We start from the raw sequence: 57,671 nt of genomic DNA, 5'->3' as shown, positions 1-57,671 counted from the left end.
CTTTTAAAACAAGCTTTTTAGCTTTGGTCAGCTGGTCTCCCTCATCTTTAAAGGCTGAATATTTTTTATAAATGATGCCATCGGGAAGCTGATCCGGCTTATCAGATATTTCTTTTGAATTTCTAAGATCAATGACTTCTTTTATTCCCAGGCTTTGCATTTCTTTGAAGGATCTTTTCCTCAATTGGTGAAGATGACCACTTCTGTAAAATTTTCCTGCTTTTAAAGTTCTGCCTTCAATATTTTTAATATTCCCGACTGTTCTGAAATTGTATACTTTTTTGATTTCAATAGATTTCCCTGATTTATTTTTCCCATATTCAGGTTGGATAAAATCCTGTGTTTTACAGGAAAAAACACAAAATGCTGCGATAAGCAGAACCGATATCTTTATGAATTGTTTCAATATATTCCGGGATATTCTATTTCATTAATTCCTACAAAAAACAACAGATCTCCGGACTGATACTGAATGGAAACTTCATCTTCAACCGCAAAATTTCTTGTTCCTATTCTTGAAGTGATACTTAAATTCCCGTTGGTCAAAGGCCAGTTCAATCCTGTTGTTGTTATATTTTCAACTGAAGGAAAAGGATACAATGAGATCATTCTATTCTTAACTCCTTTTATTTTAAAATTCTGCGGAACAAAATAATATTCAGAAAAATCATCATAGAATTTTATTCCCAACCGGTCTTTAAATGTATAAGCAACGGTAAGATTCCCTAAAAAATGATCCTGCTCGCCGCCACTTCCCCCGAAAACATCTACAGAAAGACATCCCCTTTCTAAAATAATTTCCAAAGCTTTATGAAAATCTGTTTTGTCCTGATCCAGGGTAAGAATAAATTTTTCCTGGTAAACATCTTCATCTGCTCCTGAATGGGAATCGAAATCACCGGAAATAAAATCCAGCTTGTCTAAAGGAAAACCCAACTGCTTCAGATAATGAAAAGCGCCATCCGTGCAGGCAATTAAGCCATACTGATCCGGGTTTGGAAAAGTTTTGGGGTGGTCTCCGTTGATGAAAAGTAATGCTTTATCTTTCATTCGGATTCCAGTATTCTTCCGGTTCGTTGTTGATTTTTGAAATATATCTTGCTAAAACAAAAAGGTAATCAGAAAGCCTGTTCAGGTACTTGATGAGCTCTGGACGTACTTCTTCAGATTCATTCAGGAAAACCAGGGAACGTTCCGCTCTTCTGCAGATGGTTCTTGCAGCATGTAAAAATGTTGCAGATTTTCCACCACCGGGAAGAATAAAGTATTGAAGGGGCTCCAGCTTTTCTTCAAAGGCATCCATCCACTGCTCCAGCTCTTCGATCTCAGTGTCTGAAATAATCAGTGGCAAACGAGATTTTCCGTTGGCCAACATTAATTTATCAACCGGCGTTGCAGCTTCTGAGCCTACCGTAAACAGATCAAACTGAATTTTTTTCAACTGCTTCAAAACCTCTTCATCTTCAATATGACTTTTAGAAATACCAATGAATGAATTAAGCTCGTCTATATTTCCGTAGCTGTCCACTCTTGCACTGGCTTTGGAAACTCTTGTTCCGCCGTATAATGCAGTCTGACCTTTATCTCCTGTCTTTGTATAAATTTTCATACTACTAAAGTACTTTTTTTTGTACAATGTAAAAAGTAAAATGTAGTAATAACTTCCTATTCTATCTGAAAAAATGATTAACTGACATTAGGAATTAATGTCAGTTAATATTTGTACATGTGGGTTTTTATATCTTTTGAGATTGCTTCCTCTTTGGTAAGCATGACAAAGCAAACACCAGTTCCTTTATTTTATTTATAGATTAAAAAGTATAATTAACATTTAGCTGAAAAGTTGTTCCGTTAAATCCGAACTGATTCACCTCCCAAGGATATTTGAACCTTCCTCCAAGATCTGTTACTACATCTCCTTTGCTGTCTATTACATCCGGATAAATATTAAATAAATTATTTACGACTCCGGAAACTTTAAGATCTTTGGTGATTTTATATGTTAAAACGATGTCAGTAATTACTTTACCGGAAAATGTCTGGTCTTTGGCAGGATCAGTTGCATGCTGCCATGTAACAGAACCAAAATAAGTATTATTAAGGTTAAAGTTAAACTTTGAAATGTCATACGAAAGACTAAGAATAGTTTTTGTTTTTGGCCTTGCAGAGGTAATTCTAGATTGTTCTTTTCTATCAAAAAAGTTTTCCGAGTAACCATTTTCAGCCAAAATAGGCGGAACGGCAATATTATCTACTATTTTAGTTTCGTTATAATTGAAAGCAGCAATAACTCCCAATCTTCCTTTGCCAATAGCGGAAGTATAATAATTAGCTACGAAATCTATCCCCTCAGTAACTGTATTTACAGCATTAGTGAAAAACTTCAAGGAGGTTATTTTATTATTATCTAATATTACTTCCACAGGGTTTGTTATATCCGGACTACCCGGAGCACCGGTTTTGTAACCAATATCTCCTGAGAAAAGTACCCGGTCTTTAATTTTTATTCTATAATAATCTGCTGTAATCGTCAAGTTTTTAAAAGGTTTTATGGCAAATCCCCCAGTAATGTTAAAGGCTTTTTCAGCATTTAATTTTTGTACCCCAAGATCTGATCTTACAATTTGAGAGTCATTGTTAAAAGTACCCTGATTAGCTACCGTATTCCCTGTAATTTTGGTTTGAACATTGGAATAATAAATCTGGTGTAATGAAGGTGCCCGAAATCCTGTAGAAACAGACCCACGGAAAACTAATTTATCATCTAACAACTTGTATCTTGCATTTCCTTTCCAGGAAACATTATTTCCAAAATCACTGAAATTTTCATATCTCACAGTTCCTCCAAGTAACAGGTTTTTCGTAACATCCCATTCAGCATTCATATAAGCTCCAATATTCTGACGATTTTTATTGACTTCATTTTGAGACTGCAGTCCTGGAAACGATTCTGCACCACTTCCTATATAAGATGCCTCTTCTCCTGCCTTCGCCTGATAGTTTTCATTACGTACTTCAACACCAGCTCCTAAAACAAATGCACCAAAATTTCGGTTGATATCTATATTTCCTATAATATTACTAAACTGATGACCACCTGCTTTAAAACGGGTTGGTGAATTTGCACCCAAAGACGTATTAATCGTGTTTCCTACAACATAATCTACTGCATTAGAGCCAAAAGTTGCACTCCCATCAAAACTCCATTTTCCAAACATTCCCTTCCACCCGGAGGTTAAATTATAATCATAAACATCCGTTTTAAATTCCGGCTGAAATCCATTATAAGGTTGCCCTTTTGGAGTTAATAAACCAAAATCTGAAGTTACCCAATAGGGTGTTCTATACAAGCCAAAACTAGTTCCATTCCTGTAAGTTGTACCACCAAAAGCATAAAACTTGCCTGTTTCACCTGTTGGCAATTCAAAATTTACAAACATATTGGCCACTTTTGTCTCCGGCTGCCCTATAATCATTCCTAAACCAGGATTAGCCTGCGTCCAGGCATTATCAACACCAAAAAGTTCATCTTTTGTAACAGAACCTGCACGGTTAGTTTTATTTTGGGAAGAATATCCCAATGTAAGGTTCAAACTTCCATTTTTTGCAACTCTGATTCCTGTATTAAAATCTGCTCCGATATTAAAGCCGTCTCCTTCCGAAGTAATACCTGAAAAAAGATTGACTGTACTTTTTCCAACGCTGTTCTTAAGAATAATATTGATCACTCCTGCAATAGCATCAGAGCCATATTGTGCAGATGCACCATCTCTCAATACTTCTACATTCTGTAAGGCGGCAGATGGAATACTTTTCAGATCCGTACCTACCTCACCTTTTCCCGGCGTATCATTTACATAAATTAAAGCGCTTTGATTTTTTCTTTTACCATTAACCAAAACTAATGTTCTGGAAGGCCCTAATCCTCTTAAATCTGCCGGATCAAAATGAGCCGTTGCATCAGAAACGGTTTGCTGTGATGAATTAAAAGATGGTACCGAATACGTCAAAGCCTTATCAAAAGTAACCTGCCCCGTAGATTTTAGCTGTACAGCAGAAATATTATCAATAGGAATTGCAGAGGTAATTATGGTTCTGGGCTTAGTTCTGCCGGTAGTAACCACAACTTCATCTATATTGTTTTCTTTTACAGTTTCCTGAGCATATGCCATAGTACCCGCTCCGCTTAATACTAATACACAGATTTTTTTATTAAATAATTTTCTTTTCATATATTGTTAATAATTTAATAAATCTAGTAAAAATATCAATATTAAACACAAAAAATAAAAATATAATAAAAATCCCTTTCCCAACTTATGCAAAACATATTATTCTATAAAAATTAAGAATTGATTTACAAAACATTAAGTAGCTTATTAATAATCTGAAAAAGAAATAGTAATAACTTCCTATTCTGTCTGAAAAAGTGATTAATAGACATAAGAAATAAAAATGATTTCCTTCTAATACGTAGTTTTCAACAGATTGAGATTGCTCCGCGAATGGCTCGCAATGACTGTGTACAAAAAATGACCGGAAAAATCCGGTCACTTACAAATTATTTATTTACCTCTACATATTGTATGACGGTCTGGTTTTTGGGGTTATAGATTATTGTACTGTTGTTGGGAAACCTTTTCAGCTTATAATATTCTATATTTTTATCGTTTTTGATATCCTCCAGGAAACTGGTATCAATAGTATTTTCAGGAAGGAATTTAGAGACAAAACTTATTTTGTCAATGATGCTTTGTCCGTCTATTTTATGGGCTGTTTTGTCTGATTTGCTTTCGTCGGAAGAAGGCTGCTTTTCCAGAAAGGGAAGCAGTACTGCGATATCCGATTTATATTTGAAAATATAGCCTTCGGAACCGTTAGGAAATTTAAATTTCTTTCCGGTCTCTTCTGAAACTACAGGCTTTCCATCATCGGGAAATACCTGGCTGAACTTTACATCCTGGGAATTCGTTAAAGAATTAATTGATTCACTAACTGTTTTCTTCACTGTTTCTTCAACTGCCTGCTGAGCTTTCTGCTGTACAGTTTCAGTAGTTTTCTGAACAGTCTGGTCGATTTTTTCTTCGATTTTATTACATGACAGTAATAAAAGAGCTGGAATAACAGGTAAAATATACTTCTTCATTTTAAAATTCTAATAGGGATCAATTTTTTTTACCCATATATTTTCTCTCTAACGGAAAAACAGGTATAGATATTTCAATAAAGAAATAAAATATTTTTTTAATATCAAAAATCCTACTGACAAACTGTTGTCATAATGCTGTCATACCTTTGTATCAACAATAACAAACTAAACAATACAATTATGACAACTACAGCAACAGCCACAAAACAGTTCATGACATCCGATCAATTATTAGAGCACTGGCAAGGACACAGAAATCTGACAAGAAGAGTAATAGAAGCTTTTCCTGAAAAAGAATTATTTGAATTCTCTGTAGGAGGCATGAGACCTTTCGCAAAGCTGGCAGTAGAACTGATTAGTATCGGAGGATCTGCTTTGAAAGGAATAGTTGATAAAAACATGGAAGATTACAATGAGGAAGGATTCAACCCAAAAACAAAAGAAGATATCCTGAAAAAATGGGATGAAGAAACAGAAGTGATCAACCATTATTTCAGCCTGATTACTGAAGAGCGTTTCCAAGAAACCTTCAATTTATTCGGACAGTATGAATTCCCGGTATATCAGAATATTCTTTATTTCGTGGATAATGAAATTCATCACCGCGGACAGGGTTATACCTATCTGAGAGCATTAGGGATTGAACCTCCTTTTTTTTGGGAGAGATTTTAGGATCATTAATGCCTTTATTTAGACTGAAAATGATAATTCAATCCAGGCAAAAAGATGAAACAGCAGAATCAAAATTATTCAAATTATCCATTCATTAAGTATAGACACCCCGATTTTGTTGTTTCTGATTTTTGTCATTCAGTTGAAGTGAAATTTTTTATTCAGATGATATAAATTTCTAAAACTCGGGCTTCACGAATGTGAAGCCCGAGTTTATGTTTTTCATTCCAAACTTTTTGAAATATTTTCCACCAAATTTCTGAGCTTTGTTTTTAATGATTCCGGCTCCAAAATAGTTGCATAATCTGCAAAAGTGATCAGCCACCTCGGAAAACCTTCATCTATCCATTCTGTATCAAAGATCATTTCCATTCCATTTTCCGTTTCCGTTTCTTCAATAAACCCATAATATCTCCTGGAATTTACGATATGTCCTATTATTTTTTTCTCAACTAAAAGCCTGACCCTGGTTTTCTCTCCGCTTGAATACCTTCTGTAATCATTGATCTGTCCATATTCCTGGGAAAAAGGGTTCTGGGTTTTGAAAATCTGCAAAATCCTGTCAACACGAAACTGCCTGAAATCTTTTCTCATGGTACAGAAAGCCATAATGTACCAATAATTGAATTCAAAGAAAATACCAACAGCTTCAATGGTTCTGTTCGTTACCCGGGAATCAACTGTTTTATATTCAATAATCAGCTGTGTTTTATCTGCAATACTTTCCAGAATGGTGGGTATCACATTTTTGATCGTATCATTTGTCTGTGGATGATGATTATAAACATCGATCTGTTTTTCAATATTCAGGATCAGATTTTTATCTGAATTCCGAAGCACAGAGCGGACTTTCTCCATGGCCATCTGGTAATGGCTTCCAAGGCTTTGGGGAGAAAATTTCTGCATCAGTTTTTCCGCAGTGATGAAGCTCAATACCTCTTCTTTTGTAAACATAATGGGCGGAAGCTTATAGCCGTCCATCAGGGAATAGCCGTTTCCCGCTTCTCCTATAATGGGAATTCCGGCATTTTCCAGCGTTTTCACATCCCGGTAGATCGTACGGATGCTGACATCAAATTTTGCAGCAAGGTCCTGTGCCCTTACGGTCGGTTTTGACTGTAATTGTGTGAGAATAGCCGTTACTCTGTCGAGTTTTTTAAGATAGTGATCGTTCATATTGTTATGGCAAATCTATCAATCTTTTTTGGTGTACAGAATATAAATTTAGGTGCTTTTTTATTATATTTAATTTCTTTATAAACAATATTGTTGAATATGAATTCTCCCCGTTTCACTCAAACCATTGAAAGTATTATAAAACCGGAACAATCTGTAATGGAAGCTCTGACATCAAATTTAGAAGCAAAAACTTACAGAAAAGGTGACTTTCTTTTAAAAGGAGATGAAACCTGCAGGTATTTTTATTTTCTTGAGAAAGGTCTGGTAAAGCTGTTTTTTGATAACGGCGATAAAGATTTTATCATGACTTTTTTTGCAGAAAATTCTTTTTTCACAGAACTGAACGGTTTTCTGACGGGCAGTGCTTCAAAATATATGATCGTCGCACTGGAGCCATGTGAAGTTTTGCGCATACACAAAAATGTTATTGAGGAACTATGTAAGAAATACCATACGGCGGAAACACTTTTCAGTAAACTGTATTCAAAAGCTCCGATCAATATGATGGGACGGATCAGCGAAATGCTTGAGGACGACGGTAAAAAACGATACAACAATTTTCTGAAGCAAAGACCTGATCTTATCCAGCGAATCAGTCTTGGGGACATGGCAGATTATATTGGGATCACTCAGGTTTCTTTAAGCCGGATCAGAGCACAGAAATAGTTTTTTATCAAATGTTAAAAAATTCCGGAAAATTCCGGTCTACATTTGTTTCATAATTAATCAAAAAAACAATTATTATGTCACAAAGAATCAATGCGTTTGCAATGGGAAACAAAGCTGTAAACGCCCTCCACAACATGGGGTTTCAGGTACAGCATTCATCACTCGACAGTTCATTTCTGGAGCTTCTGTATTTCCGTGTTTCCCAGATAAACGGATGTGCTTTCTGCCTGGATATGCACTCCAAGGAATTAAGAGCCAAAGGTGAAACTGAAGAACGAATTTTTCTGGTAAGCGCATGGAGAGAATGCTCTTTTTACACAGACAGAGAAAAAGCCGGATTGCTTTGGGCTGAAAGTTTAACCTCTTTAAATGGTAAAGAAATCCCTGACGAAATTTATTCGGAAGTCAGCAGATATTTTTCTGAAACTGAAATGCTGGATCTTACCATGGCTGTGATTGCGATCAACAGTTATAATAGAATCAATATTGCTTTTGGAGCGGATGTAGGTGCTTATCAGGTTGCTGAAAAAGCACAGTAAATTGATTGTATTTTTTTAACGCAAAGTTTTATGGTGAGAACTTTTAAATATGGAGCCTTACCATAAAATCTTGCGTTTAATCTCTATTTAAGCCCTCAAAAGTTTACTATAGAAAATATATATTCTCTCGCTGATTGAGCAGATTTGGCAGATTCATTAATTAAAATATGCGGAGCCTGTATGGTCTGCGAGAAATAAAAAGCATAAGATCAATTATCTTTAAAAGAATTCACCAGCTTATCCAGATTTAAACTTCTGGCAGAAGCATCGAAAATCTCACGGTATGTTCCATTCATCTGAACCAGCTCATCATGTGTTCCGCTTTCCACTACCCTTCCTTTTTTCATCACATAAATAGTGTCAGAATCCAGGATCTGCGACAGTGAATGAGAGATAATAACCACGGTACGGCCTTCTTTGATGGCATCCAATGAATTTTTGATCTGTTCAGTAGCAATAGCATCCAGACTGGCAGTTGGTTCATCCAGGAAAATAATAGGTGGATCTTTCAGGAATAATCTGGCAATGGCAATTCTCTGCTGCTGGCCACCGGAAAGCTGGGTAGCATCGTGCTGATAACCATCCGGAAGATCCAGAATCTGATCATGAAGATAGGCTTTTTTTGACGCTGCCTGAATTTCCTCGAAACTGGCATTCATGTCACCATATCGGATATTGTCTTCAATGCTTCCCTGAAAAATATGGTTTTTCTGCAATACCAGACCAAGATCGTCCCTCAGGAAGGTATTGTCAAAATTATTTAAATTGACTCCATCCAGTAATATTTCTCCGGAATCCGGAAGGTAAAATTTACAGAGAAGATTAATCACAGTTGATTTTCCGGCTCCACTCAACCCTACTAATGCAGTAGTTTTTCCGTTCTCTATTTTCATGGATACGTCATGCAGGGCTTTTGTTCCGTTCGGATAGCTGAAATCTACATTTCTTAATTCAAAATTCCCCTTGATCTCTTTTTCTATAAAAGTTCCGTTCGGTTCTTTCTCATCGTCTGCATTAAGGATTTCAAAATAGCCTTCAGCATAGATCATGGCATCGTTCATATCGTCATAAATCCTATGCAGCTGGCGTATAGGTGCCGATATATTATTGAACAGCATGATATGCAGCATGATCGCCCCAATGGTCATCTGCTGATCCAGCACCAGATAAACAGTCAAAAGAATAATTAAAACCACACCGAACTGCTCGATGAATGTTTTTAAACCATCATAAATAAAGTTGGTTTTTCTGGTGAACATCTGGCTTTCCATCAGCTCCATCTGCAGGTCGTACTGTTTTTTACCTTCAAATTTTTCACGGACAAAGCTTTTGATCACCATAATAGAATTGATCAGGTTCAAAAGCCCTGAAGTTTTTCTCTCTCTTTGATTTCTGAGCTGGCGGCGAACTCCTCCAAGCTTTTTTGCCTGTAGTGAACTTATATAAAAATAAATAGGGACAATGATCGTAGAAACCATTCCTACATATACATTCTGCATATACATGATGATCAGGGCAATAATGGCATTGGAAAAAAGCGGCAGTATATCGATGAAAAAATTCTGTACCAGCCTTGTTAAACTTTCTATTCCGCGGTCTATTCTGATCTGTAATTTCCCGGATTCATGATTCTCATCATTGAAATAGGCCACCCGGTACATCAGTATTTTATCAATAGCAGACTGAGCCAGAACGGAGCTTACATTGATTCTTATTTTTTCACCGTAAAATTTCTGTCCGAAGTTGATAAAAATATTAAGCAGCTCTTTTCCCAGTAAAATAATGGAGATCACCACCAGAATATGAATACCCTCAGACATCGGATGCGGAAGATGGGTAAGCTCTGTTACCTCATCCACCGTATATTTTAATACAATAGGATTGACCTGTGCTGCGAGAGCTCCTAAAAAAGTGAGAAAGAGCGTCCCGTAAATCATCAAACGGTAAGGTTTTATAAATGGAACGAGCTGTTTGTAGATCCCGAATAAAGTAACTGTTCTGTTAAAGGGTTTTGCCATAAGAGTTATTTTAACTAAAAAACGTACCGTTTCCGAGAGAAAAGGTACGTTTTATTCTATTTTTCAGCAAATGCTTTTATTACAGATATGATTTTTATCCCTCGTAAAAATAGGTTGTAAGGTAATGCAGCTCTGGCTTACTGGCAGCTTTGGATTCAGCCTGCGCCTGCTCCAGAGGATATTGTGAGGTAAGTTCTTTTCTTTGGAAAACGAATGAATTATTAGCATTTTTATCTACTACATCATTGAAAATATGTTCGATCTCAGAATTGGCAAGCGATGCGAAGCTGATATCTTCAAATCCGTACATCAGCCTCAGATCGTCATACTGTCCAAAGTGATCATCTACAAATCCCTGCAGCTGCGCTTTAGAATCGAAGTTACCAGCCCAGATATTATAAATGTACTTTTTCTTTTTCGGTTTGTCTAAAATACTCTGGTACACAAAGTTCTCACCAAGATAGGCCTCTCTTACCTGCGGATCATTGGCAAGATCTTCCGGAAGCCCCTCTTTCAGGATTTTTCCTTCAAACATGATGTATGTTTTATTGGTGATGGCTAAGGTTTGCTGTACGTTGTGGTCCGTGATCAGGATTCCGATATTTTTATCTACCAGGCTTCTTACAATTTTCTGGATATCTTCTACCGCAATGGGGTCTACTCCGGCAAAAGGTTCATCGAGAAGAATAAAGTTAGGGCTTGTGGCCAGACAGCGTGCAATTTCGGTTCTACGTCTTTCCCCTCCCGAAAGAAGGTCTCCTCTGTTTTTACGTACGTGCTGCAGTGAAAACTCTTCAATCAGCTCATCACATTTAATCTGCTGCTCACGCCTTGAAAGCTTTGTAAGCTGCAAAACACCCATAATATTGTCTTCTACAGACAGCTTTCTGAAAACTGAAGCTTCCTGTGCCAGATACCCGATTCCTTTTTGAGCACGGCGATACATGGCATCGGTAGTGATCTCCTGTTTATCCAGGAAAATTTTCCCTGAAGTAGGCTTAACCAGTCCTACGATCATGTAAAACGAAGTGGTTTTTCCTGCTCCGTTGGGACCAAGCAAACCAACAATTTCTCCCTGTTGAACCTGTACAGAAACGCCTTTTACTACTTTTTTAGGACCGTATTCTTTGATTAAGTTTTCTCCTCGTAAAATCATAGGGGCAAAGATAAAGTTTTTTTGAATTCAAATTTTAGATTATGAAATGTACCTGTCATTTTTAAGCGAATAATCTTAATTTTTATATTGTTTATAGGTCAGGCCTTATAAAACTCCGAACCTCCTCAGCATGAAAACATTACTGAAAGGAATTATTTAAACTGCTATTCTGTAACTCTTAAGGGTTTTATCCGACGTATTGAGAAATCATTTTACTCATCACAAATAAATTAACAATGGAAAATTACGGTTATACAAAAACAGAAGGTACCCAGAATCAAAATCAGCAGAATAATGTTCCTTACCGTTCGGAAAAGAAAATTCCGGCAGCAATACTGGGAATTCTCGTAGGCTGGCTGGCGTTGAATAAATTCTATCTTGGCTATACGAAAGAAGGTGTAATTCAGCTTGTCCTTAATATTGTCACTTTAGGAGCAGCCTCTATTATTCCTTTTATTGAAGGGATTCTATACCTGTTCATGAGCGATAAGCAGTTTGATGATACTTATGTTTACGGAAGAAAAGGCTGGTTGTAAGAATTATTTTATTTCATAATTTTATACGACCAAACCAAGAATTAAAATAATATGGAAAGTAATCAAGACCTGACAGATCTTCTTGCACTGGATCTGGGTATTAATATTGTCGACAGAAGACCTTATGCCAAGGAAGTTTTCAAATGGCAGGATATGGATCTTCTTCCCCATTCATCCACAGATACACTGCTTTGTGAGATTTTCGAATGGAACGGGAGAAACTGGCGAACTACAGGAAACAACCTTATCGGATACCTGTTTTCGGGGGATGCTCTTAATACAGTAAAGGAGCAGCTGATTAATACGCCTAAGCATCCTGCACTGATCCCTGATTTTGAATTCACAAAAGAGAGCATGGTTGAATACGGCCTGTCGCTTCCGTCTTTATTCAATATCGGGGTGAACGGAAATATTAAAAACGCCAAAAGCTTTTCAGTGAGAGTAAACGGCGTAACCAAATCCCGAGTTACCAACATTGATTCTCCCGGAATTGAGATTCTGAAAAATTATTCTTTATTTACACAAAGTAAATCTAAAACCTATAGAAAGAATATTAAGTTCAATTATCTGAGTACTTCCCTGTTTTATGCTGAAAGTGTAGAAATCTTCCTTGAAAAAGAATCGGGAGTGGGGTTAGAGGTGAGTTTTCAGACACAGAATGTAGAAGTGGATGCTAAAATAAATACGGATACCAAGAAACATTTTGTTTTGAAATACTCCGGAAACCAGGCTCCTTTTGCAGCAAAATTCACAAAAGGAAAAGATTTCAATATTATGTAACAAATTACTATTTAGTTATTTGTCAATAATAGAATCTGCCCCTGAAATACAAATTAGGGGCAGTTTATTTTGTTCAGTAATTATTTTATTTATTCAGAATCATTGCTGCTTCTTTCGCAAAATAAGTAAAAATCATATCTGCTCCTGCTCTTTTGAAACATATCAGGCTTTCAATAATGGTTTTATCATTATCCAGCCAACCATTCTGTGCAGCTGCTTTTACCATGGCATATTCTCCACTCACGTTGTAAACTGCTATGGGAAGATCAATAGCTTCACGGACTTTAGCAACAATGTCCAGATAAGGAAGTCCCGGTTTGATCATGATAATATCGGCTCCTTCATCAATATCTTTGAATACTTCGTTCAGCGCTTCACGGGAATTGTGGAAATCCATCTGGTAGGTCTTTTTATCTTTCGGAATTTCCATATTATCTTTCGGGGCACTGTCCAGGGCACTTCTGAAAGGTCCATAGAAAGAGCTTGCATATTTTGCTGAATAGCTAAGGATTCCTACATCGGTAAATCCGCTTTCCTCTAAAGCTTCACGAATTGCCAGTACTCTTCCGTCCATCATATCACTTGGCGCCACAATATCAGCTCCGGCTTCAGCATGAGATACGGACATTCTTGCCAGTGCATCATTGGTAGCATCATTCACGATCTTTCCGTTTTCAATAATCCCGTCATGACCGTAGATCGAATAAGGATCTAAAGCGACATCAGGCATCACAATCATTTCCGGAACTGCATCTTTGATGGCTTTGATCGTCTGCTGCATCAGCCCGTCTTTGTTCCAGGCTTCTTTTCCTGTATTGTCTTTCAAATGTTCTGACACTTTCATGTACAGATTGACAGATTTTACACCCAAAGAAAATAACTCTTTACATTCTTTTACCGTTAAATCTATACTCCTCCTGAAAATCCCCGGCATCGACGGTATCGCTTCCTGTTGGTTTTCGCCCTCCATTACGAAAATCGGCATTACAAAATCATCAGTTGTAAGACTATTTTCTCTTACTAAACTTCTGATAGATTCATTAACTCTAAGTCTTCTATTTCTTGAATGTATCATTTTGGAATACTTTTTGAATAAGTTTCTACAAATTTACTACAACTTATATAAAAAACTATTGTATAGAATTGTAGAATTGTTTATTTTTGTTTTAATACATTCGAGAAATTATAATTTGATGAAAAAACTTTTACTTTTATTTCTATTTACGGGCGCTTTCGTTGGTTTTTCCAACAATATGCAGGCACAGCTGAGAGAGCCGGGTTCCATCACACAGAAGTCTGATGACGGTGTATTGGTAGCATATCCAAATCCTGCAAAAGATTTCCTTTTGATCAAAGCAAAAGATTCTGCATTAAAGATCAAGAGTGTTACCTTTTATTCAATTTTAGGAACGCAGGTAGCCAATTATTCTGTCAACATGAATTCCGGAGAAATCAATATTGAAAAACTGAAACCCGGGAAATATCTGATTCGCTATATTTTAAGCGATAATACCCAAAAGGTTACTCAAATCGTAAAACAATAAAATTAAATCCTGATAATCATCAGGATTTTTTCTTTTGCATCAGTTCTGCCTTAATATTTCCGTAACTTTAAGGACTTTTTATACTCATTGTTAAAAACAATTTAATGCTTAAAGCTGAACATATCAGAAAGACCTATAGTGCCGGGAAGAAAGTAGCATTGGATGATTTCAGCATCCATGTACCACAAGGCAGTATTTATGGTCTTCTAGGCCCGAATGGAGCGGGAAAAACTTCCTTCATCCGTATTATCAATCAAATTACCCAGGCGGATTCCGGAGATGTATTCATTAATGGAAATAAGCTTAATCCCAGCCACATCAGAGACATTGGTTATATGCCTGAAGAAAGAGGACTGTATAAGAACATGAGCGTGGGCGATCAGATCCTTTATTTCGGGGAACTGAAAGGAATGAGTAAGAATGATGCTCTGAACGAAGCCAAGAAGTGGTTTGAAAAACTGAACATCGACCAGTGGTGGAAAAAGAAACTTTCGGAACTTTCGAAAGGGATGGCACAGAAGATCCAGTTTGTAGTTACGGTTCTTCACCGCCCGCATCTTCTGATCCTTGATGAGCCCTTTTCGGGTTTTGATCCGGTAAATGCCAACTTAATTAAAGACCAGATCATTGATCTTAAAAATAATGGAACTACGATCATTCTTTCTACCCACAGAATGGAAAGTGTTGAGGAAATGTGTGATTATGTAGCGCTGATTAACAATTCTAAAAAGATTATTGACGGAAGAGTATTTGATGTAAGGGAAAAATTTAAGAAGAATATTTTTGGAGTCACTCTTTCTGAAGTAGATGAAATAAAATTTGAGAATTTCAAAAACAGCTATGATATTTTTAATTTCTCTAATGAAAACAATATGGTTTCTTTCGATCTGAAAAATGAAAGCAGGCAAAATGATATTCTTCTGGACCTTGTCAACGTAGGAAAAGTAAGATCATTCGACGAAAGAATTCCGAGCATGAATGAAGTGTTTATTAATGCTGTAAGTAACCATTCTTAATTTTTTATGAACAATATTTTTTTAATTACAAAAAGGGAGTTTCTTACGCAGGTTAAGAAAAAATCCTTCATTATATTAACATTGCTGGCTCCTCTTTTACTGGTTGGGTTTGGAGCAGTGATCGGATTAATGTTTAAAGCCAACGAATCCCACAGCATTATTGAGGTTGTGGATAAAAGCGGGCTTTTCAAAGGCCAGCTAAAATCTAATGATAAGCTGAATTATGTATTTGTTTCTACAGCGGATGAGAAAGCTAAGATCAATAACCTGAAGGATAATGAATCTCTGGATGGCATCCTGATCCTTCCCGAATTGAAAGATCATGACTATACCGGACTTGAAAATAGTACAAGACTCATCGTCAATGTCAAAATGGGCCTTGATACGAAACAGAAGATCGTTTCTGATATTACGGATGTGATCAAAAAGGAAAAAATCAAGCAGCTCGGTATTGAAGAAGCCCAACTGAACAGCCTTGACAAAGGTTTTACTTTAAAAACCATTAATGTTTCTGATAATAATAAGGAAGATTCTGATCTTGCTTTTGGGGTAAAAAGCGGTCTAAGCATCCTTTTGATGTATGTAACTTTCATGTTCATTATTATCTATGGAGTAAGGGTTATGAGAAGCGTTCTTGAGGAGAAAAACAACCGTGTGGTAGAGATCATTATTTCATCTGTGAAGCCGTTTGAGCTGATGATGGGTAAGATATTAGGGGTAACACTGGTTGCTTTGACGCAGTTCCTGATCTGGATCTCCATGTCTGTTATAGGTGCATTGGTTTTAAATACCGGATTTTCTTCTTTCCAAAAGAACATTCCGGGAGGCAATGAGGAGATTGCCAGTAAGCTGGATATTGCCCAGATCGCAACACAGGTCTCACACAGTTTACTGGAACTGAATTTCCCGCTGATCATTTTTGTATTCATCGTATTTTTTCTTTTGGGATATATTTTTTACAGTTCCATTTATGCAGCCATTGGCTCTGCAGTAGATAATGAAACTGAGACACAACAGTTCACCTTATTTGCTATTTTACCGCTTACCTTAGGAATGTATGGAAGCTTTTCCCTGATGAACAATCCTGACGGTCCGTTAGGCTTCTGGCTGTCTATTATCCCGTTTACCTCTCCGGTTGCCATGATTGCGAGAATACCTTTCGGCGTTCCTGCGTGGCAGATTGCTTTGTCTATTGTATTATTGCTGGGAACTACCATTCTTATGATATTCCTTGCCGGAAAAATCTATCGTGTAGGGATTTTGATGTATGGGAATAAAGCGACTTTAAAGGAGATCTGGAAGTGGATCAGAGGTTAATAAACTCATAGATGGAAGTCTGAAGAAGGAAGATGGAAGTTTACCGGAAGTGATTCCGGTTGTTCTTGGTATTCTTAATAACTTTTCTCTTCCAACTTTATACTTCTATTAAAAACAAAAATCCCGGAAATTAAAATTTCCGGGATTTTTTATCATTGAATAACGAGTTATTCTATTTGAAGATATAGCTTAAGCTAAGGCTGATCACCTGCTCGGACTTTTTCTTATCAGAACCTCCTTTTTCTTTTGCAAGATCAGGATAAGTATCTGAAAGACCTAAGTCATATTTAAGAGCTACTTCCAGCTGTCTTTTATAGCTATAACCAACTCCTAATCCTAAAGCAAGGTTAAAGCTTGATGCTTTTCCACTTACTGACGGATATAGAGGATCGGTAACATCCGGATCATAATATGGTCTGCTTATAGGAGCATTTTTAACATTCTGACTCATCAAAAAGTTAAATCTTGGTCCTATCATTCCAAAGAATTCTGATTCTGCTTCAGAAAAATATCCTTTAAAATAGATAGGTACGCTCAGATAATTGTTACCATATACTGCATCATAACCATCTTTTCCTTTAGCATCTTTATCTTTTCCGGTTTCTCCTGCACCGTAATACACGACTTCGGGCTGTATAAAGAACTGGTTAGCTTTTCCTACGGGGATAAGAGCTAAAGCTCCACCCTGGAACGCGAATCTTGGACCAGAAGGGTTATGGGCATTTCTTACTCTGGAGTAATTACCTCCTGCCGTGACACCAAATCTTGTATTTGCAAAATCAATTTGGGCAAACGACAGAGTTGAAAGGGCCAATGCTGAGGTTAATAAAAGTTTTTTCATATGTTTTGTTTTTGTATGTCTTATCCTAGAACTTTAGCAACTGTAACACCGATATCTGCAGGAGAATCTACAACGTTGATTCCGTTTTCTCTCATGATCTGCATTTTTGCCTGAGCAGTATCTTCATCACCACCTACAATAGCACCAGCATGTCCCATAGTTCTTCCTTTAGGAGCAGTCTGTCCGGCAATAAATCCTACAACCGGCTTAGTAGATCCGCTGGCTTTATACCATCTTGCAGCTTCAGCTTCCAATCCACCACCAATCTCACCGATCATTACTACCGCTTCAGTTTCAGGGTCATTAATGAATAGTTCCAAAGCTTCTCTTGTAGTAGTACCAATGATTGGATCACCACCAATACCGATTGCTGTAGAAACACCGTAACCAGCTTTTACAACCTGATCAGCAGCTTCGTAAGTAAGAGTACCTGATTTTGAAACGATACCTACTTTACCTTTTTTGAAAACGAATCCTGGCATAATACCAATTTTAGCTTCTTCAGAAGTAATGATTCCCGGACAGTTTGGACCGATTAATCTGCAGTCTCTGTCAGCGATGTAAGATTTTACTTTCACCATATCCGCTACAGGAATACCTTCAGTAATACATACGATAACTTTGATACCTGCCTCAGCAGCCTCCATGATCGCATCAGCAGCGAATGCAGGTGGTACGAAAATGATACTTACATTGGCTCCAGCTTTTTGAACGGCATCAGCTACTGTATTGAATACAGGCTTTCCTAAATGCTCAGATCCTCCTTTTCCCGGAGTAACTCCTCCCACTACATTGGTTCCGTATTCAATCATCTGGCCCGCATGGAAAGTACCTTCGTTCCCTGTAAATCCTTGTACAATTACTTTAGAATCTTTGTTTACTAAAATTGACATTTTATTGATGTTTTAATTTATTTAAATATTTTATTAATGCTCACAAATTTACTTATTTTTCTTTGATTTTAGACAAAACCAAGTGAATAGTTTATTTGAGATTTCTCAGCTTTACTTCTTTTTTCAAATAGCCTTTGAAATCTTCTGCAAACATCCCAATATAGGTTCCTTTTTTAAGATCTCTGTTGACTCCTGTTTTACCAAGAATAACAGATCCGCTTTCAATTTTATTTCCGGAAGCGATGCCTACCTGTCCCCAAAGTGTTACTTCATCTCCTATGACACAACAGCCTGCAATTCCCACCTGTGATGCAATGAGACATTTTTTTCCGATAACGGTGTCGTGTCCTATCTGAATCTGGTTATCTAAAACAGAGCCCTCCCCGATTACGGTAGAATCCGTAACGCCTCTGTCTATCGTACAACCATTTCCAATTTCTACATTGTTTTCGATGACTACATTTCCAACCGAAATAAGACGGTCAAAATTTCCATTCAGCTTTCTGTAATAAAATGCATCACCTCCTAAAACCGTGTTTGACTGAATGACAACATTATCACCAATTACCGTTCTGTCTCCAATAACAACGTTTGGAAAAATTAAAGTATTTTTTCCGATCACAACATTATTTCCGATAACAGCCGTACGATGGATCTTTGTTCCCTCACCGATTTCTACGTCGTGAAGTTCCTCAGTGAAATTATATATTCTTGTAAAGTGGGTATTGATCTTATTAAAATCTCTGAAAGGATCATCAGAAACCAGAAGTGCTTTTCCTTCCGGACATTCTACCTTTTTGTCGATCAGAATAATCGTTGCTGCAGAATTTAATGCTTTATCATAATATTTCGGGTGGTTGACAAAAACAATGTCACCCGGCTTAACCATATGAATCTCATTGGTTCCCAAGACTTCAAAGTCTTCAGGGCCAACAAATTCTGAGCCTATTAAATCGGCAATAGTTTTGAGCTTTTGTGGAGAATGGAATCTCATAACAATTGGTTTTCTTATAAAAACAAAATTCGGACTGCTGATGCAAACCGAATTGATGTAAATTTTATTATTATTTTACTCTTTCTAAGTAGCTGCCGTCTTCTGTACTTACTTTAATTTTGTCTCCCGGCTCGATAAATAGAGGAACCATCACTCTGGCTCCGGTTTCAACGATTGCGTTCTTAAGAGCATTGGTAGCTGTATTTCCTTTTACTCCCGGATCAGCTTCAACAACTTCCAGGTAAACAGACTGAGGAAGTTCAGCAGAAAGCGGCGTTTCGTCAGCTTCTTTCAGAATGATCGTTACTTCTTCTCCTGCTTTCATGAACTGTGAATTTTCAATCATTTCTTTGTTCAAATATAATTGAGAGAAATCATCATTATTCATAAAGTGGAATCCGTTCTCATCATCATAGAGATACTGGAACTTTCTGGTGATTACTTTTACTTCGTCAATTTTATGTCCTGCAGAGAAAGTATTATCAATCACTTTCCCGTTAGTTACTGACTTTAATTTTGTTCTTACGAAAGCAGGTCCTTTCCCCGGTTTTACGTGAAGAAATTCTATTACTTTAAAAATATCGTTACTGTACTCAATGCAAAGTCCTTTTCTGATATCGTTGCTTGTTGCCATTAATTTATGTTATCTTTTATTTTAGTTTTTTACTTCAGGTAAAGTATTAGTTACTTTCCTTGGTTGTTCCGTATCCTTTTACAATACCTCTTGGTGAGTTTTGGATAAACTGAAGGATTTCATCTCTTTCAGCAGTTGGAAGCATTTCTTTTTCAATGTAAGTTACAGCCTGAGAAACGTTCATTTTCATTTGGAAAATTGTTCTGTAGATCTTTTGGATCTCAAAAATTTTCTCATTAGTAAACCCTCTTCTTCTCAAACCAACCGAGTTGATTCCTGCATAAGACATAGGCTCTCTTGCTACTTTTACATAGGGCGGAATATCTTTTCTTACCAGAGTTCCTCCGGAAATCATTACATGTTTCCCGATTTTACCGAACTGATGCACAGCACTAAGACCTCCCATTACAGTATAGTCTCCAATTTCTACATGTCCTGCAATACCGCAACCGTTTACAATGATAACATGATCTCCGATCACACAATCATGTGCAATATGAGAAGTTGCCATGATAAGGCAGTTTTTACCGATTTTAGTAAATCCGAGAGCTTTTGTTCCTCTGTTTACGGTAACGCATTCTCTGATTGTTGTTTCATCACCGATAATTACCTGGGTATCTTCACCATCAAACTTTAAATCCTGAGGAATTGCAGAAATTACCGTTCCCGGAAAAATTCTGCAGTTTTTACCTATTCTGGCTCCATCCATGATGGTAACATTAGGACCAATCCAAGTTCCTTCTCCGATCTCCACGTCCCCTGCAATTGTAGTAAACGGTTCTACAATAACGTTTTTGCTGATTTTTGCACGTTTATCTACGGCGGCTAATTGATGAATCATTTAATCAACTTTATTTTTTGCAACTTGAGCCATTAACTCTGCTTCTACAGCCACTGTGTCTCCCACATATCCGTATCCCTGCATATGTACAATTCCTCTTCTGATAGGCTCTATCAGTTCAATTTTGAAAATCATTGTATCTCCGGGAACTACTTTTCTCTTGAATTTTACTTTATCTATTTTAATAAAATAAGTGGAGTAATTTTCAGGATCCGGAACGCTGGCCAATACAAGGATACCTCCTGTCTGTGCCAAAGCTTCCACTTGTAATACTCCTGGCATTACAGGCTCTTTGGGGAAATGTCCTACAAAGAAAGGCTCATTCATGGTAACATTTTTCAGGCCTACTACGTGGGAATCTGAAAGTTCAAGAATTTTATCGATCAATAAGAACGGTGGTCTGTGCGGCATAAGACGCATAATTCCGTTGATATCAAAAACCGGCTCTTTGGTTAAATCAAAATCCGGAACATTTTTTTTCTTTTGCAATTTCCACTGTCGGTTCAGTTTTTTCGCAAACTGGGTGTTCACATAGTGTCCCGGTTTGTTCGCAATTACTTTACCTTTTATTTTTACACCAGCCAATGCCAAATCGCCAATTACATCGAGTAATTTGTGTCTTGCAGCTTCGTTGGGATAGTTTAACGTAAGATTATCAAGAATACCATTCGGTCTGATAGAAACGTTATCTTTTCCGAATGCTTTTTTCAATTTTTCTGTGGTGTCAGGTGTAAGATCTTTATCCACATATACAATAGCGTTTGAGATATCTCCGCCTCTGATCAAACCGTGATCTAAAAGCATTTCCAATTCATGCAAAAAGCTGAATGTTCTTGCAGAAGAGATCTCGTCTTTAAATTCTGAAATATTTTTAAGGGTAGCATTTTGAGTTCCCAAAACTTTAGTTCCAAAATCTACCATAGTAGTCACTTCATAGGTATCCGAAGGAATAATGGTAATTTCTGATCCCGATGCAGGGTCTGCATAGCTCAGCACTTCTTTGATGACCAGGTATTCTCTGGCAATACCCTGTTCTGCAATTCCTACACTTTCAATAGCTTCTACAAAGAATTTGGAAGATCCATCTAAAATTGGCGGCTCGGAGGCATCCATTTCAAGAATGGCATTATCAATATCACACCCTACTAATGCAGCCAAAAGGTGTTCACAAGTAGTAATTTTTACACCTAATTTCTCTAATGTTGTTCCTCTTTCTGTCGCTACTACATAATTAACATCAGCTTCTACCTGAGGATGTCCCTCCAGATCTGTTCTTACGAACACAAAACCTGTATTTTCTTTAGCTGGTTTAATGGTAAGTTTTACTTCTTTACCTGTATGAAGGCCAATTCCAGAAAGTGTTACTTCTTTCTGGAGTGTTTTTTGCATATCACTCATTAGTTTTATCTTTTGAGATATCCTCAAGATTATTTATTCTCTTTACAATTTCAGTGAAATTTCTGAAATGGACATAATTTCTAAGATAGTCATTGTAGCTTATCGCCGGGGACCCATACAATGTTTCTTTATCATTAACACTGGAATTCACACCACTCTGAGCCTGAATTTTCACCTGGTTCCCAATTTTAATATGGCCAACCACTCCTACCTGTCCACCGATCTGATTCCAATCTCCAATTGTAGTAGATCCTGCAATTCCGGCCTGTGCCGCAATAACGTTATTCTGCCCGATCTTCACATTATGTGCGATCTGGATCAGGTTATCGATCTTTGTTCCTTTTCCGATAATGGTAGACCCTATTGTAGCTCTGTCGATGCTGCAGTTTGAGCCGATCTCTACATCGTCTTCGATAATCACGTTTCCTAGCTGAGGAATTTTTTTGAATCCTTCTGCAGTAGGCTGAAAGCCGAATCCGTCGCCACCTACAACCGTATTGGAATGGATCACACAATTGTCTCCGATAATACAGTAGTCATAGATTCTGGCACCGCTGTCGATTTTACAGTTTTTACCAATCTTAACTCCTTTCCCAATATAGACCTGCGGATAGATCTGAGAACCTTCTCCAATCTTAGCTTTCTCCGAAACATAAGTAAATGCTCCGATATAGGCCTTTTCTCCAATTACTGCAGTCTCATGAATAGAAGAACCGGTTTCGATTCCCTCTTTTCTTCCCTGCATTTCCTGGTACAGATTCATTAAAACCTGGAAAGAAAGGTAGGCATCCTTTACAACAATTAAGGTAGGATTATAATCAACTTTATCTATAAGTTTTTCCGAAACAATAATAACGGAGCATTTTGAGGTATTTAAAAAATGTGAAAATCGATCCTGTGCTATAAAAGAAAGATGTCCTGATTCACCATTCTCAATTGGTGAAACCCCTGTAATAACCGTACTTTCGTCGCCTATTATTTGTCCGTCAATAAAACTTGCAATTTGCGAAGCTGTAAATTCCATATTCTGCAAAGATAAGAAATTCTGTAATTCGCAAACATTTTTTGATTTTAGGAACGTGAATTTTAAGATTATTTAAGATATTATGTGGGAAATATCTCTTGGAAAGGTAAGAATATACCGGGCAGTCTTGTGTACCATAAGCCCAGACAATAACTGGTCCTGTGACTCTTCTAACCTAATCTTTTTACCGTTTTTCTGGAGTAAATAAATTGGCTGTTTTTTGGTGTCATAAGGCAGTAATTTTCTTTTAATCTCGTGTACAAGCTCTTTTCCATTATTGATTCCGAAAAATTCATTGGTGTTTTTTATTTTTTCCTCAATAAATTTTCGTTTGAAAGGACGTGTTGAGATAACCGTTTTCGGAAGGTTTCGCTGGATCACACATCTGCACCAATAGGAAAGAATAAAGTCTTCTGAATCCTGCCAGGATTTCATCGCATGAATTATATCATTGTCATCAAGTTGCGTAAATCTATAAATATCTTCATCGGTAGCAGAACTTTTTCCACGATTCAGAAAATATTTCAGGTTTTCCCCGGCAGGCAGATCCATCCCTTCGGAAATCAGATATTTGGCTCTTTCCAGGATCTTAACTAAAAGAAACTCTGCCAATGCCGATGTTTTATGATAGTATACCTGCCAATACATGAACATTCTGGCTGTCAGAAAGTTTTCAATGGAATAGACTCCTTTGGCATCAATAACTAACTCGCCCTCGCTGCAGACATTCATCATGGAAATGATTCTTTGGGTATTGATGTTTCCTTCAGAAACACCTGTGAAAAAGCTGTCCCTGTTCAGATAATCAAGCCTGTCGACATCAAGCTGAGATGAAATAAGTTGGTTAAAAAACTTTTTATGATATTTTCCCTGAAACATTTCGATAGCTATAGAAAGCTGCCCGTCAAATTCCTCATTCAACTTATTCATTAACAGCAGTGAAAGTTTTTCGTGATGCCAGTCGTCCATCAGCATGTTTTCCAATGCATGAGAGAAAGGCCCATGACCAATATCATGCATCAGGATGGCAAGCATGGCTCCTTTTTCTTCCTCTTCAGTAATTTTAACTCCTTTCTGGCGTAGGGTTTCTAATGCCGTAAACATCAAATGCATCGCTCCCAAAGCGTGATGGAATCTTGTATGGGTGGCTCCCGGAAAGATCAGATTCAGAAGTCCGGTCTGTCCGATTCTGCGCAGTCTCTGGAAATAAGGATGCTCTATAATGTCAAATAAAATTTCGTGTGGGATTCTGATGAAACCATGAACGGGGTCGTTAATGATCTTTAGCTTATTCTGCATTGAAACTTTGGTATTAGTAAACAAAGTTAGGGATTTTAAATTTTAAGCATGATAAATTACTATTAAAGAATTCAAACTTGAGAAAACATATTATCTGCATGGCCCATGAAGTAATTATTTGTGATACTTGTGAAGATATGTATGTGAGTTATGTTTTTATTTTAACCACAGACTACACAAATTTACACAGATGTTTTTCGCCATATTCTGTTTTAAACATATATCTTTGATAGCATAAATAATGCTTCATTTTAATGAGAAAAATTTCTCTTTTCATCTTATTTTTTTTCAGCTTACATTTTTCTGCGCAGTCATTATCTGAAACTCAAAAATTAGAATCACTCTGTAAAATCTGGGGATTTTTAAAATACTATCATCCCCGTGTTGCAAAAGGAGAATTTGATTGGGATCAGCAGCTTTTTCAAAAAATTGAACAGCTTGAGCATATCCAGGATAAAAATCAGTTGAACGAATTATATTCCAAATGGATCAGCAGTCTTGGAAAAGTGGAGGAATGTAAAAAATGCTCAAAAGAAGATAAAACGAAAATATATTTTCTGAAAAACTTTGATCCAGGCTGGATGAGTAATGAACAAATATTCAGTAAAGCAGTAACCCAACAGCTATTGTTTATCCAAAACAACAGAAATTCAGGCAGCAGTCATTATTTCGGAAAAGGTGGAAAAAAGGTTTACTTTAAGAATGAAAATTCATACGGTTCACAATTCACTTCAAAAGAAATCGGTCTTCTGGAACTGTTCAGATACTGGAATCTGGTAGAATACTTTTTCCCATACAAGTATCAAACGGATCAGAACTGGAATGATGTCTTAACGGAAATGATCCCAAAGTTCCTCAATATTAATAATGATGAAAGCTATCATTTGGCTCTTGCGGAACTGGTGGCAAAAATTGATGACTCGCATGCTTTTCTTTATTCACCTACCTTCAATTCCCATCAATATGGGAGACGAAAAGTTCCTGTGGAATATATTTATGCAGAAGGAAAACTGGTGGTAACAAAGATCATTAAAAATAAATTGAACGAAGAAACATTTTTGAAAACCGGAGATGTCATTTACGACGTCAATGGGCGGACAATTCCTCAGATGATCAACAGTTTTGGAAAATATATTCCGGCTTCCAATTCCTGGGGGAAGATTTCAAAAGTGAAACATCTTTTTCTTTTCAGTAATAATGATTCTATTGCCTTAAAAATAGAGCGCAACGGACAAAACCTTGCTGTTACTGCCAAAACCTATCTTCTTAAAGATATTGTCAGGGAAACACCAACTGTTCAGCCGAAGTGGAAATTTCTGGATGAAAGTAAGAAAACAGGCTATGTCAATATGGGTAGTATTGAAAAAAGTGACCTGAACGATATGTATAGGGATTTAAAAAAAACAACATCCATTATTTTTGATCTCAGAAATTATCCTAAACAGACCATTTTTCCTTTAAGCAAGCTGATTCTTCCGGAAAAATCAATTTATTATCAATTTAATTTCCCGGAGACGGATTATTTAAGTAAATTTTATAGCGCAAAAAGCAGCATCGGCAGAAAGAATCCGGATTACTACAAAGGAAATGTTGTGATCTTAGTGAATGAGAATACACAGAGCCAGGCAGAAACCACTGCTATGATGTTTAAGCAGCACCCAAAAGCTAAGGTGATCGGGAGTAATACTTCGGGAGCCAACGGGGATGTGATCAGATTTAAAATTGCGGATCTGGATACCTGTTTTACAGGACTGGGAGCATATTATCCTGACGGAAGGGAAACTCAAAGGATAGGAATTATCCCTGATATTGTCATAAAGCCCACTATAACGGGCATAAAGGAAGGAAAAGATGAAGTTCTGGAAAGAGCTTTAAATTATATAAAGACCGGTTTTTAAATGAATTGAATATCAATAATAATGGCAGGATTTTCATTTAACTAATATTTAACTTTTGTTGTCTCTAATTTGTGAGAATTTAAAAGGGATTGGTCAACATTTTGATGCTATAACCATGTAAAAAAATAAATTATGTCGGAAAAGATATTATGGATAGATGATGAAATAGATTTACTCAAGCCCCATATCGTATTTTTAGAAAAAAAAGGTTACCAGGTAACCCCTGTTAACAACGTGAATGAAGCTCTGGAGCTAATGGATTCGGAGAAATTCGCATTAACGCTTATTGATGAAAATATGCCCGGCATTTCGGGATTGGAAGCCATTCCCATGATTAAGGAAAAAGATAATTCTTTAAAGATTGTGATGGTAACAAAAAGTGAGGAGGAACATATCATGGAAGAAGCCATCGGATCTCAGATTGCTGATTACATACTAAAGCCGGTAAACCCTAACCAGATTTTATTGTCGTTAAAAAAGAATCTTCAGGAGGATAATCTTGTAGAGCAGAAAACAATTCTCCAGTACCAGCAGGAATTCAGAAACCTGTCTATGGAACTTTCTTATATCAGAACTTACCAGGAATGGGCAGAATATTATAAGAAGATCCTGAGCTGGGAGATTAAATTTGATAAGGTAGCGGATAATGAGTTCTCCGATCTTCTGCAATCACAGAAAGAGGAAGCCAATATCCAGTTTGCCAAATTCATTGAAAAAAATTACGAAAGTTGGCTTACGGATCCTGATAAGCCATTAATGAGCCATACTCTTTTTAAAGAAAAAGTAAAGCCCGAGGTAGAGAAAGAAAAGGTTCTTCTTCTTATGGTGGATAATCTCCGCTTTGACCAGTGGAGGGTTATTGAACCATTATTCACAAAATATTACAATAAAATATCGGAAGATTATTATTACAGTATTCTTCCTACGGCCACTCAGTATGCTAGAAACTCTTTCTTTGCCGGACTGATGCCTTCTGAAATTGAGAAGCGTTTTCCGGATAAATGGTTCAATGATAATGAAGAGGGAAATAAGAATGAGTTTGAGCGCGATTTCCTGGAAGACCAAATGAAAAGAATTGGTTTAGGGTCTAAATCTATGAAGTATCTTAAAGTTTTGAATGCAGATTTTGAGCGAAAGATTTATGATGATTTCAACCAGCATAAAAATAATGACCTTCTGGTAATTGTTTACAACTTTATTGATATTCTTTCTCACGCTAAAACAGATAATCATATTGTAGACCAGCTAATCAGGGACGATAAAACATTCAGATCCCTTACGCTTAACTGGTTTGAGAATTCATCATTGCTGAAGATTATTAAAGCGGCTGCAGAAAGTGGATACAAACTTGTGATCACTACAGACCACGGAACGGTATACGTTAAAAAACCTAGTAAAGTAGTTGGAGACCGTGAAACATCAACCAATATCCGTTATAAAACCGGAAAGAGTTTAACCTATGACGACAGTGATGTATGGGCCGTTACCAACCCTGAAAAACTGTTTCTGCCAAAAGGGAATTTAAGTTCGAAATATATTTTTGCAAAAAACAATATTTTCCTGGCTTATCCGAAGAATTACAATCACTTTGTGAATTACTATAAAGAGACATACCAACACGGAGGAATTTCATTGGAAGAGTGTATTATTCCTATCAGCATTTTAGAACCCAAGTAGTTTTTTTCATAGTTTATTTAAATTTTGGGTTTAAGGCGGCAAAAATCGAATGATTTTTGCCGCCTCTTTTTATAACCACTTTTAATAATCTTAAAGAGTTCATATCTTAGCAAAAAAACAATGTTTATTATCTCGCTGACCTACAAAAGTGACCTGGAAAATGTGGAACCGTTGATCCCGGAACACAATAACTTTCTTGAAAAACATTACGCCTCCGGAAACTTTATTGCTTCCGGAAGGAAAGAACCGAGAACGGGAGGAATTATTCTTGCCAATGCTGGTTCTAAATATGAAATTGAAGACATCATTAAAGAAGATCCTTTTTATATTCATCAGGTAGCAGATTATGATATCACTGAATTTATTCCATCAAAATATAACGAACATTTTAAATTTCATTAAAAACTCATGAGGTTAATCACATATAACGTTAACGGAATCAGGGCTGCCTTTACTAAGGATTTTTTGGGATGGCTGAAAACTGCTGATCCGGATATTGTCTGTATTCAGGAAAGTAAAGCAGGAAACGATCAGATAGACATTGAAAGTCTCGAAAAAGTTGGTTATCACAGCTATTGGCATTCTGCCGTAAGAAAAGGCTACAGCGGCGTCGGAATTGCGTCTAAAATCAAACCTAATCATATTGAATATGGATGTGGTATCGAAAGCTATGATAATGAAGGCAGGATCATCCGTGCAGATTTTGACGGATACTCTGTCATTTCAGTGTATGTTCCGTCTGCCAGCAATATCGAAAGGCTGGATTTCAAAATGCAGTTCTGCCATGACTTCCTGGCTTATATAAAGGAGTTGAGAAAAACGATTCCTAACCTTATTATTTCCGGCGATTTCAATATATGCCATCAGGCTATTGATATTCATGATCCGGTCCGTTTAAAGAATGTTTCTGGCTTTCTGCCAATGGAAAGAGAATGGATGACCAGCTTTATTGAGGAATGTGAACTGATCGACAGTTTCCGTTTTTTCAATAATGAGCCTGACAATTATACGTGGTGGAGCTACAGACAGAATTCCCGGGCGAAGAACAAAGGCTGGAGACTGGATTATAATTTCGCAACCTATACTTTGAAAGATAAGCTCTCACGAGCAGTAATTTTAAAAGAAGCTGTACATTCTGATCACTGCCCAGCTTTATTGGAATTTAATGTATAGAAAGACTAAAAATAAAAAGCCAGCTGAATCAGCTGGCTTTTATAAATTTAAATCATAAATTTAGTCGACAATTTCATATTCAACAGGAATGGTACCACGATTGGTATCCCCGATTTCATCGAACGCAGCTTTAGAAATATCTAATGCTCTTGATGCATGGAAAGGTCCTCTATCATTGATCTTCACTATCACCTGTTTTCCATTGTTCAGATTGGTAACTCTAATATTAGTCCCAAACGGAAGCGTTCTGTTTGCAGCAGTGAACTTTGAGTTACTAAAGATCTCTCCGCTTGCTGTTTTTCTACCATTAAACTTATCGTGGTAGTACGATGCATAACTTGTTTTCTTCGCATCTAAGGTATTACCTGTAAAAGAATAAACACCTAAGGTTGAAATCATCATTATGATTACGAGAATGAATCTTTTCATCATCTTGAATTTTATTGGTTTTGACGGAGCAAAAGTATAAGGAATGTTGTAAAGTCCCTACTCTATATGTTAAAAACCGTTAATGAAAACAAAATTATATGTTAACAAGAGCTGTAAGTCCCTATTATCAGGGGTTTTAGGTAGTACTGTTAAAAAACGTTAAAAAAATAACCTAAAAGTTAATATAATTAACTTATTGTCAAAAAAATTCAAAATATGAACTAATTAAATGATTGATAATCAATGTTTTATATATTCAATGAAAATTTAAAATATAAGTACAGCTCACTTAAAAAAACAAAAATTTTATGATATCAAATGGACAAAAGCGTTTAATAGAAGTCAATAAGAGCATAGCATATATCACTCTATATTTATTTTAACAAAGGTTTTAACAGTAGAATGGATTAAACATCAATTCTATGTTTAAAAATTATAATTATTAAAATCCTCATTTTAAACATTCTTCTTCATTATATTCAAATTAGGTACCAAATAAGATTTTGAATATTAAGGATTCTTATTATTAATAAGCTTCATCATATTAAAACAAAAAACCAATGATTTCTCATTGGTTTTAATTTATATTTAGATATAAGTATTATCTTATTTTAAATATTCTATTACATAGTCATATGTTCCAGAAGGATAAACCACTGACATACTTGGCGAACCTGTAATTGCATTTCCTGCAGTAGTTGCAATTGTATAAGAGTATAAACTTCTGTCATATACAGTGTTTGTACCCGCTTTATAAATAGTAATACCATATAAAGCAGTCATACCCGTCGGCGCTGGGATATTTACAGCTGTTGAACTTCCTGTTGCGTTAAATGTCCCTTTAATAGCGTAAACTTGCTTATTTGCTACTAATGTATTTGTAGCTGTTTCAGCAGCGGTTACGTCAAATTTAGCGTTACCTCCTCCTATTGGTAGCCATCTACCTCCAGTAACATCAGTACTTTTATTAGGGTTATCAAAATAATAGAAACCACGGCTTACTGGTGTAGAAACAACACCATCATTTGTAAGCGTGTTACCAACACCAATATTAAAAACTATCATGCCATCATAAGCAGAAGGGAAGTTAATACCATCTAAACTAGCTACTTTAAATGTAAAAGCTGTTAGATCTGTTGTAGGAAACAATAGACCTTTACCGTCATTTACTGCAGCATTGTTATTTGTAGAGGCATCTAAGAAAATGTTTTCATTAGGGAAAGTGTTTGCAATTACACCGTTAGATAAAGCCTGTGCACTGGCCAATGTACCTAGTGATACAAACAGTGCTAATATGATTTTTTTCATCTGTTTAAAATTTAATGATTGTTATTATCTACCTGAAAGAATACCCCAGTTATTTACACCAGCATTACTCACTACAATAAAGCAGAAAGATCCACCTGAAGTTACCGTTGATGGTATGCTATTCATTCCTCTAGTGATACCTGGAACCGCTGCAGGATCCCAACCCACGTTACCTGGGCCATTCGCAGATACACATCTTACCGAGTTTAATGGCAGTGACGTGGCTGCAGGCAATAATAGCTGGCTAGTTCCTCCCATAGCAGTAGTAACGACAGAATAATCATCCGATGCCCATGTAATAGGAGCATTTAAAGAGTGAAGTCTACCTTTCTGAATCTGGAAGTTTGGAGGTGTTGAACCACCACCACCTACAGCAACCCAAACAGAATTTGGAGCATCATAGTAATAGAAGCCAATTCCAATTACATTTACTGTCTTACCAGCTGCACTACCATCTAAAGTGGTAACAAATGTAAGGGCACCATTCTGAGCAGCCGTATATGCTGCGTCTTTAGCTGCTAACTGAGCTCTTGACAAACGAGGGACTAGCAAAGCATCAGGTCTAGCATTGTCAGTAGTATTAGCTACTACGTCTAGTGTTGCGGCTGGTGTAGTTGTGTTAATACCTACACGACCCGTTGTCTGAGCCTTGGAAACTGCCGAAAGGCCAACGAGCATTGTCGCTGTTAATAAAAATTTTTTCATAAGTTTTTAAAGATTTTAAATTACATTATTTTCCATCAATATTTGCAAATGGGACATGCATCCCAACTTGTGCTAAACATTAAAGTTTCTATTTAACATTATTAGATAGATAACTTATTGAAGCATTTGATTTTAAAACATTGCTTATTGCGCAAATTTAAGACATAATTTTCAAATTTATTCATTTTATATAAAAAAAATAAAAGAGTTTTACCAGGCAAAACACCAACTACCTGAAAATCAGCCTAATCATTAAATTAATAGCTACTTTAATTATGTTAAATTTTATTAATATTTTCAATTATCTGCGAAAACCATACAATTGTTATAATTACAACAGAACTAGATTGTTAAATCAATTCTCCATATAAGTCAAATTCTTCTGCAGAAGTAATTTTCACTTCAGCAAATTCTCCTATAGAAATGTAAGTTTCATCGGCCGAAACCAAAACAGTATTGTCTACGTCAGGTGAATCAAATTCTGTTCTTCCTATAAAATAATTGCCTTCTTTTCGATCAAATATACATCTGAAAGTTTTTCCGATCTTCTCCTGATTCTTCTCCCAAGAAATCTGTGATTGCAGCTCCATAATCTCTTCTACTCTTGCTTCTTTCACTTCCTGTGGAATATCATCCTCTAAGACATAAGCTCCTGTATTTTCTTCATGAGAATAGGTGAAGCAACCCAACCTGTCGAATTTTTGCTCTCTTACCCAGTCTTTCAATTCCTGGAATCTTTCTTCTGTTTCTCCCGGGTAACCTACAATCAAGGTAGTTCTAACAGCCATATCCGGAACCTTTTCTCTAAACTTAGCTAATAATGCATTTGTTTTTTCATGAGTTGTTCCACGTTTCATTGATTTCAACAGATCTGAATTGATATGCTGAAGAGGAATATCAATGTAATTGCAAACTTTAGGCTCTTCACGGATAATATCAAGAACATCTTCTGGGAAACCACTCGGAAAAGCATAATGAAGGCGGATCCACTCTATCCCCTCAACTTTTACAAGCTCTTTTAAAAGTTCTCCAAGCGCACGTTTTTTATAAAGGTCCAGACCATAATAAGTAAGGTCCTGCGCAATAAGAATAATCTCTTTTGTTCCTTTTTTTGCAAGCTTTTGAGTTTCCAAAACCAATTTTTCGATAGGCGTGGATATATGTCCGCCTCTCATTAAAGGAATCGCACAGAAAGAACAAGGTCGGTCACAACCTTCCGAGATCTTGAGGTACGCATAATGTTTGGGAGTTGTTGTCAGTCTTTCTCCTACTAATTCATGTTTATAATCTGCACCAAGATGCTTTAGGAGAATGGGCAAATCTCTTGTCCCGAAATACTGATCCACATCAGGAATTTCCTTAATAAGATCCGGTTTGTATCTTTCGGAAAGACAGCCTGTAACAAAAACTTTTTCGACTTCACCTCTGTTTTTTGCGTCTACATAATCAAGAATTGTATTAATTGATTCTTCCTTGGCATTATCAATAAATCCGCATGTATTAATTACTACAATATCTCCGCGGCCTTCGTGAACCACTTCCTTTCCATTTGCTTTCAGCTGACTCATTAATACTTCAGAATCATATACATTCTTGGAGCATCCAAGTGTAACCACATTGATTTTCTTCTTCCCTACAGATTTTGTGCGCATCGTTTTGATTTTGAGTGTGCAAAGATACAAAATATAAAAGAGTGAGGTGTAAAAAATAATAACCACTTTAGGAAAGTGGTTATCAATATATTATATTATTTAAAAATTTTTCTCGGAAAAATTAGGGAGCAATCTATCTTTTTCAGAAAGTATGATAGATTCGATTGGAAGCTTCCAATCAATATTCAAATCCGGATCGTTCCATATAACACTTCCTTCAGATTCTTTATTGTAAAAGTTATCACATTTATAAGAAAAAACAGCTGTTTCGCTTAAAACCGAAAACCCATGTCCGAATCCCCGGGGAACATAAAGCTGAAGCTTATTCTCCGGTGTAAGTTCAACCCCAAACCATTTTCCAAATGTTGGTGAATCTTCTCTCAAATCAACTGCTACATCAAAAACTCTTCCTTCCAGGCATGACACTAGTTTGGCCTGAGCATATTCTCCTTTCTGTAAATGGAGTCCCCTGAGCACACCATATGAAGATTTTGAAATGTTATCCTGAACAAAATGGCCATTCATTCCCGTTAATTCTTCAAATTTTTTTTCATTATACTTTTCAAAGAAGTATCCTCTATCATCTTCAAAAATTGTAGGCTCGATGATATAACAATCTTTTAAGAGTGTTTCTTTTATTTTCATCTTATGTTTCTATAAATTATATTCCTTTTTAAGTTTCCATTTTAGGCTCAGATATATTCCTCCAAGTGGAATAAATATAATCAAAATTATGAACCAAATAGGAAATTGTGAATAAATTAAAAATATATTGATTAATAACTGACAAACAGCATAAACTGAACTTATTATTAAATGTGAAACTTTTTTCTCATTGGCAAAAAGCTGATATAAATGTCTCCTGTGAGCTTCAAAAATATTTTCTTTTAACAATATCCTTTCTGTAATCGTAAGAACTACTTCCATTCCATAAATTGAAAGTAACAGGATATATTTGTATTCACCTGTTCTCATAATAAGGAGTGTGACAAGGCCTATTACCCAAAAGCCTATCCCCATACTTCCGACATCTCCTGCAAAACATTTTGCTTTTTTTCTAAAATTAAAAAACAAAAAAACCAAACATGCCAAAATCGGATATACGATAAAATTTTCATCTGTAAACTGAATAATATTCTTATTAATATATGCTAATGAACCTAAAGTTATAAGACTGTAAATCCCTGTCATTCCATTAATTCCATCCATAAAATTATAAGCATTCAAGGTTCCTATTATCATAACAAATAAAATAGGCCAAACCCAAAAAGACATTAGGTTAAAAGCTCCTGTAAAATACAAAAGCAGAATTACCGAAATTAAATGAACCGAAAGTCTGATTTTATTTGATAAGGTTTTAACATCATCAACAAAGCTAATGATACAAATTGCCAAAAGTCCTAATCCAAAGGACCAATAGTTTTGTACGGCTTCATTAAGGTTGAATAAACAAAAGATAACAAATGCTACAGGAAAAATAATCCCTCCTCCTCTTAATGTAATCTGAGTATGTGCACTTCTGTGATTGGGTTTGTCAATAATATTATATTTATCAGCTATTTTAAAATATAACAGTATTACAATAAATAAGATAATTATTATAATTATATATTCCATCATGTGTTTTTAAAGCTTTTTATTGTTTTAAAAAGTCCTTCTTCTGCAGAAACAGGAAGTTTTTTTATACACAAAGCATTTTTAATTTTTTCATTAGAAACCTGATAACTTTCCGTTAGCTTTTTCAATCTTTCAGAATTTAAAGGCAACTTTAATATATCACCTAATTTTGCTGCTGCAGTAATCATTCCGGAAGGCAACCTCCACAGTTTGCTTTTTCTGCCTGAAGCCTTTCCTATAATTTCTATCAAATCATTTGTAGAAATACTTTCATCGTCTGCAAAATTATAAATTCCTGACTGAATATTTTTATCTTTAAGTATTTGCAATATCAAGAAATTGAGATTATCAATACTTAGAAAAGAGCGTTCGTTTTCAAATGCTGCCAACAGCCACGGAATTCCTTTCTCCACTACTTTATATAAAAGATTTAGGTTTCCCTTATTTCCCGGACCGTGAACCATACATGGACGAATGATGAATAACCTTTGACCTTCATGCAGATCTTTAGATAATAAATATTGTTCTGCTAAAAGTTTTGATTTTCCGTAAGGCGTCTGAGGATTAGATATGTGATCTTCATCTAAAATTCCTTCAACCGTATCTGCTGTTGCTTTTACACTACTGAAATAAATAAAATCTTTGATATTTGAATTTAAAAATTCATCAAAAAGTTGAATTGTTAAATCTCTGTTTACCTTAAAATATTCTTCCTCAGCAGAAGTATTTGCAGTATCATGAGCTTTTCCCGCAAGATGGATTATTGCATCAGCATCAATATTAAAAACGTAACTGTTTCTAAGGGAAATCCCAGAAGCAACAAAATTTTGTTTTATCAAAAATTCTGAGAGATTCTTCCCAACAAATCCAGATATACCTGTAATAATTATTTTCATTTTTAGTAACCTAATCGTTCATGTATTATATCCCAAATTTTAGTTTCTTCAAAATTTCCTCTTACAAATTCTCTTCCTTTCAAACCGTGAATTATTTTCATCTCAGGATTTTGGATATAATATTCAATTTTTTTCGCAATATCTTGAGGATTATTTTTGATAAAAATACCAGTTTCATTTTCAACAATAGATTCTTCACAACCAGTTGCTTTAGAAATCAACACCGGTAATTTCATTGAGGAGGCTTCTAAGGAAACCGTAGGAAAACCTTCACGATAAGTAGGTAAAATGAATACATCCATCAAACTAAAATAGGGTGCAGCACTAAGGACAAAACCTGTATTAATAATATTTTTATCAGTTTCAATAATTATTTTTGATTCATTACTAATTGTATCCCTATCTTCAATTGGTCCTACTAAAAGTAATTTTAAGTTCTTGTGTTTTGTTCTTAATATTTCCCAAGATTCAATCAATTCATTAATTCCTTTATCTTTAACCAATCTCCCGACATACCCAATAACAAAATTATCTTCGGAAAGCTGTAAATTCTTTGTAATGTTAGGTAAGGTTGCTAACTCATTCTTTTCAGGATTAAATTTATTTTCGGTGTCTATGCCATTGCAAGTACCTAAACCTAAGACAATATTTTTAGATGGATTGTTTAATTTATCGCGTTCGCTTATTTTTTTGACAGAATTGCTTACACAAACAACTTTTTTCGCCAATGTGCCTGAAAGTCTGTCAATATTTTTGAGCAGAAATCTTTTGAGACCTTTACTTGTTTCATAAATAATCCCATGTCTAAAATATACTCTGTTATGGACTCCTGCAAAAAAAGCGGCAATCATGGCAACCATCCCACCTTTTGGGGTATGACCTATAACTGTATCAATATTATTATCTTTTATGAATTTATAAATCTTAAATATTGCTTTTAAATCAGTAATGGGACTAATGTGCCGCGTTACATTGACGGCAAATGGAGTATAATTTAGCGATTCACTGAGCTGAAAAAATTCATCAGAAGGGCTACAACCTAAGAAATATTGGTTTGATGTTTTTTCTTTGAGATAAGAAAACTGTTTTCCGAAAAAATGATTTATAACAAAAGAAACAGTTATGATATGTAGAACTTTTTTGTTATTCATTTATAAGATTTTTATAAAGACTATAGTGATTGGAGACCATTATTTGCACATCATAATTCTTAGAACGTTCAAGTGTATATTTTTGCATTTTTAAATAATGAATTTTATCAGTAATTAATTTTTCAATTTTTTTTGCCAAATCAACTTCATTCCCACTCTCAAATAACAAATCGGGGTTTCCTATTACCTCAGCTAATCCGGAAACATTTGATCCTATTATAGGTACTCCTGCTGCCATAGCCTCTACGGCAGCTAAACCAAATCCTTCCCAGTGAGAGCTTAATATTGCTATATCCGACATTTTTAATAATGAATAAACATCTTCTCGAATGCCTAAAAAATTAACTCGCTCTTGTAAATGAAGTGAATTCACCAAAATTTTTAATTGTTCTTTTCTTGCTCCTTCTCCAACCAAAATTAATTTGCAGTTTTCAGGTAATTTTTGCATAGTCTTAATAACTGTATCCTGATCTTTTTCATTTCTGAAAGCTGCAACCATTATTAACAGAACATCTGTCTGGTTATATCCAAAATTTAATTTATCATATTTAATAGCATTTTTAATTTTTTTAAGATTAACTCCATTTTCAATAACAAGTAGTTTTGAATGATCAATCTGAAGCTTCTCTATTAAAATGTTCTTAACTTGTGGGGTAATGCATATAATTTTAGAATAATATTTATCTATAAATTTTTCAGCAAATCTGAGTTTGGGATTATTTAGTCTTTTATTCCCCGTACTATGTTCAGTAAATAATAACTTAACCTTAGAAAAAGATAAAATTTTTGCTAAAACAACAAAATATTGAGCAGGAAACAAATGAACGTGAACCAAATCATATTTTTTCAAATAAGGTATCATTTTAAAGATATATTTGGGATTATAATAGGAATCTCCCAAACTAAAGATGTTTGTTATGCCTAACTTTTCGAGCTGATAATAGAATGGAGTTTTATTACCGTTCAGCAATAAAACATCTACTACAAAGCCACGCTCGACTAGTAAAGGAACTATTTCTACCAAATTTTTTTCAGCACCTCCTATGCTCAAACAGTCAATCACTTGAAGAATTCTCATCGTATATCAAAATTATTTTGGAGCTTGTTATTACTTAGCTTACTCTTACCATAATTAAATATTGAATAATTTTTACTCATGCTGGTGCTCTTGAAAGTATTTCTAAGTAATTCTACATTTTTTGACCTTATATTAAATACAGAATTGGAATTATAAGTATAATTATCGTCCACTATGAATTCATTATCCTGAAAAATAATCAAATTTTCTTTACTCTTTCCTGTTGTTATAATAAACACAAACGACCTGTCTCCATAACTTCCTTCTCCATAGGATTTAGTTAATTTAACATTTTTAAGAAGGTTTACATTTGAAATATTGTTGTTAGAAAATATTGTTGGTTTATAAGGTTTCTCAAAATTTTCTACTATAACAATGCCTAAATCTGAACCTTTGAAAATATTATTTTTAACAGAATGCCCACCATATGTACTCTCAATATGCAAAGGGCGATCATAACCTTCTACTACTTGATTATTTAAAACTTGGATATTTTCGGAAAAAAATTCCAATACTATTCCGCATCTGCCTAATTGATTTGTACGTAGAAGTTTGTTTTCTATATAATTATTTTTCACTATTCCGTCTGCAACATTTGCGAGATATATAGCATCACCATAATCATCAAATTTAGGGTTACTACCCCAAACATCTATTAGTTTACAATTTGTAATTTCCACAAATTTAAATCTAGAATTCAAAGGTAATTTGAGTGGATCCGTTGTTGTGATATGGATTCCTTGTCCATAAAAGTTTTCAATCTGAACATTGTCTATGTATACATTGCTCATATCAGTAATAATCAGAGCCGCCTTCCATTCTTTCTTGTTTATGTTTGGATGTTTGGGACTGTATGGCGTATTATTACCGATAATTTTAATGTGATTTAATTTAAATGTGCCTGTTGATGGATTTGTAAAAAAACCTCTAACATGAATGATATGTTCCTGAGAGGTAGAGTGAATTTCGGCAATTTTACCATTAATCATTTCACTACTGATTTCTAAAGATTTATTTGTATAATCTATAGCCAACTGCTTATTAACATTGTACACCCCAGATCCAAAAATTATCTTAGAATCTGAATATTTAACTGCTTCATTTATACATTTTTGAATAGCCTGAGTATCATCTTTATTATCATTATACACTGCACCAAAATCTCTTACGTGAAAGACTTTGACCGATGCGAAACCCAAAATTCCACAAAAAGACAATGCAAGAATCAAAATACCTTTTTTCATACAAAATTGTTATTAGATTGGTTTTCTCAATAATGTTTTCAACACTAAATTTTTAACACTTATCACTTTAAAAGAATTTTTGATTACTATTACAAGACGCTGAATAAGATTAACTTCCGTAAATCTCAAATAATCTTTAAAAAGCTTTCTTTTCTTTTCATCCATTATTAGTTTGTATGTTTCATAAAAACTTTTATTTGCATTGTAGTGCCTTTTTTCAATAATAGGATTATTGTAATTTAAGAAAGTTTTAAGTCTTAGGAAAAAAGAAGTTTCAATATTTCCCGTCACATTATTATCATGTTGACGATATAACATAAGCGGTTTGTCTATGTAAATCGTTTCCCCAAAAGTTACAGAAAGCATGGTAATAAAATGATCGTGCATATATACATAATCAGGAAAAATATTGTTAATTTTTTCTAACATCAATTTGTTTATCATAACACAGCAACCATGAATTCCACCGTTCAAGAAAATACTATCTTGAATATTATTTCTATGGAAAGTTATGAATTCAATCTGAATATTTACATTATTTTTATAGATGTAGCCATTTGAATAAATCATGGCGGGTGTCTTTTTATCTTTTATTCCATTATAGTGAAATTCTATTTTATTATGCAGCCAAATGTCATCCTGATCACAAAACATAACAAAATCGGATGTTGAAAAAGACAACAAATGCATAAAATTCTTGCCCGCATTTCCAAATTTTATGCCATCTTCAATTAGAATTATCCTCGGATCATTTCTTTGATACTCTTTAATGATATCTATCGTTTTGTCGATCGAACCATCATCATGTATTAACAGCCTCCAATCATAATAAGATTGATTCTTAAGTGAATCAATTTGTTCTTTTAAAAAATTCTCACCATTATATGTGGCTAAAAGGATATCAATCATTCGGAAAAAGATATTTCATATGGTCGTATAAGTTCAGGATTTATAATCCTTATTCCATAAATTAGATAAAAAACACTTAAACAAAAATATAATATGAAAAAATTTTCTTTTCTCTTAATATGTTTTCTTGCCATAAATAATAAAATTGATATTACTATAATGGAACACTGAAATAAAATAAAAGTAAATCTTTGAAAAATAGCAGATTGAACAAAAAGTAAATTGAGAGAGACACTAAAAGCCAAAATTCTAAAATAAAAGTTTTGACTCTCAGTAAATACTATTTTTTTTGAATATCTATCAAAAATATAATAAATTAAAATTAAAAAATAACCGAAAATAGATATTGCGTATCCTCCTCCTCCCTCTTCCTTCAAATATTCATCCATATGGGCATTACTGTAACCATAAATAAGAAGCAAAGGAAAAAAATTGACTAAACTACCTAAGATAAAGCAGGGAATAGGGAGCAGAATCAAAACCTTTTTATTTTTGAAATACTTCAAAAAGGGTAATGTAGGCAATAGGATCAGTGCTGAATTATGAAATAAAAATGCTAATAAAAAAAACACTAAGCTTCTCACATATTTTTTTTCAATAAAATTGTCAATACACCAAAAACAAAATGCTGCACAAAGACCATATCTTATCTGTGTAAAATCTCTGTATATGAGAAAAAATGATAAGTATGCCAATAATGAAATAAAAATAAAATTCGTCTTCTTAATAAAAAAACTATAATTGACCGCAGCAGTAGCAATTGCCATAACCATTAATACATTTCTAAAAGTACCTCCTAATTCTCCAATAAATTTGTTTAAGAAAGTATAACCCTTTTCGACGTACCCATATCCTCCCTCTATCAATTCGCTTATAGTAGATTTCGAATAAATATAAAACATACTTTCATACATTGGGCTATCATTGTCATTTCCTATTTTTCTAAAACTTATCAAAAAGACTACTATCAAACAGAATATACAATAAACAAAAAGTTTCGGACCTCGATAAGAAACGAAATCAAAAAAGCATAATAAAAATGCAACAAAAAGTATCAGGTAATATGTGTCCACTGCAGATTAGTTTAATTTTCAAAATAGCTTAGCATTTGTCTCGATACATTTGTCCAATCAAACTGTTTAATATCTTGATATGCAATTTCCGTTTTCTTTATGATATCTTCTTTACTACATTCTAAAAAACTAAGTATCATTTCTTCTATGGCATTCACATCTTCTATAGGGATTAGAAATGCATTAGAGTTTGATGAAGGGTAATATCCTGTGGTTATAACTGGAACTTTACATGCCATGGATTCTAGGATTGGGTAATGGATAGCATCCAACTGTATTGTCTGTGCACAAATATATACGTCCAAAGAATTATAAAAATTGGCTAGATTTTCATCTCCATCAGGCTGGCAAGTTATTATACCTTCAATATTTTCTAAATCTTTTGGGCCAAAAGCAACATTCAATTCAATATTCAAATTATATTTGTTTTTTAGGTTTTTGAAAGCCTCTATAATATAACCAGTTCCTTTGTGTTTTTCTTTTCTACCAATAGTACCTATAACAAGCTTTTCGCTCTTTTTATTTTTTATTTCTTGAAATATATTTAAATCCAGACCAGGTGGAACATATTTTTCAGCCTTAATTTCCTTATAATCAAAATACATTTTAGAATTTACAATCATATTTAGACCCAATCCATAAGACCGTTTACTAATATACTGAAGCACTCTATTCTTTAATGTAAGTGGTTTAAAAAAGTCTGGTTCATATGCCTGAATATAATAAAATTTTTGGGCACTATTAATACATTTTGCAACAGGTTGTGCAGTCAATGAATGATTGGCTAGAATTATATCACAAGTAATGTTATCCAACACATTTTTCAAAATCCTTCTTAATGAAAAGATGCCTAAAACAGGAGTGTTATACTGCATCTGATTTGTAGAAGACAAGTTGCCATTATTGTCATAATATAAAACTTCAGCCTGGGTAGGATAGTAGGGAATATCACTGCTTTTATGAGATAAAAACACGACTTTGTGCCCATCCTTTATAAAGTGGTTCGCCAATTGAGAAAGCACTCTAAAACCACCCGCTTTACCATACGCATATATAGGAATAATTATCTTCATGTAGTTTTAAATAGCTTATTTTTAAATATAAAAATCATTGCTCCAAAATATATAATATAATTGATACAATATGATTGAGTTGCTCCAACAACTCCGTTTTGATTAATGAAATAATAAGACAAAACAACCAACAAAACAGAAAACACTATTTCGGTTGTGATGTAGGTTTTTGTCATGGATTTTGCTACCATTACAAATGCCAACAACCAGCTCATAATTTTGAAAAAATCTCCAATCAACTGCCATAAAAATAGTCCTTTCATTGGATAAAATTCCTTTGTAAAAAGTATATTTATTACCATATCTTTTAAGAAATAAATGAGCAATAAAGTTATAAATATTACTGGAGTTATAATTTTATAGGTTTTAAGGATTTCTTGTCTCAACAGTTTGTCATCTTTTATCTCAGATAATTTTGGCAAATAATAAACACTAAAAGATGTCGTAACAAACATAAGATACATTGCAGAAATCCTGTTGACTCCTTCCCAAAAACCAGCTTCTGTTATCGAAAATTCTTTAATAATATAGCCTCTTATCAACAATTGTGATACAGGAACCGTCATCGCAGTTACAAGCGCCATCAAACTGAAAGAAAGGTATTTCTTAATGATAATCTCATCCCAACTACCCCATAATTCTTTCGAAAACCATTTTTTTTCTTTTAAATAAAAGAGAGTGATAAAAAAAATAATGCCTTGATAGGTAACTAAAGCTACTAAAGCTCCTTGCAAATCATAAAACCAAACTAATATAATTGTAAATAGTAAGCTAACAATATTTGTAAAGATATTAATTGTAACAAAGATCTTAAACTCTTTGAAACCATTAAGCACTGATAAGAAAAAATTGTTAAAAGATAATAAAACCAAACTCACCCCAAAAAGGATAAAGAGATAATAGTATTTTTTCTCAAACAAAATCCATTTACTAAGATATACGGAAAAAATGATTAAAAACAGTCCAGATATTAATGAAAAAAAAGTGGTTAATTTAAAACCATTTTTAAGGTATTTTTTTAGTTCTGGTTCATTCTCTTTATATTCTGAAACATATTTTACAATACCATTATTGATTCCACCAGCTCCTATTGTTGTAAATATTGCTGTAAAATTTTGCAACTGTCCTACTAATGCAACACCAGCAGGACCTATTACACTAGCTATAACTTTTACAGTAATGTAACTGGTAATCAATTTGATTAATGTAGAAAGCCCTGTAAATGAGAAAACTTTTACAAGATCACTTGTTAGTACTTTCTTTATTTTCGAAATCATTTAAACCGGTTAATAATAGAGATTACATCAGAAACTTCTTTCTCACTCATCACTGGCGAAATAGGCAAGCTCAAAACCTCATTATGTATTCTTTCCGTAATTGGAAATGACAGATCATTCCATTCCTTGTAAGCTTCTTGTTTATGAGGCGGAATAGGATAATGAATAAGAGTCTGAACACCATTCTCCACCAAATAATTTTGTAATTTCTCTCTGTCTTCAGTTCTAATGATGAATATATGCCAAACGTGTTCCGCCGTGTCAGCAGGATTTTCTGGCAAGAAGATCTTTGGATTTTTAATTTCTGTAATATATCTAGCTCCAATTTCTTTTCTGCGGTTGTTTTCAGCATCAATATAGTTCAGTTTAACATCTAAAACTGCAGCTTGTATTTCATCAAGTCTGGAATTTAAACCCTGATATACATTCACATATTTTTGATTGGAACCATAGTTAGCTAATGCTCTGATAATTTTCGCTAATGTTTCATCATTGGTTGTAATTCCTCCTGCATCGCCCAATGCTCCGAGATTTTTCCCTGGATAAAAACTAAAACCTGCTGCATCGCCTAAATTCCCGGTGCTTATATTTTTCCATTTGGCTCCGATTGCTTGAGCGTTGTCTTCGATGATTTTAAGTTGATATTTTTTGGCAATATCATTTAATTTTTCAGAAAAAACAACTTTTCCATAAAGATGAACAATTAAAATTCCTTTTGTTTTTGAAGTAATTTTATCTTCAATTTTATCTATGTCGATATTGTAATTATCCAATGTAGGTTCTACCAGAACAGGAACTAAGCCATTATCTGAAATTGCAAGAATGGAAGCAATGTAAGTATTTGCAGGAACGATAATTTCATCACCTTTCTGCATTACGCCCATCTCAATATAGCCACGAAGAATAAGGCGTAAGGCATCTAAACCGTTAGCAACACCAATTGCATGTTTTGAACCTATATAGTGGGAAAGATTTTTTTCAAAATTAGAAAGTTCACCACCCATAAGGTACCAACCTGATCTGAAAACTTCCAGAAGCTTTGCTTCTATTTCGTTTTGATACTGAAGATTGATCTTTTGTAAATCAAGAAATTTAATCATTATTCTATATTTTTAATCTTTTTAGCGGGATTACCTACCCATAATTCATTAGCTGGTACATCTTTAGTCACCACACTCCCTGCACCAATTAAAGCATTTGTTCCGATGGTAATTCCTCCCAAAATGGTAGCATTTGCGCCAATGCTCGCCCCCTGCTTAATAATTATCTGTTGAAATTCTTCAGGATATTTCTTAGATCGCGGATACCTATCATTGGTAAATGTTACATTAGGTCCAATAAATACGTTATCTTCTATTCGTAATCCATCCCAAATCTGTACTCCAGGTTTTATGGTTACATTATCACCTATAATTACATCATTTTCAATGAAAACATGACAATTGATATTGCAATTATTTCCAATGACTGCGTTTTTTAGAATAATACTAAATTGCCAAACGAATGTGTCTATCCCGATATTAGTTGTTTGAACATCAGATAAAGAATGAATTCTACTCATTGATATATTTTAAAAAATCTTGATAATTTCTAATATAGTCCTTTTCATTAAACGAATGGGAGGCTAATACTAAACAAATTGCACCCGAAGAAAAATTAATTTCTGAAGCCCATACTCCCGGAGGAATATGTAATCCTATATCAGGACGATTAAGAAAGACCTGTCTTTTGAATTTTCCATCATCTAATGAAACCTCAAAGCTCCCACCTGCCGCAATAAGAAATTGATGGCATTCTTTATGGGCATGTGCTCCACGGCTTTCACCACCAGCAATATCATACAGATAAAAAACTCTCTTTACATTAAAGGGAAATGATGAATCATTTTCAACAACTGTTAGATTCCCTTCTGCAAAATTGATTTTTCCTAAATCAATTACACTGCAATCAAATACTGAAACCTTACTTTTCATTGACTAATATTTTAAACTCTTCAAAATCTCTAACATAATCTTCATTATTATATAACTTGTCTGATACAATAAGGGCTAATGAATTAGTAGAAAAATTCTCTAATCTTCGCCAATACATTTTGGGAATATACAAACCATAGTAAGATCTGTTTAAAGAAAATCTTTCTTCTTTTATACCATCATGCAGTACTACGTCAAAGCTTCCTGAAAGTGCAATTATAAATTCCTGCTGTTCTTTGAACGCATGGCTTCCTCTTATTTCTCCTCCAGGCACATCATAGACCCAATAAGTTCTTAAAATCTCAAAGGGTAATTGATTAGGATATTCATAAAAAGACAAATTACCCCTGGGATCAACAATTTTAGGAAGTGTAATGAGAACCGGCTTATCCATAATTAAAATCTGTTTTTTAGTTTTGTAAACCAATTTTGTTCTTCAGCATGATACCCATACCCATACTTATTACCATATCCAAAGTAATCCTTATCAACATCATTTAATATAAAGCCTACATTCTTAATTTTCTGGCTGCTGATACTCTTATTAGCAAAATCAATTAATGCATTTTCTGTATATCCTGATCTTGTAACATATAAAGTAACATCGGCCATATCGGCTATCAGGAATGTATCTGTAACAAGCATTAAAGGAGCCGTATCCAGAATAATATAATCATATTGGTCTTTCAATTCTTCAATTAAATGTTCATAACGCCCATTTGTAAGAAGTTCTGTAGGGTTTGGAGGAATACTTCCAGAATAAATAACATCCAAATATGGATTGAAGGTGGAAACATGTATAATTTCTTTACCAGTTACCTTTTCACTGTATAAATATTCTGTAAGACCTAACAAGCCCTTTCTAGCCGGATTATATCTTTGAAGTTGTGGGTTTCTAATATCAGAGCCAATAATAATAACTTTTTTGTTTGGAGTAGCTAAAGTAAGAGCTAAATTAACGGAAACAAAAGTTTTCCCTTCTCCCTTTACCGTTGAGGTAACGAAGATCACTTTAGCATCTTTCTTTTTAGGGATCATAAAATTCATATTGGTAATAAGAATTCTAAATGCTTCTGCCAAAGGTGAAAGGTCATTAAGTTTTACCAATTCATCCTGACCTCTTAATAAACCTGGAATTTCACCTATTACAGATTTACCATGAGAAAGTTTTTCAAGATCATTTCTTGATTTTACTTTATTATTCAGAAGTTCTTTTAAGTATACAATCACAAAGGGAATGACAAAGCCACAAACCAATGCTCCTAAAAGTATAAGCATTTTTTTTGGCGCAACCGGTTTAGGTGATGCATAGGCATAATCTACTATTCTTGCTTTACTTGCTGTTACCGCTAACGAGATAGCGGTTTCTTCCCTTTTCTGTAATAGAAGTAAATATAAATTTTCTTTTATCTGTTGTTGTCTCTCAATACTCCTAAACATCTTCTCCTGAGCAGGAATTTTCGTGATTTTTGAGCTTATCTTGTTCTGCTCTCCTTCATATTGATTTTTAGCTAACTGAATTCCTGTTCTGTTTTTAATAAGACTTTCCATAACAGATCCTTTTAACGACGAAATCTGTTTGTTAAGATCTATAACTAACGGGTTTTGTGGAGTCGCATTTTCTAATAAACGGTTTCTTTCCAATACTAACTGATTGTATGCAGAAATATTAGTGGTAGCAGTTGTATTATTTAAACCAATATTGCTAGGTAGAACCTGACTGTTATTTTGTCTACCCATAAAATCAATCAATGCATTGGTCAATTCAAGCTGAGATTCAAGATCAATTTGTTTTGCTCTTGCTTCTGCAGAAACTTCAAGATTAATTTTAGCTTCTGTTACTAGGTCCGTAATCTGGTTATTTGATTTGAACTTTTCTTTTTCATTTTCTACCTGTCCCAATTCATTGGAAATAATGTTGATCCTATCATCTATAAAATCTTTTGTCTTTTTAGATTCCGAATTTTTATCTGAAATAGCTTCGTTATTATAAGCTTCTACTAGTTTGTTTACTATATCTTTAGCTTTAGCTACATTCGCATAATTCAGAGATAATCCAATTACTGTAGCATCCTTATTTACTAATGCTACATTTAATATTTTCTGTAGGTTATCTACAGCACCATGAACTGTAGAATATGTCATATAAATATCTCCCATTTCACCAGCTTCTAATTTATTAAACTGGGAATTTTTCAATATAATTATATTAGCATACGGAAGATTTATAACTTTATTAAACTGAGTTTTAATTTCAGGTAATTCATCACTAGCTAATGTTATGTTATCTCCGGAAATTTTTATTGAAATAGGTCTTTGAGGTTCTTTTGTAAAAAGTTTTTCATTAACTACTTCAATAATAACAGGAGATGAACTTTTGTAAAGCTCTTTTTCTTTTAAACCATATTTAGTATAGACAGAAGTTTGTAATCTTAATTGTTTTACAACTTCCTGCATTAATTTTTTAGATTTAAAAATTTCTATTTCATTATCTATACTATTAGTTCCCATACCCCCCAATACCGACAGATCCTGCAACATACCAAAATCTCCACCAGAAGCTGCTTTTTTAGCATCTTTAATAAGTACCGATGATTGAATGCTAAATACCGGAGTAGTTAGTTTTAAATAAAAATACGCTATAATTAAAGAAATTATAGGAACAATAACAAACCACAACCAGTTTCTTAAATAGGGTTTGATTATTTCCTGAACATTAATTTTTTCTGATTCTTCAATAACTGGATTATCCATTATTTAGTTTTAAATTTTACAAATTATTCTGTTATTTATTTAGCAACAGATATTGATTAGTTGATCAGTTTATTATTTTAAATTATAGTCTTGCGTCTACTAAACTTCTATCCAAACATGCCTTCGTATCAAAAATCACACTTTTTGCTTTTTTCAATTTTTCAATATCCAATTTAAGAAATTCATTATGAGCAACTGCAATAATTATTGAATCATATTTTTTTCCCTCTTCAAAATGATCTAAAATCTCAATTCCATATTCAGCTTTCACTTCATCTTTATTTGCCCAGGGATCATATACTTCTACATTAATACCATAATCCACCAATTCTGTATATATATCTAATACTTTTGTGTTTCTAACGTCAGGGCAATTTTCTTTAAATGTAACACCTAAAATTAAAGCTGTAGAATTTTTAATAACCCTATCTTTTTCAATAAGAAGTTTTACAACTTTAGAGGCAATAAATCTTGCAATAGAATCATTAACTCGGCGTCCAGATAAAATAACGTCTGGATGATATCCAAGTTGTTCTGCTTTATGGGCCAGGTAATAGGGATCTACTGAGATGCAATGCCCACCAACCAAGCCAGGTTTATATTTAAGAAAATTATACTTTGTTCCAGCAGCATCTAGGACATCGTTTGTGTCAATACCCATTCTGTCAAATATTAATGCTAACTCATTCACGAAAGAAATATTAACATCTCTTTGTGCATTTTCAATCGCTTTTGATGCCTCAGCTACTTTAATGCTTGGAGCTTTGTGAGTTCCTGCAGTAATTATTTTTCTATATAATTCATCTATTTCTTCTGCAATTTCTTTAGTAGAACCAGATGTTACCTTTTTCACACTTGTAAGAGTATGTATTTTATCTCCTGGATTTATTCTTTCAGGCGAATATCCTACAAAAAATTCCTCATTATATTTTAGATTGGAATATTTTTCCAAAATGGGAACACATTCTTCTTCAGTACATCCAGGAAAAACCGTTGATTCATAAATAATAATATCTCCCGATTTAATGATTCCGGATAACATTTTAGATGCAGAAATTAGAGGTCCCAGATCAGGTGCATTATATTTATTAATCGGTGTGGGGACAGTTACTATAAATACATTAGATTGTGAAATTTCCTCTAATTTATTTGTTGCTTTATAACCGAGCTTTCCTTCTGTCTGTATGTATTTTTTTAAGTGGGTATTAAGCTTTTCAGGATCAGCCTCAAGAGTCACATCATAACCTCCATTCAACTGGTCGATCCTGTTTTTGTTAATATCAAATCCTAGAACTGGATAATGTGCAGCAAATTCTAAAGACAGTGGTAAACCTACATATCCTTGCCCAATAACCGCCATTCTATATGATTTGTTTTTATTCATTATGATATTTTATAAGAATATACGCGGAGTTACTTTTTAATTAAACTCACCACAACTGCGACTGCAGTTATTGCAATAGATGCAGCTGTCAAATACAGTCCTGTATTAGGATTTTGTTTAGAAGTTAAATCTTTTGTATTATTAGCTGCTACAATAATTGCATCTCCTTGTTTTAGGTTATAATATGGGGAATTAATTAGATTGGCGTCTAAAAGATTAATTTTACCGTGAGTCACTACCCCATTTTCAGTTCTTATAACTAGAACATCTTCTCTTTTTCCAAACATTGTGAGATCACCTGCAAGGCCAAGTGCATTTAAAATAGTAGCCTGCCCGTTTGATATTGTATAATCGCCTTGCTTATTTACCTCTCCCAATACAGTTACCTTAAAGTTTGCCAACCTTATATTTACACTAGGATTAATAACATACTGCGATAATTTACTTCTTAATTCTTCTTTAAGATTAATTAAATCTTTATTCACTGTATTAATTTTCCCGATTACAGGAAAATCTATATTTCCTTCTGCATCAACTATATACATCGGCCCTGAAATACTTGTCATCCCTTGATTCGGAGTATTTCCTCCGGCACTTGCATTTGTCTGAATGATTTCTGAAGAAGAATAGTTTTGATTGAATGGCTTTACAACATCCATATCTTTGGCAGTCACCAATATTACCAATTGATCACCAACTTGTATCGTATTATTAGAATTTCTGGAAGATGATTCAACAGCTACCTTTTCTATATTCTGCATATAATTTAGGTCATTTTTCGCATTTGGATTAGTTTTGCAAGACACCAGCCAAAACGCAGTTAATACAACCAATATTTTACTTTTCATATTCTTAAATTGTACAAATATACATTTATAATTCATTTATTTATCTAATTGTTCATACACAGAATTATTGCTCTTAAACTCCGGAACAATTGTTTTTAAAAGCTTGACTACATTTACTTTATCTTCCATTACAGAAGCATCAGTAATCAACTTAATGAGGCTTTCTATTTCCAGGAATTCCATAGTTGGATCTTTAGAAATCATGATCTTTTCATTATGAGTAGGAAGTGTTTTAGCATTATCGCTTAAAAGCTCTTCATACAGTTTTTCACCTGGTCTAAGACCTGTATAGATAATTTTTATATCAATGTTAGGTTCAAAACCTGATAATTTAATCATTCTTCTCGCAAGATCAAGTATTTTTACCGGCTCTCCCATATCGAAAACAAAAATTTCTCCTCCCTGTCCCATTGTTCCTGCCTGGAGAACTAGTTCGCAAGCTTCAGGAATCGTCATAAAATATCTTACGATATCAGGATGAGTAATCGTCACTGGTCCCCCAGCTTCAATCTGTCGCTTAAAATGTGGAATAACAGAACCGTTTGAACCTAACACGTTTCCAAATCTTGTTGTAATAAATTTTGTTTTATTTCCTTCAACATGCTGTAAGGATTGAACGAATAATTCCGCTGCTCTTTTAGAAGCTCCCATTACATTCGTAGGATTTACAGCTTTATCTGTAGATATCATTACAAATCTGTTGACTTTATAACGGCTTGATAAAAGTGAAATATTTTTTGATCCTAAAACGTTAACACGGATAGCTTCATTAGGATTTTCCTCAACCAATGGAACATGTTTATAAGCGGCAGCATGGTATACCATTGAAAAGTTATAGATCTGAAATATAGGTTCAACTCTATGTATATTGGAAACATCAGCCAAAACAAATTTAAATCTGATATGAGGAAATTTTTCCTTCATTTCGAGCTCAATATCATATAACGGAGTTTCAGCCTGATCCAGAACAACAATCAATGCAGGATTGAACTGAGCTACCTGTCTTACGATTTCGCTTCCGATAGATCCGGCACCACCAGTCACTAAGATGTTTTTATTAAAATGTCTGCTTTTGACCTCTTCGCTTTCTATTTTTATTGGTTTCCTGTTAAGAAGATCCTCTATCTGAAGATTCCTGATTGCTCCCCCCAAGTCACTGTCTCTTAATTTCTGTACAGATGGAGCTTTGAAAATATTTAAGTCTTTTTCTAAAAATAAATTAACCCATGAGTTCATTTCATCTTTAGACATCATTTCTTTTACAATAATGACTCCGTCAATAATAAGATCGTCTTTTGTAGATTCTTCAATTCTACTTTTTTCGTAGATAGGCTTTCCTAATAAAGAAGCTCTTTTGGAGTCTGTTCTCTGCGTAAGAAATCCTACTACCTGATAAGGCAGGCTTGGATTATCTAAAATAGCACGGGCTATAGCAATAGACTGCTCATCAATACCCAATACCAAAATCCTTTTTTTCAGAGCACTTCTTCTATATTCTCTGACGATATGGAAAAATTCTTTCACATACAATCTGAAAAGGAACAGTCCCATAAAAGAAATGATAAAGTAGAGTATTAGAAATGGTGTCAGTATAAACTTTCCGCCTGTAGACCAGAAATAAATAAGGTTAACTAATCCTACTACTGTCATAGTACAGAAGCAGGAAATCAGCAGTTTGAAAAGATCAATAAACGTAGAGTGCCTTATAATTCCTGCATAAGTTTTGAAAAAATACATAAAGATTGTATTTATCAAAATAATAAAGGCAAAAACAATGCTTTTATCTTCATGATAAATAAACTCTTTTTGGGTAATTTTTTCAATAGTATAAGTAGAAAGAAATAAAGACATTACCAGAATAATAATATCTATTACAAGTATTATCCATCTGGGAAGATATCTTACGTCTGAGAGATTGACAACATTATCACCTCCAAATATTTTTTTTCTAAGAGAGTTATACATTGTCTGAATATGTGTTCATGTTTAAATAGGTTAACACCTGCTTTTATTAATATTAATTCTTTAAGAATGGATACAAAAATAAAATAAAATCCTATCTATCCTTAAATTTTAAACAAATTTAATGAATTTCATTTTCTAAAACTTCAGAAATTCTAGATCTATAATCATTTGTTAAATTGGTCCCGGACGGCAGGCAAAGTCCTGTGTCAAAAAGTGTACCACATAAATTATTTCCAAAAAAATCACACTTTTTATATAGGGGCTGAAGGTGCATTGGTTTCCATAGATATCTGGTTTCTATATCATTCTGTGAAAATATCTCTCTAAGCTTTTCTTTTGAAAGCTCATTTTTTAAAATAACGGTATTAAGCCAATAGTTTGAAAAAAAATCATTGTTGGGAGCAGAAAACAGCTCAATATTTTCATTATTTTTCACCAGTTCTTGATAAAAATCATGATTTTTTCTTTTCTGTTTGATTTTTTCGTCCAGTGTTTCCATCTGTCCTCTTCCGATCCCTGCTGCAATATTATCCATTCTGTAATTATATCCTAATTCAGAATGGCTGTAAAATTCTGCATTATCCTTGGCTTGTGTTGCAAGAATAAGTGCTCTGCTTTTGAATTGTGCATTTCTTGAGATCAAAATTCCGCCGCCACCGGTTGTAATAATTTTGTTTCCGTTAAAACTTATAACAGAAAGGTCTCCAAAAGTTCCGCAGGGCTGTCCTTTATATTTACTTCCCAGTGCTTCTGCACTGTCTTCAACAATAGGAATTTCATATTTTCTTGAGATCTGGAGTATTTCTGCTGCCATAAAGGGCATTCCGTATAAGGATACTGCAATAATAGCTTTAGGCTTTTTTCCCTGCTGTATGCAATGCTTTACGGCATCTTCCAGGGCATTTGGACACATATTCCAGGTCTTGCTTTCGCTATCTACGAATACAGGAATGGCTTTAAGATAAAGAATAGGATTGGCAGAGGCTACAAAGGTAAAAGACTGGCAGATCACAAAATCTCCTTCTTCTACATTTAATAATCTCAATGCCAGATGGATAGCTGCAGTACCGGAAGACAAAGCTGTGACATGCGAATTATTGCCTAAGTAATTTTCCAGGCTCTTTTCAAATTCATCTATGTTAGAGCCGTATTGGGAAATCCAGTTGGTATCAAATGCGTTGTGTATATATTCAAGCTCACTTCCTCCCATATGAGGAGGTGAAAGCCAAATTTTTTCTTTTTTCAATTATCTATTTATGTTTCGTCAAAAGTATCACTTATTTTTTCATATTCAAAGCCTCTGCTCATTAAATATTTTATTGTTTTAGATTTTTTCTGATATTCCTGCATTCCTTTTTGCCTGGAATAATAATCTTCGAAGATTTTCCTGATCATTTTTTCATAATCATCTTCATCTATTTCATCAAAACAGCTGTTGATTAGCTTTTCCGAGATCTGTTTTTGCTTTAGATGCATTCTTATCTTATTTCTACCCCAGTGCTTGATATAAAACTTTCCCCTAATATAGCTGCGTGTAAACCTTTCTTCGTTAAGATAATTCTCTTTCAGAAGGTAGAGGATAATTTCATCTTTTGCCTCATCAATCAGCAGAAATTCTCTCATTTTTTGCTCAACTTCTGCATGACAGCGGTCCTGATAAACGCAGTAATTTACTAGTTTCAGCTTTATTTCATCAAAGGTGAAAGATTTCTTCTCCATAATAGATATGAAAAAGAATGGACAGATGCCCATTCTTTATTATAATGTTTTTTAATCAAATTAATAGTTGAACAGGGCTTTGCCTTCCATCAGTTCATTTACTTTCTTTCTTACCGAAGCAATAACTTCTTCATTTTTAATATTGTCAACCACATCAGAAATTAGTCCCGCAATCGTATCCATATCGTTTTCTTTAAGGCCTCTTGTCGTGATCGCTGCCGTTCCCAGTCTGATCCCAGAAGTGGTGAATGGCGACTTGTCATCAAAAGGAACCATATTTTTGTTACATGTAATATCTGCAAGCACTAAAGCTTTTTCTGTTTCTTTTCCGTTTACATTCTTATTTCTAAGGTCTACCAACATTAAGTGATTATCTGTACCACCGCTTACAATATTGAAGCCTCTGTCAGTCATAGCTTTTGACAGTGCCTGTGCATTAGATTTAACCTGCTTGGCATAGGTCTCGAACTGACCATCCAATGCCTCTCCGAAAGCAACTGCTTTACCAGCAATAACATGCTCAAGCGGCCCACCCTGAATTCCAGGGAAAACAGCTCCATCCAATACCTGGCTCATCATTTTTGTTTCTCCTTTCGGCGTTTTGTGGCCATATGTATTTTCAAAGTCTTTGCCCATCATAATCATTCCTCCTCTTGGACCTCTTAAAGTCTTGTGGGTAGTAGTCGTTACTACATGACAGTGTTCAAACGGAGAGTTCAACAGCCCTTTGGCCACTAAACCAGCCGGGTGAGCAATATCTGCCCAAAGTGTAGCCCCGATCTCATCTGCAACCTCTCTGAATTTAGCATAATCAAGATCTCTTGAATAGGCCGAGAAACCTGCAATAAGCATTTTCGGTCTTTCTCTCAAAGCAACCTCTCTCATCTGATCGTAATCGATAAGTCCTGTTTCTTTCTGAACACCATAAGAAACCACCTGATACTGAATTCCTGAGAAATTAACTCCTGAACCATGAGTAAGGTGTCCTCCCATTGAAAGATCCATACCCATGATTTTGTCTCCTGCTTTCAAAACGGCAAGGTAAACGGCAGCATTCGCCTGAGATCCTGAATGCGGCTGTACATTAACATAGTCAACACCGAAAAGCTCTTTTGCTCTGTCGATGGCTAATGTTTCAACCTCATCTACTACTTCACAGCCTCCGTAATATCTTTTTCCGGGATATCCTTCAGCATATTTGTTGGTCAGTACACTTCCCATTGCTTTCATCACGTTCTCAGAAACAAAGTTTTCTGATGCAATAAGCTCTAATCCATGGGATTGTCTTTGTCTCTCTTTTTCAATCAGGTCGAAAATAATGTCCATTTTACTTTTAGTTTTTGAAATTTTTCACCCCAAATGTACGGAATTTCCTGTAAGATTTCTTTATCCTAAAATCCGATTTTGGAATAAAATTTCAGGCATTATGCAGTAATTTACCATCAATGGTGACTTTTTTACTCCAATTTATAGCTTCTTTTTAAATACAAACTTGCTTTAACCAATAATATCAATATAGGAACTTCCACTAAAGGACCGATAACTCCTACAAAAGCCTGTGAGGAATGAATTCCAAAAACAGCAATACTTACTGCAATAGCCAATTCAAAATTATTTCCTGTCGCCGTAAAAGCAATGGAGACATTTTTATCATAAGGAACTTTAAGCCATTTGTTTATTGAAAAACTAATAAAAAACATCAATACAAAATAAATGATCAGTGGAATTGCAATTTTTACCACGTCCATGGGCAGTTCCAATATTTTATCCCCTTTTAGGCTAAACATTAAGACAATCGTAAATAATAAGGCGTATAAAGTAACAGGTGATATGAAAGGAATGAATTTTTGGCTGTACCATTCTTTTCCTTTGAGCTTCGTAAGAAAATAACGGCTTAGAAAACCGGCTAAAAAAGGAATTCCCAGATAAATTAAGACGCTTTCCATTACGTCACTGATAGGTACAGAAACATTAAAACTACCCAATCCTAATTTTTGAGGAAGAATATTAATAAACAGCCATACCATAAAGCTATAGGATATAATCTGAAAAATACTATTTAAGGCGATCAGCAAAGCTGCATATTCCCGGTTTCCTTTTGCCAAATCATTCCAGACAATAACCATGGCAATGCATCTTGCCAGGCCTATAAGAATCAGCCCTATCATAAATCCGGCTCATTCTTAAGAAAAATAACAGCTAAAACAAACATCAAGACTGGACCTACGACCCAGTTTAATAATAACGAAACAGATATTACTTTTTTATCCCGGAACACTTGTGGCAATAGGCTATAATCTACTTTCGCCAGAGGTGGATACATCATCAGGATTAAGCCGACAGCTAAAGGGATGTTAGTCGTACCTGAAGAAAATGAATTTGTTATTACAGAGATACCAGGAAAAAAATATCCCAAACCGACTCCGATGATCATAGCCAGAAAAATCCAAAGGGTTAAATACCGGTCAAGAAATTTTAATTTGGTCTTCATTTTTAATGATTTATTTGGGAAAAAACGTAAAACATTTCGGCCCCGATTTGTAGACTTCTTTCTCTGTATATTCTGGTTTGTTCAGGTGTGCTATCTGAGATTTTCGGATCTTCAAAGGTAACAGGAATACGTTTCTCTGCACCTGAAATGAAAGGGCATCCTTCATCTGCCTGGGAGCAGGTCATAACTGCAGCAAAACCTGTATTTGGATTAAAATGATCATCGTACTTTTTAGAAAATCCAATGACAGGTAAAGCATTTTCAGAATACTTAACAGCATATACAGGGTTTTCGCTTTCACTTAATTTCCAAATATGAAAGCCAGCTTCCATCAATGTTTCAGCAACTTTAGGAAATAAAGCAGTTGCCTCTGTACCTCCGGAATAGCAGTTTACATCAGAGATTTTAAAATAGGCGGATGCAGTTTGTGCCCAGATTTGTGCCAGATGGCTTCTCCGGGAATTATGGGTACAGATAAAATTAATAGATATTGATTCTTGATTTCTTTTTTTCTGCTCTACAAAATCTATTAATGGCTGCAGAACAGCTTTTCTTTCTTCGCCGATCTCTATAGAAAGAAGTTCTTCTATATATTTTGTCAATTTAAGATACATTCCAGTCATTATAAAGGTTAATATTAGCAACAGCCCGAACCTGGTGTACAGCTAGAATCCTGATTAGCCTTCAGCCCGCTTAAGCTTATTTTTTGCTTTTCCTGAGGAATTCCACAGGCGTCTGTAGCTAAACAAGCCGTCAGTTTATTTTTTAAGATAAAGTTGTTACCGTTAAATTCCAGATCATATTTTCCAATAGTCTGATCCTGATATTCTACTTCAATTTCAAAATCTCCGATTCCCAGCTTCTCTTCTGACAAATTA

General features: G+C 34.6%; 55 protein-coding genes and 2 pseudogenes (2 of these 57 cut by a window edge). 12 read left to right on the top strand and 45 right to left on the bottom strand.

From position 1 onward, the window contains the following. From V6R96_RS12135 to V6R96_RS12115, 5 genes are all read right to left on the bottom strand, one after another. Positions 1-406 carry the start of a tyrosine-protein phosphatase gene (locus V6R96_RS12135; protein WP_111956666.1) on the bottom strand. The gene continues 470 nt to the left of window position 1, outside the view, so only the first 406 of its 876 coding nucleotides appear in the window; the start codon lies at positions 404-406; its stop codon lies off the left edge, out of view. Beyond that, on the bottom strand, positions 403-1,050 hold the full coding sequence (locus tag V6R96_RS12130) for a thiamine diphosphokinase (RefSeq protein WP_336378815.1): 648 nt from the start codon (positions 1,048-1,050) through the stop codon (positions 403-405). The genes V6R96_RS12135 and V6R96_RS12130 overlap by 4 nt, the downstream gene beginning before the upstream one ends. Continuing rightward, the gene (locus V6R96_RS12125; RefSeq protein ID WP_116010911.1) at positions 1,040-1,609 is read right to left on the bottom strand and encodes a cob(I)yrinic acid a,c-diamide adenosyltransferase; all 570 of its coding nucleotides are present in this window, start codon (positions 1,607-1,609) and stop codon (positions 1,040-1,042) included. Before V6R96_RS12125 ends, V6R96_RS12130 begins: the two co-directional genes overlap by 11 nt. Before the next feature lie 202 nt (positions 1,610-1,811). Further along, positions 1,812-4,232, bottom strand: coding sequence for a TonB-dependent receptor domain-containing protein (locus tag V6R96_RS12120; protein WP_336378816.1), 2,421 nt, complete (start codon positions 4,230-4,232; stop codon positions 1,812-1,814). Between the two features lie 329 nt (positions 4,233-4,561). Continuing rightward, positions 4,562-5,146 (bottom strand): hypothetical protein, encoded by a 585-nt coding sequence (locus V6R96_RS12115; RefSeq protein ID WP_336378817.1) that lies wholly within the window; start codon positions 5,144-5,146, stop codon positions 4,562-4,564. 183 nt (positions 5,147-5,329) lie between these two features. Here V6R96_RS12115 and V6R96_RS12110 point away from each other — a divergent pair, with 183 nt between their 5' ends. Beyond that, complete coding sequence (locus tag V6R96_RS12110) at positions 5,330-5,821, top strand: DinB family protein (protein WP_336378818.1); 492 nt, start codon at positions 5,330-5,332, stop codon at positions 5,819-5,821. 222 nt (positions 5,822-6,043) lie between these two features. On the opposite strand, the gene V6R96_RS12105 is transcribed toward V6R96_RS12110, so the two are convergent. After that, on the bottom strand, positions 6,044-6,997 hold the full coding sequence (locus tag V6R96_RS12105; protein WP_336378819.1) for a YafY family protein: 954 nt from the start codon (positions 6,995-6,997) through the stop codon (positions 6,044-6,046). Positions 6,998-7,096: 99 nt separating this feature from the next. Between V6R96_RS12105 and V6R96_RS12100 the strand changes: the two genes are divergently transcribed. Next, positions 7,097-7,666, top strand: a complete 570-nt coding sequence (locus tag V6R96_RS12100) for a Crp/Fnr family transcriptional regulator (RefSeq protein WP_111956652.1) — start codon at positions 7,097-7,099, stop codon at positions 7,664-7,666. A gap of 77 nt (positions 7,667-7,743) precedes the next feature. Next, positions 7,744-8,208, top strand: coding sequence for a carboxymuconolactone decarboxylase family protein (locus V6R96_RS12095; protein WP_336378820.1), 465 nt, complete (start codon positions 7,744-7,746; stop codon positions 8,206-8,208). A 209-nt stretch (positions 8,209-8,417) separates the two neighbouring features. Here V6R96_RS12095 and V6R96_RS12090 read toward each other — a convergent pair whose 3' ends face one another. Further along, a complete protein-coding gene (locus V6R96_RS12090) occupies positions 8,418-10,145 on the bottom strand; it encodes an ABC transporter ATP-binding protein (protein ID WP_111956906.1) in 1,728 nt (575 codons plus the stop codon). 511 nt (positions 10,146-10,656) lie between these two features. After that, positions 10,657-11,382, bottom strand: a pseudogene (gene lptB / locus V6R96_RS12085) (LPS export ABC transporter ATP-binding protein); the annotation flags it as partial. Positions 11,383-11,618: 236 nt separating this feature from the next. Here lptB and V6R96_RS12080 point away from each other — a divergent pair. Both V6R96_RS12080 and V6R96_RS12075 read left to right on the top strand, forming a co-directional pair. After that, positions 11,619-11,918, top strand: a complete 300-nt coding sequence (locus V6R96_RS12080) for a TM2 domain-containing protein (RefSeq protein WP_111956646.1) — start codon at positions 11,619-11,621, stop codon at positions 11,916-11,918. 51 nt (positions 11,919-11,969) lie between these two features. Beyond that, positions 11,970-12,698: a hypothetical protein gene (locus tag V6R96_RS12075; RefSeq protein ID WP_111956644.1), complete on the top strand. Its 729-nt coding sequence runs from the start codon at positions 11,970-11,972 to the stop codon at positions 12,696-12,698. 85 nt (positions 12,699-12,783) lie between these two features. On the opposite strand, the gene hemB is transcribed toward V6R96_RS12075, so the two are convergent. Further along, on the bottom strand, positions 12,784-13,773 hold the full coding sequence (gene hemB / locus V6R96_RS12070) for a porphobilinogen synthase (RefSeq protein WP_336378821.1): 990 nt from the start codon (positions 13,771-13,773) through the stop codon (positions 12,784-12,786). Between the two features lie 118 nt (positions 13,774-13,891). Between hemB and V6R96_RS12065 the strand changes: the two genes are divergently transcribed. From V6R96_RS12065 to V6R96_RS12055, 3 genes are all read left to right on the top strand, one after another. Beyond that, positions 13,892-14,242 (top strand): T9SS type A sorting domain-containing protein, encoded by a 351-nt coding sequence (locus V6R96_RS12065; protein WP_111956638.1) that lies wholly within the window; start codon positions 13,892-13,894, stop codon positions 14,240-14,242. 104 nt (positions 14,243-14,346) lie between these two features. After that, complete coding sequence (locus V6R96_RS12060; protein WP_223560004.1) at positions 14,347-15,258, top strand: ABC transporter ATP-binding protein; 912 nt, start codon at positions 14,347-14,349, stop codon at positions 15,256-15,258. 6 nt (positions 15,259-15,264) lie between these two features. Next, a complete protein-coding gene (locus V6R96_RS12055; protein ID WP_336378822.1) occupies positions 15,265-16,575 on the top strand; it encodes an ABC transporter permease in 1,311 nt (436 codons plus the stop codon). Positions 16,576-16,747: 172 nt separating this feature from the next. Here V6R96_RS12055 and V6R96_RS12050 read toward each other — a convergent pair whose 3' ends face one another. The 8 genes from V6R96_RS12050 to V6R96_RS12015 all read right to left on the bottom strand — a co-directional run bounded on the left by V6R96_RS12050 (position 16,748) and on the right by V6R96_RS12015 (position 24,499). Next, on the bottom strand, positions 16,748-17,416 hold the full coding sequence (locus V6R96_RS12050; protein WP_111956632.1) for a porin family protein: 669 nt from the start codon (positions 17,414-17,416) through the stop codon (positions 16,748-16,750). A 20-nt stretch (positions 17,417-17,436) separates the two neighbouring features. Beyond that, a complete protein-coding gene (gene sucD, locus V6R96_RS12045; protein ID WP_111956630.1) occupies positions 17,437-18,309 on the bottom strand; it encodes a succinate--CoA ligase subunit alpha in 873 nt (290 codons plus the stop codon). Positions 18,310-18,400: 91 nt separating this feature from the next. Further along, a complete protein-coding gene (locus V6R96_RS12040; RefSeq protein WP_111956628.1) occupies positions 18,401-19,303 on the bottom strand; it encodes an LpxD N-terminal domain-containing protein in 903 nt (300 codons plus the stop codon). Positions 19,304-19,373: 70 nt separating this feature from the next. Further along, positions 19,374-19,937: an elongation factor P gene (gene efp / locus V6R96_RS12035; RefSeq protein ID WP_040997887.1), complete on the bottom strand. Its 564-nt coding sequence runs from the start codon at positions 19,935-19,937 to the stop codon at positions 19,374-19,376. A gap of 46 nt (positions 19,938-19,983) precedes the next feature. Continuing rightward, a complete protein-coding gene (lpxA, locus tag V6R96_RS12030; protein ID WP_111956625.1) occupies positions 19,984-20,778 on the bottom strand; it encodes an acyl-ACP--UDP-N-acetylglucosamine O-acyltransferase in 795 nt (264 codons plus the stop codon). Then, entirely contained in the window at positions 20,779-22,176 is a 1,398-nt protein-coding gene (locus V6R96_RS12025; protein WP_111956623.1) for a bifunctional UDP-3-O-[3-hydroxymyristoyl] N-acetylglucosamine deacetylase/3-hydroxyacyl-ACP dehydratase, read from the bottom strand. Then, positions 22,169-23,200, bottom strand: a complete 1,032-nt coding sequence (gene lpxD / locus V6R96_RS12020; RefSeq protein WP_111956620.1) for a UDP-3-O-(3-hydroxymyristoyl)glucosamine N-acyltransferase — start codon at positions 23,198-23,200, stop codon at positions 22,169-22,171. Before lpxD ends, V6R96_RS12025 begins: the two co-directional genes overlap by 8 nt. A 72-nt stretch (positions 23,201-23,272) precedes the next feature. Further along, complete coding sequence (locus tag V6R96_RS12015) at positions 23,273-24,499, bottom strand: HD domain-containing protein (protein WP_336378823.1); 1,227 nt, start codon at positions 24,497-24,499, stop codon at positions 23,273-23,275. Between the two features lie 254 nt (positions 24,500-24,753). Here V6R96_RS12015 and V6R96_RS12010 point away from each other — a divergent pair, with 254 nt between their 5' ends. From V6R96_RS12010 to V6R96_RS11995, 4 genes are all read left to right on the top strand, one after another. Next, positions 24,754-26,397, top strand: a complete 1,644-nt coding sequence (locus V6R96_RS12010) for a S41 family peptidase (protein ID WP_336378824.1) — start codon at positions 24,754-24,756, stop codon at positions 26,395-26,397. 132 nt (positions 26,398-26,529) lie between these two features. Continuing rightward, the gene (locus tag V6R96_RS12005) at positions 26,530-28,074 is read left to right on the top strand and encodes a bifunctional response regulator/alkaline phosphatase family protein (protein WP_111956614.1); all 1,545 of its coding nucleotides are present in this window, start codon (positions 26,530-26,532) and stop codon (positions 28,072-28,074) included. 120 nt (positions 28,075-28,194) lie between these two features. After that, on the top strand, positions 28,195-28,476 hold the full coding sequence (locus V6R96_RS12000) for a YciI family protein (RefSeq protein WP_336378825.1): 282 nt from the start codon (positions 28,195-28,197) through the stop codon (positions 28,474-28,476). A 6-nt stretch (positions 28,477-28,482) separates the two neighbouring features. After that, positions 28,483-29,247 carry an exodeoxyribonuclease III gene (locus V6R96_RS11995; RefSeq protein ID WP_111956612.1) on the top strand — a complete coding sequence of 255 codons (765 nt, stop codon included), beginning with the start codon at positions 28,483-28,485 and terminating at the stop codon, positions 29,245-29,247. Positions 29,248-29,307: 60 nt separating this feature from the next. On the opposite strand, the gene V6R96_RS11990 is transcribed toward V6R96_RS11995, so the two are convergent. The 28 genes and pseudogenes from V6R96_RS11990 to V6R96_RS11855 form a co-directional block, all read right to left on the bottom strand. Further along, positions 29,308-29,679 (bottom strand): septal ring lytic transglycosylase RlpA family protein, encoded by a 372-nt coding sequence (locus tag V6R96_RS11990; RefSeq protein ID WP_048502358.1) that lies wholly within the window; start codon positions 29,677-29,679, stop codon positions 29,308-29,310. 603 nt (positions 29,680-30,282) lie between these two features. Next, positions 30,283-30,984, bottom strand: a complete 702-nt coding sequence (locus tag V6R96_RS11985) for a hypothetical protein (protein ID WP_111956610.1) — start codon at positions 30,982-30,984, stop codon at positions 30,283-30,285. Positions 30,985-31,008: 24 nt separating this feature from the next. Further along, positions 31,009-31,662, bottom strand: a complete 654-nt coding sequence (locus tag V6R96_RS11980) for a hypothetical protein (protein WP_146897089.1) — start codon at positions 31,660-31,662, stop codon at positions 31,009-31,011. 377 nt (positions 31,663-32,039) lie between these two features. Continuing rightward, the gene (gene rimO, locus V6R96_RS11975; RefSeq protein WP_111956606.1) at positions 32,040-33,341 is read right to left on the bottom strand and encodes a 30S ribosomal protein S12 methylthiotransferase RimO; all 1,302 of its coding nucleotides are present in this window, start codon (positions 33,339-33,341) and stop codon (positions 32,040-32,042) included. A gap of 99 nt (positions 33,342-33,440) precedes the next feature. After that, entirely contained in the window at positions 33,441-33,986 is a 546-nt protein-coding gene (gene rfbC / locus V6R96_RS11970; protein ID WP_336378826.1) for a dTDP-4-dehydrorhamnose 3,5-epimerase, read from the bottom strand. 9 nt (positions 33,987-33,995) lie between these two features. Beyond that, positions 33,996-34,961 carry a glycosyltransferase family 4 protein gene (locus V6R96_RS11965; protein WP_336378827.1) on the bottom strand — a complete coding sequence of 322 codons (966 nt, stop codon included), beginning with the start codon at positions 34,959-34,961 and terminating at the stop codon, positions 33,996-33,998. Beyond that, positions 34,958-35,854, bottom strand: coding sequence for an NAD-dependent epimerase/dehydratase family protein (locus tag V6R96_RS11960; protein WP_336378828.1), 897 nt, complete (start codon positions 35,852-35,854; stop codon positions 34,958-34,960). Before V6R96_RS11960 ends, V6R96_RS11965 begins: the two co-directional genes overlap by 4 nt. Before the next feature lie 2 nt (positions 35,855-35,856). Then, the gene (locus V6R96_RS11955; protein ID WP_336378829.1) at positions 35,857-37,005 is read right to left on the bottom strand and encodes a glycosyltransferase family 4 protein; all 1,149 of its coding nucleotides are present in this window, start codon (positions 37,003-37,005) and stop codon (positions 35,857-35,859) included. Then, positions 36,998-38,083 (bottom strand): glycosyltransferase, encoded by a 1,086-nt coding sequence (locus V6R96_RS11950; RefSeq protein ID WP_336378830.1) that lies wholly within the window; start codon positions 38,081-38,083, stop codon positions 36,998-37,000. The genes V6R96_RS11955 and V6R96_RS11950 overlap by 8 nt, the downstream gene beginning before the upstream one ends. After that, the gene (locus V6R96_RS11945) at positions 38,080-39,327 is read right to left on the bottom strand and encodes a right-handed parallel beta-helix repeat-containing protein (protein WP_336378831.1); all 1,248 of its coding nucleotides are present in this window, start codon (positions 39,325-39,327) and stop codon (positions 38,080-38,082) included. Before V6R96_RS11945 ends, V6R96_RS11950 begins: the two co-directional genes overlap by 4 nt. 12 nt (positions 39,328-39,339) lie before the next feature. Continuing rightward, positions 39,340-40,236 carry a glycosyltransferase family 2 protein gene (locus tag V6R96_RS11940; RefSeq protein WP_336378832.1) on the bottom strand — a complete coding sequence of 299 codons (897 nt, stop codon included), beginning with the start codon at positions 40,234-40,236 and terminating at the stop codon, positions 39,340-39,342. Further along, entirely contained in the window at positions 40,233-41,309 is a 1,077-nt protein-coding gene (locus V6R96_RS11935; protein WP_336378833.1) for an EpsG family protein, read from the bottom strand. The genes V6R96_RS11940 and V6R96_RS11935 overlap by 4 nt, the downstream gene beginning before the upstream one ends. An 11-nt stretch (positions 41,310-41,320) precedes the next feature. After that, complete coding sequence (locus V6R96_RS11930; protein ID WP_336378834.1) at positions 41,321-42,382, bottom strand: glycosyltransferase family 4 protein; 1,062 nt, start codon at positions 42,380-42,382, stop codon at positions 41,321-41,323. After that, on the bottom strand, positions 42,379-43,659 hold the full coding sequence (locus tag V6R96_RS11925; RefSeq protein WP_336378835.1) for an O-antigen translocase: 1,281 nt from the start codon (positions 43,657-43,659) through the stop codon (positions 42,379-42,381). The genes V6R96_RS11930 and V6R96_RS11925 overlap by 4 nt, the downstream gene beginning before the upstream one ends. Next, the gene (locus V6R96_RS11920; RefSeq protein WP_336378836.1) at positions 43,656-44,759 is read right to left on the bottom strand and encodes a DegT/DnrJ/EryC1/StrS family aminotransferase; all 1,104 of its coding nucleotides are present in this window, start codon (positions 44,757-44,759) and stop codon (positions 43,656-43,658) included. The genes V6R96_RS11925 and V6R96_RS11920 overlap by 4 nt, the downstream gene beginning before the upstream one ends. After that, complete coding sequence (locus V6R96_RS11915; RefSeq protein WP_336378837.1) at positions 44,759-45,220, bottom strand: acyltransferase; 462 nt, start codon at positions 45,218-45,220, stop codon at positions 44,759-44,761. Before V6R96_RS11915 ends, V6R96_RS11920 begins: the two co-directional genes overlap by 1 nt. After that, on the bottom strand, positions 45,213-45,632 hold the full coding sequence (locus V6R96_RS11910; protein ID WP_336378838.1) for an FdtA/QdtA family cupin domain-containing protein: 420 nt from the start codon (positions 45,630-45,632) through the stop codon (positions 45,213-45,215). The genes V6R96_RS11915 and V6R96_RS11910 overlap by 8 nt, the downstream gene beginning before the upstream one ends. Then, positions 45,622-46,026: an FdtA/QdtA family cupin domain-containing protein gene (locus V6R96_RS11905; RefSeq protein ID WP_336378839.1), complete on the bottom strand. Its 405-nt coding sequence runs from the start codon at positions 46,024-46,026 to the stop codon at positions 45,622-45,624. Before V6R96_RS11905 ends, V6R96_RS11910 begins: the two co-directional genes overlap by 11 nt. Before the next feature lie 2 nt (positions 46,027-46,028). Continuing rightward, positions 46,029-48,386 carry a polysaccharide biosynthesis tyrosine autokinase gene (locus tag V6R96_RS11900; protein WP_336378840.1) on the bottom strand — a complete coding sequence of 786 codons (2,358 nt, stop codon included), beginning with the start codon at positions 48,384-48,386 and terminating at the stop codon, positions 46,029-46,031. An 82-nt stretch (positions 48,387-48,468) separates the two neighbouring features. Then, on the bottom strand, positions 48,469-49,770 hold the full coding sequence (locus tag V6R96_RS11895; RefSeq protein WP_336378841.1) for a nucleotide sugar dehydrogenase: 1,302 nt from the start codon (positions 49,768-49,770) through the stop codon (positions 48,469-48,471). 29 nt (positions 49,771-49,799) lie between these two features. Next, positions 49,800-50,618, bottom strand: coding sequence for a polysaccharide biosynthesis/export family protein (locus V6R96_RS11890; protein WP_336378842.1), 819 nt, complete (start codon positions 50,616-50,618; stop codon positions 49,800-49,802). A gap of 36 nt (positions 50,619-50,654) precedes the next feature. Continuing rightward, positions 50,655-52,583: a nucleoside-diphosphate sugar epimerase/dehydratase gene (locus V6R96_RS11885; protein WP_111956560.1), complete on the bottom strand. Its 1,929-nt coding sequence runs from the start codon at positions 52,581-52,583 to the stop codon at positions 50,655-50,657. A 118-nt stretch (positions 52,584-52,701) separates the two neighbouring features. Then, entirely contained in the window at positions 52,702-53,793 is a 1,092-nt protein-coding gene (locus tag V6R96_RS11880; protein ID WP_336379139.1) for an aminotransferase class I/II-fold pyridoxal phosphate-dependent enzyme, read from the bottom strand. Between the two features lie 44 nt (positions 53,794-53,837). Beyond that, positions 53,838-54,302 carry a regulatory protein RecX gene (locus V6R96_RS11875; RefSeq protein ID WP_223560028.1) on the bottom strand — a complete coding sequence of 155 codons (465 nt, stop codon included), beginning with the start codon at positions 54,300-54,302 and terminating at the stop codon, positions 53,838-53,840. Positions 54,303-54,362: 60 nt separating this feature from the next. Further along, positions 54,363-55,628, bottom strand: a complete 1,266-nt coding sequence (gene glyA, locus V6R96_RS11870) for a serine hydroxymethyltransferase (protein WP_111956556.1) — start codon at positions 55,626-55,628, stop codon at positions 54,363-54,365. Positions 55,629-55,759: 131 nt separating this feature from the next. Beyond that, positions 55,760-56,793, bottom strand: a pseudogene (gene arsB, locus V6R96_RS11865) (ACR3 family arsenite efflux transporter). Positions 56,794-56,795: 2 nt separating this feature from the next. Beyond that, on the bottom strand, positions 56,796-57,407 hold the full coding sequence (locus V6R96_RS11860) for a protein-tyrosine-phosphatase (protein ID WP_336378843.1): 612 nt from the start codon (positions 57,405-57,407) through the stop codon (positions 56,796-56,798). Positions 57,408-57,430: 23 nt separating this feature from the next. Continuing rightward, positions 57,431-57,671, bottom strand: partial view of a DUF6428 family protein gene (locus V6R96_RS11855; protein WP_111956552.1) — the 3' portion only. The gene runs 233 nt beyond the window's last position; the window shows 241 of its 474 coding nt (coding positions 234-474); its start codon lies beyond the right edge, outside the window; the stop codon is at positions 57,431-57,433.

The organism is Chryseobacterium sp. CCNWLW53 (assembly GCF_037083525.1).
Taxonomy (GTDB): Bacteria; Bacteroidota; Bacteroidia; order Flavobacteriales; family Weeksellaceae; genus Chryseobacterium; species Chryseobacterium lathyri.
This window is presented reverse-complemented; position numbering and strand designations above follow the sequence as displayed.

Excerpts from the sequence above, each read along its gene's own strand:
- V6R96_RS12130 (WP_336378815.1), bottom strand. The coding sequence starts at position 1,050 with ATGAAAGATAAAGCATTACTTTTCATCAACGGAGACCACCCCAAAACT.
- V6R96_RS12125 (WP_116010911.1), bottom strand. The coding sequence starts at position 1,609 with ATGAAAATTTATACAAAGACAGGAGATAAAGGTCAGACTGCATTATAC.
- V6R96_RS12120 (WP_336378816.1), bottom strand. The coding sequence starts at position 4,232 with ATGAAAAGAAAATTATTTAATAAAAAAATCTGTGTATTAGTATTAAGC.
- V6R96_RS12115 (WP_336378817.1), bottom strand. The coding sequence starts at position 5,146 with ATGAAGAAGTATATTTTACCTGTTATTCCAGCTCTTTTATTACTGTCA.
- V6R96_RS12110 (WP_336378818.1), top strand. The coding sequence starts at position 5,330 with ATGACAACTACAGCAACAGCCACAAAACAGTTCATGACATCCGATCAA.
- V6R96_RS12105 (WP_336378819.1), bottom strand. The coding sequence starts at position 6,997 with ATGAACGATCACTATCTTAAAAAACTCGACAGAGTAACGGCTATTCTC.
- V6R96_RS12100 (WP_111956652.1), top strand. The coding sequence starts at position 7,097 with ATGAATTCTCCCCGTTTCACTCAAACCATTGAAAGTATTATAAAACCG.
- V6R96_RS12095 (WP_336378820.1), top strand. The coding sequence starts at position 7,744 with ATGTCACAAAGAATCAATGCGTTTGCAATGGGAAACAAAGCTGTAAAC.
- V6R96_RS12090 (WP_111956906.1), bottom strand. The coding sequence starts at position 10,145 with ATGATTTACGGGACGCTCTTTCTCACTTTTTTAGGAGCTCTCGCAGCA.
- V6R96_RS12080 (WP_111956646.1), top strand. The coding sequence starts at position 11,619 with ATGGAAAATTACGGTTATACAAAAACAGAAGGTACCCAGAATCAAAAT.
- V6R96_RS12075 (WP_111956644.1), top strand. The coding sequence starts at position 11,970 with ATGGAAAGTAATCAAGACCTGACAGATCTTCTTGCACTGGATCTGGGT.
- hemB (WP_336378821.1), bottom strand. The coding sequence starts at position 13,773 with ATGATACATTCAAGAAATAGAAGACTTAGAGTTAATGAATCTATCAGA.
- V6R96_RS12065 (WP_111956638.1), top strand. The coding sequence starts at position 13,892 with ATGAAAAAACTTTTACTTTTATTTCTATTTACGGGCGCTTTCGTTGGT.
- V6R96_RS12060 (WP_223560004.1), top strand. The coding sequence starts at position 14,347 with ATGCTTAAAGCTGAACATATCAGAAAGACCTATAGTGCCGGGAAGAAA.
- V6R96_RS12055 (WP_336378822.1), top strand. The coding sequence starts at position 15,265 with ATGAACAATATTTTTTTAATTACAAAAAGGGAGTTTCTTACGCAGGTT.
- V6R96_RS12050 (WP_111956632.1), bottom strand. The coding sequence starts at position 17,416 with ATGAAAAAACTTTTATTAACCTCAGCATTGGCCCTTTCAACTCTGTCG.
- sucD (WP_111956630.1), bottom strand. The coding sequence starts at position 18,309 with ATGTCAATTTTAGTAAACAAAGATTCTAAAGTAATTGTACAAGGATTT.
- V6R96_RS12040 (WP_111956628.1), bottom strand. The coding sequence starts at position 19,303 with ATGAGATTCCATTCTCCACAAAAGCTCAAAACTATTGCCGATTTAATA.
- efp (WP_040997887.1), bottom strand. The coding sequence starts at position 19,937 with ATGGCAACAAGCAACGATATCAGAAAAGGACTTTGCATTGAGTACAGT.
- lpxA (WP_111956625.1), bottom strand. The coding sequence starts at position 20,778 with ATGATTCATCAATTAGCCGCCGTAGATAAACGTGCAAAAATCAGCAAA.
- V6R96_RS12025 (WP_111956623.1), bottom strand. The coding sequence starts at position 22,176 with ATGAGTGATATGCAAAAAACACTCCAGAAAGAAGTAACACTTTCTGGA.
- lpxD (WP_111956620.1), bottom strand. The coding sequence starts at position 23,200 with ATGGAATTTACAGCTTCGCAAATTGCAAGTTTTATTGACGGACAAATA.
- V6R96_RS12015 (WP_336378823.1), bottom strand. The coding sequence starts at position 24,499 with ATGCAGAATAAGCTAAAGATCATTAACGACCCCGTTCATGGTTTCATC.
- V6R96_RS12010 (WP_336378824.1), top strand. The coding sequence starts at position 24,754 with ATGAGAAAAATTTCTCTTTTCATCTTATTTTTTTTCAGCTTACATTTT.
- V6R96_RS12005 (WP_111956614.1), top strand. The coding sequence starts at position 26,530 with ATGTCGGAAAAGATATTATGGATAGATGATGAAATAGATTTACTCAAG.
- V6R96_RS12000 (WP_336378825.1), top strand. The coding sequence starts at position 28,195 with ATGTTTATTATCTCGCTGACCTACAAAAGTGACCTGGAAAATGTGGAA.
- V6R96_RS11995 (WP_111956612.1), top strand. The coding sequence starts at position 28,483 with ATGAGGTTAATCACATATAACGTTAACGGAATCAGGGCTGCCTTTACT.
- V6R96_RS11990 (WP_048502358.1), bottom strand. The coding sequence starts at position 29,679 with ATGATGAAAAGATTCATTCTCGTAATCATAATGATGATTTCAACCTTA.
- V6R96_RS11985 (WP_111956610.1), bottom strand. The coding sequence starts at position 30,984 with ATGAAAAAAATCATATTAGCACTGTTTGTATCACTAGGTACATTGGCC.
- V6R96_RS11980 (WP_146897089.1), bottom strand. The coding sequence starts at position 31,662 with ATGCTCGTTGGCCTTTCGGCAGTTTCCAAGGCTCAGACAACGGGTCGT.
- rimO (WP_111956606.1), bottom strand. The coding sequence starts at position 33,341 with ATGCGCACAAAATCTGTAGGGAAGAAGAAAATCAATGTGGTTACACTT.
- rfbC (WP_336378826.1), bottom strand. The coding sequence starts at position 33,986 with ATGAAAATAAAAGAAACACTCTTAAAAGATTGTTATATCATCGAGCCT.
- V6R96_RS11965 (WP_336378827.1), bottom strand. The coding sequence starts at position 34,961 with ATGATGGAATATATAATTATAATAATTATCTTATTTATTGTAATACTG.
- V6R96_RS11960 (WP_336378828.1), bottom strand. The coding sequence starts at position 35,854 with ATGAAAATAATTATTACAGGTATATCTGGATTTGTTGGGAAGAATCTC.
- V6R96_RS11955 (WP_336378829.1), bottom strand. The coding sequence starts at position 37,005 with ATGAATAACAAAAAAGTTCTACATATCATAACTGTTTCTTTTGTTATA.
- V6R96_RS11950 (WP_336378830.1), bottom strand. The coding sequence starts at position 38,083 with ATGAGAATTCTTCAAGTGATTGACTGTTTGAGCATAGGAGGTGCTGAA.
- V6R96_RS11945 (WP_336378831.1), bottom strand. The coding sequence starts at position 39,327 with ATGAAAAAAGGTATTTTGATTCTTGCATTGTCTTTTTGTGGAATTTTG.
- V6R96_RS11940 (WP_336378832.1), bottom strand. The coding sequence starts at position 40,236 with ATGATTGATATCCTTTTAGCCACATATAATGGTGAGAATTTTTTAAAA.
- V6R96_RS11930 (WP_336378834.1), bottom strand. The coding sequence starts at position 42,382 with ATGAAGATAATTATTCCTATATATGCGTATGGTAAAGCGGGTGGTTTT.
- V6R96_RS11925 (WP_336378835.1), bottom strand. The coding sequence starts at position 43,659 with ATGATTTCGAAAATAAAGAAAGTACTAACAAGTGATCTTGTAAAAGTT.
- V6R96_RS11920 (WP_336378836.1), bottom strand. The coding sequence starts at position 44,759 with ATGATTAAATTTCTTGATTTACAAAAGATCAATCTTCAGTATCAAAAC.
- V6R96_RS11915 (WP_336378837.1), bottom strand. The coding sequence starts at position 45,220 with ATGAGTAGAATTCATTCTTTATCTGATGTTCAAACAACTAATATCGGG.
- V6R96_RS11910 (WP_336378838.1), bottom strand. The coding sequence starts at position 45,632 with ATGAAAAGTAAGGTTTCAGTATTTGATTGCAGTGTAATTGATTTAGGA.
- V6R96_RS11905 (WP_336378839.1), bottom strand. The coding sequence starts at position 46,026 with ATGGATAAGCCGGTTCTCATTACACTTCCTAAAATTGTTGATCCCAGG.
- V6R96_RS11900 (WP_336378840.1), bottom strand. The coding sequence starts at position 48,386 with ATGGATAATCCAGTTATTGAAGAATCAGAAAAAATTAATGTTCAGGAA.
- V6R96_RS11895 (WP_336378841.1), bottom strand. The coding sequence starts at position 49,770 with ATGAATAAAAACAAATCATATAGAATGGCGGTTATTGGGCAAGGATAT.
- V6R96_RS11890 (WP_336378842.1), bottom strand. The coding sequence starts at position 50,618 with ATGAAAAGTAAAATATTGGTTGTATTAACTGCGTTTTGGCTGGTGTCT.
- V6R96_RS11885 (WP_111956560.1), bottom strand. The coding sequence starts at position 52,583 with ATGTATAACTCTCTTAGAAAAAAAATATTTGGAGGTGATAATGTTGTC.
- V6R96_RS11880 (WP_336379139.1), bottom strand. The coding sequence starts at position 53,793 with ATGGGAGGAAGTGAGCTTGAATATATACACAACGCATTTGATACCAAC.
- V6R96_RS11875 (WP_223560028.1), bottom strand. The coding sequence starts at position 54,302 with ATGGAGAAGAAATCTTTCACCTTTGATGAAATAAAGCTGAAACTAGTA.
- glyA (WP_111956556.1), bottom strand. The coding sequence starts at position 55,628 with ATGGACATTATTTTCGACCTGATTGAAAAAGAGAGACAAAGACAATCC.
- V6R96_RS11860 (WP_336378843.1), bottom strand. The coding sequence starts at position 57,407 with ATGTATCTTAAATTGACAAAATATATAGAAGAACTTCTTTCTATAGAG.